Consider the following 55,309-nt stretch of genomic DNA (forward strand, 5'->3'; position numbering starts at 1 on the left):
CCAGCCTTGAGGCCGGCCGATCACCGGTCTACAAAAAAGACAGTTGCTCCCCGGGGACCGGCTTGTTTGCCCCCGTCGCCAGCCGGTCATCATCTCGGCCGGCTTGACCTCAGCATCGGGAGGCCAGGACCACACGATTTCGCCGGCGCATTCTGCCGTTCGTCCGCACGGAGAACCATGCTGCGGCAGCCTACGCCCGTCGCATCACCGCCTCCACGTTCGTGACGATCGCGAAGCGCCCCTCATGGCGAGGCGGGACAGGCGGAGTATTTCATAAAATTCGGAAAAACGAAAGCGAAATTTTCGTGGACGCGGCGTGCGAACCTCGATCGCATTGGAAGGGCTGGTGTTTGGCGCCGAAGATCGGCTTCGTCTGGGCGCAGACGATCTCGCCCGGGCGAAGCCGGATCGCTGTGGAAGTTGCCGGCTGGCCTGCACCCGGAACGGGGCCAGGCCAGCCGATGCGCATGCTCAGCGTCTTTGGCCTTTGCCTCGGCCGGGTCCCGTCGTGTCGAGAGCCTGGCGGCAATCCGCTGAGACTTTCTCGCGGTTGGTCTCGAGGCAGGCGCGAACCTGGCCTGCGCCGTGCTGCTTGCCGGAGCAGAAGCTCTGGATGTCAGCGGCGCATTGCGTTGCCACCGGCCCAGTTCCCTGAGCGAAAGCGGGCATGGCCGCGATGGCGGCGATGACGATGGCGAGTTGCAAGGACGTCCTCATTCAAGCCTCCTTGGGGAGTGGTGTAGGCACGGTAGCGAGGTAGCGTGTGTCCTGCGTCCGTTCGTTGCGCAGGATCAAGCCGAAGGGGATCGCGCCGGAGGAACGGCGTCGCGTTCCGGGAATCGTACCTGGACGAGACGGCGTGACTGCCAGGAAGCTGCTCCACGATGATGATATCGCCGACATCGAGAGGCAGTACCAATACCTGCTGCGTCAGCAGCATGACCGCGATGGCTTCGATCTCCTCGAAGGCAGCCGGCACATCGGTGACGATGTCAGCGGCCCTGCGGAAGCTCACCCCCGTCGACCTGAGGCCACCGTCCTACGCTCACCCCGCCGCTCGATCGGCTCGCTCGCACGCCCCTGCGGCTGCGCGCTGCGATGACGAGACGGGTCTCAGAAGCCGGTCCGCGCACTCAAGACAAGCTGATCTCGGTTTCGCCGTCCGGCCCGATGAGCGTCAGCACTCCGGGCGTGCCCTCGCCACCGGAGAGGTAGTGATAGCTATCAAGTGCATGTCCGCTGGGAATGCCGAGAAGCTCAGCGAGGCCCGTCAACCTGTCTTCGGCAAACATGAACGGCCTGGCTGGGGACGGCGTGGCGACGATTGCGGCAGGCCTTGTAGCCATGCGCTTTTCGATATCGGCGAGATATTGCTCGAGGCTCGGCGGATTCGGCATCTTGGCGGCAATCATCGGATAGGCCTCGATCGCTTTCTTACGGACCGCGTTGCGAGGTGCGGCGTCGCGAACGTGGAGGTTGGTGATGAACGATCCCATGGCTCCCTTCCGCAGTTCGGCTGCCCAAAGTCACGTTTGGCTCGAGAGCGCCCGTCACTGGGCGCCACAACTACGGAGCGTAGGCACCATGGGCGGCTGTGATACTCTCGCAGATGACGTCGACATATTCGTCATAGAACATGATGCGAAAATGTCGGCAGCGGGCAAGATGCCGCTGGGAGAAGCTCATCAGCCAGGCTGATCGTCCCAGGTCCACCACGGCGGCTTGATCGATCGCGGGCCCCCAACCGACGGTTTCACGGGAATAGTCATGGACTTCCTCTGGGGTGACTTGATGCACTTGAGTCTTGTGAAGGATCAAGTGTCGCATATCGTCCTCGGAAGCCCAGTCCGGGTTCAGATAGTCGAGGGCGATCAAGTTCAATCCGTGGCCGAAAAAGTGCGCTCGTCGCAGCTCTGGTCCGCGTCCGTCAGCCCAGATCCAATCGCGCAAGACCGGCTTGTACATCGCAGAAGATCGCCGTGGTTGGTTGTTGAGCGGCTCACAGCCGCGGATCGATCGGCTCGCTCTCCAGTGCCAGAACCGCGAACACGCATTCGTGCACGCGGCGCAGCGGCTCGCGGGAGACGAAGCGGGTCAGCGCCTCGTGGCCGAGCGCGAACTCGCGCAGGGCCAGGTTGCGCTTGCCCTCGAGCTTGCGCTGGCGCAGCCGGACGATGTGCTCCGGCGCATCATATTCCGGGCCGTAGATGATGCGCAGATATTCCGGCCCGCGCACCTTGAGCGCCGGCTGAATGAGGCCCTTCGGTCCGCGCGCGACGAAGTTTTTCGGCTTCACCACCATGCCTTCGCCGCCGCTTCCCGTGAGCTGCTCCCACCACGCGATGGCGTCGGCGACGGCCGTGTCGTCGGCCAGCACAACAGTGCGCCATTGCGTGCGGGTGACGACGGATGCTGATGCGGCGGCCAGCCGATCGGCGAGCGTCATGTGCCAGACGTGGTCCTGATCGAACCAGACCCGGCCCTCGCTGGCGAGCAGATGAAACGGCGCGACCTTGAGATCGTCGATGCCGCCGACCGGCCAGACATAGGGCGCCCAGGCAGCGCCATAGCGCTTGGCGCGCGCGACACGATCGCGGAAATGGTCGCCGAGCGCGGCGACATCGAGGCCACGCGCGGCGGCGCGCGCCACTGCGTCGGCTGCTGCTTCGAGGCCGGCGACCGATGACGCCGCGACCGGCGCGTACTGGCTCTCGATCAGGCTGCCGGCCTTGGCCGACCAGGGCATGATCTCGGCGTCGAGCAGCAGCCAGTCGGATTGCAGCTCCTGCCACAGGCCGGCGCTGTCGACAGCGTCACGCAGCCGTGCCAGCAGCGCCTCGGTCATCGCGGCATCGTTGAAGAAGGCGCGGCCGGTGCGGGTCCAGATCGCGCCGCTCTCGTCGCCTGCGATGCCGAAGCGGGCCCTGGCAACATCGGCGCTGTTGCATAGCGCAATGACGGCGCGCGAGCCCATGTGCTTCTCCTCGCACACGACCTCGGCAACGTTGCGGGCGCGGAAATGCGCGAACGCCTCCTCGGGCCGTTCCAGCCAACCCTCGCGCGCGCTCGTCTCCGATGGCGACATGGTCGGCGGCAGATAGACCAGCCATTGCGGCGGCAGCGCGAAGCGGCTCATCACCTCCAGCGCGGCGGCCGCGTTCTCCTCGGCCACGACCATGCGGACGCGCAGCGTGGTGTCGATCCAGCGGCGGCCGCTCACGTCATCGATATCGAGCAGCTGATCGGCCTCGGCCTGCGCGGAGGCGCTGCCGGCGCGAGGCGCGAGCGGACGGACCGGCTCGCACCAGACGCGCTCGGCCTCGACCTCGACGAGCTCACGCTCCGGCCAGCGCAGCGCTGTCAGCCGGCCGCCGAACACGCAGCCGGTGTCGATGCACATGGTGTTGTTGACCCATTCGGCTGATCGCACCGGCGTGTGACCGTAGACCACGGTGGTCGGTCCGCGGTAGTTCGCGGCCCAGTCGGCGCGCAAGGGCAGGCCGAATTCGTCGATCTCGCCGGTGGTTTCGCCATACAGCGCGAATTCGCGCACTGCGCCGGAGCCGCGGCCGATCATCTCCTCCTTCAGCCCGGCATGCGCCACCGCGAGCCGGCCGCCGTCGAGCCAGACATGGCTGCGCAGCCCGTCGAGAAAGCCCGGCAGAGTGTCGCGGAAGCTTCGCTCCTCGCTGGCGAGCTGATCGATCGTGGCCTGCAGGCCGTGCGCGATCGTGACCTTGCGGCCCGCCAGCCAGCGCTGGAATTTGCGGTCGTGATTGCCCTGCACGGCATAGGCGGTGCCGGCCGCCACCATGCTCATGACGATGCGCAGCACATCGGGTGATTGCGGGCCGCGGTCGACGAGGTCGCCGACGAAGACGAGCTTGCGGCCCGCGGGCGGCGTCACTGTGACGGCGCGTCGACCCTCTGTGTCGCTCCATGTGACCTGATAGCCGAGCTTCGCCAGCAGCGCCTGCAATTCGGCCGCGCAGCCGTGTACGTCACCGATGATGTCGAACGGTCCGGCGTCATGCCGCTTGTCGGTCCACAACGGCTGCCGCGCGATGGTCGCGGCCTCGATGCGCGCGACGCTGTCGAGCTTCCACACCTGGCGAAAGCCCTCGCGCTGCAGCCCACCGAGACCACGGCGGATCTCCGAGACCATGCGCTGCACGACGGGGCCGCCGAAGGCCCGCTCGGGACGCGTCCTGTTTCTGTCGATGCAGACGTCGATGCCGGGATCGAACACGATCGCGACCGGCAGCGCATGCCATTTGCGCGCGAGCTCGACCCAGCCCTTCCGGTCGGTAGGGCGCACATTTGTGGCGTCGATGACGGCGAGCCTGCGGTGCTTCAGCCGCTTGCCGGCAATTTCGCGGACGATGTCGAACGCGTCGGCGGAGACGCCCTGGTCGGTCTCGTCGTCGGCGACCAGCGCGCGGCAATGGTCCGAGGAGATCACCTCGGTCGGAAGGAAATGCCTGGCGGCGAAGGTCGACTTGCCGGAGCCGGTCGAGCCGATCAGCACGACCAGCGCGAAATCGGGGATTTCGATGTTCATGGAATTGCTCAGCGAGTGAAGACGGCCATCTGCGTCGGCGCGCCATGGCTCTCGTCGTGATGGCCGATGCCGGAGAAGGCGGCCTGATAGTTGAAGGTTGCGCAGATCCGCTGCGCCCAGTCGGCAAACTCGGCGCGCGACCATTCGAAGCGATGGTCGCGGTGGCGAAACTGTCCGGCGGGCAGGCTTGGAAACAGTGCGTTGTAGTCGGCGTTCGGTGTGGTCACGATCACCGCGCGCGGCCGCGCGGCGCCGAACACCACGCGCTCGAGCATCGGCAGCCGGTCGGGATCGAGGTGCTCGATCACCTCGACCAGAACAGCGGCGTCGGCCTCCGCCCAGCGCGCGTCGCGATAGGTCAGCGAGCCGTGCAGCAAGGTGACGCGGCCCTCGGGCGGGCCACCGGGGAAGCCCAGCTTGAGCCGCTTGGCCGCGCGCTCCAGCTCGCCGGCCGCGGGATCGAGCCCGATCAGTCGTTCGACCCAGCGTTCGCGTACCAGAAGCTGCAGCAGCCGGCCTTCGCCGCAGCCGAGATCGGCGATGGTCTTGGCACCGGTGGTCCGCAGCGCCTCGATGACCGCCGTCATGCGCAGGTCGTTGAGCCGGATCGGCGCCTCCAATTTGTCTTCTGTCAGGCTGCGCGCCTCGGGCTCGGCCGTCTCGTCCTGCGTCTCCGGCGCGAGCCGTGCCAGCGCCGCACGCGCGAGCACGCCGCGGTGGCGCAGATAGCGGCGCACGATCAGCTCCTTGGCAGGATGGGCGTCGAGCCAGCCTTCGCCGCGCTTGAGCAGCTTGTCGATCTCCTCGTCGCCGACCCAGTAATGCTTGGCATCGTCCATCACGGGGATCAGCACGTAGAGATGGTTGAGCAGTGCGCTGAGCCGCGCAATGCCGCGCAATGTCAGTCGCACGTAGCGGCTCATCGCATCGCCCTGTGGTCCCGCAATGGGTGCGAGTTCGACCTGCCAGCCCAACGGCTCGAACAATTGCCGCAGCACGGCTTCGCCGCCGCGCAGGGGCAGGGGTGTCACGACCGCCTCCAACGGAATGGCGCTCTCGGCGAGCGCCTGGCGCGCGCTGCTGACGCCGTTCATCGCGGTCCGGAACGCCTTGTTCAGCGCGACCGACAGGAACGACGACGCGGCATAGGGGCGGTCGTTGACATATTGATCGAGCAGCCCGTCGCCTTGGCCCTTGCCGCGGACGAGGCCGATCGGATCGACGTCGAGCACCAGCGCCGCCTCGCAGCGATCATTGCTGGCCTCGGGATAGAAGATCAGCGCCTTGCCATAGGTGAGCGCGAGCTCGTGCAGCCGCTCCGGATGCTTGTTGAGCAGGTAGCCGAGATCGGTGGCAGGCTGATGGGTGGTGGCGATGGACAGGTACATGGCGTCACTTAAACGGGGGCGCGTGGGGTGGTCCACTGTTTGTGGAAGAAGACCCGGGCGCGTCTGTGACGCGTCCGGGTCATTTGTCGTCAGTGCAGGGTCGCGCCGCGCAAGCTCTCCTCCTGCGCCGCGATCCAGGCGATCACGGCCTCGGAGAAGCCGTCGACCCGCGTCCAGGGCCCGTAGCCGACCCCGTGCTGGTACGACGCCACGTTGACCATGGTCCCGCGCGTCTTCGGCGCCGGCACTGGATCGTGGCTCTGCTCGTCGGTGAAGACGATCAGGTGGTCGCCCTTGCGGTCGACCTCGCTGACCGCGCGGCCGAGATAGGTCGAGACATGCGGCTGCGAGTCGAGGATCGCGTCGCGCAGCGCAAAGCCACGTCGCGGCGGCACCTTCACGACCTCATTGCTGAACGTGAAGATCTCCACCTCGTCGCAGACCTCGCGGGCGAGGATCGCCAGCCCGCACGCCGCGTCCGCGCGCGTCATCTCCGACCTCGCGGACAGCGCCGCGAACATCGAGCCGGAGACGTCGATCAGGAGCCGCGTGCGGCCCTTGAGCCGCGCGTAACCCTTGATCGACCTGAACATCGCGGCCTCGAGCTCGGGCTCGAAGGCCGGCGCATGCCGGGCCGCCGTGATGAACCGATACGGCAGCACCCGGTCCGTCCGCATCGTCGCGATCGCCTGTGCGATCGTTGCGCGCGGCACTCCGGCCTGCCGCATCAGGCGCAGGTTGCGCAACAGCGCCAGCGCTCCGAGCCTGTTCTCACCGAGCAGCCGCTCGAAGCTCGCACGCTTGTCCGCACCGGCCGACAGCGCGACCTCCCAGGTGTCGGGCGAGGGCAGCTCGCCATCGACGAGCTGCTTCCACACCGCCTCCTGGACGGCATCCCTGGGCCTGGCGTGAACCAGGAAGAGGACGTCGCGCAGCCGCACCGGCCCCTCGCGGTCATACTTCGCGAGCTGATAGGCGTCGAACTTCGAAAACGCCTTCGCCAGCCCCTTCTTGACCTGCGCCGAGACCGGCTGCCGCTTGCGCTGCTGCTGCGGACCGAGAGCGTCCGCCCAGTAGATCGCGAGCAGCTCGGCCATCTCGTCCGGCCGCTGGATGATGCGCGACAGCGTCTCGGCGACCAGCGCGCGGTGCGACGGCAACCGCGCCATCTCGCGGGCGACGAGCAGCGGCGCGTGCCGCAGCTTCATCTCCTCGCGCGCACGGACCGCGAGCTGAGCCACCTCGCGCGGCTCGACCTGCGGCACCAGCGCCTTGATGCGATCGGCGATCGCGATCCCGTCCTCGTAGAACTGGTCCTCCCAGAGCAGGCAGCTCATCAGCGTGCGCTGCAGCGCCTGTGCCGGCGCGAGCTGTCGGGACGGCGCACCCTCGTGGGTGAAGGCGCGCAGGAACGTGTTGAGCTTGACCATGCCAGGGCCTCCTCTTGGGTTAATGGTCGATGGATAAATGGCCGGGAGCATCGGCCGGCACGCGCGATCTCGTTCGAGATCAGGCGTGATGGGAACCACGCGCCGGGAACGGGCGAATGTTGATCGGTTAGTGCTCTACCGCTGAGCTACCGGCGCATGGAGCGCCGGGTGGGAGTCGAACCCACGACCTCTCGATTAGCAATCGAAGTATCAGCATTCTTCACCACGGCGCGTGGAAGAAGGAGCGCAGAGCGTATCTGCGCCGTCGCGGTGACCGCCTGTTCGAGACGATCACCGGTTGAGATGGAGCACGAGCCGGGAACAGGCGACGACTGAGACCCGGTCCCACTTTCGCGGACCGGACAGCGCTCTAACCTCTGAGCTACCGGCAAGCCGCCGGACGGGATTCGAACCCGTGACCTCTGGCGTGGCAAGCGAAGTAACAGTCGTCTTCACCACGGCTCGCGAATGAGTTCGGCGGGGAATGGGTGATGCTGTTGCTGCCCCAATGGGGCGCTCGGTTTCAACGAAGTAACAGGCATCTTCACCACCGCCTTGGCCGCACGGCTGCGGGATGCGGCCGGGCGGCATTGATGGCATGCTGGGGAACGGGCGATCACGGCGATACGACGATCGAAACGCAGGCTTGGCATCAGCCTCGCCGCAACCCGCGACTCACCCATCTCGCTTGACGGATTCCACGGTACGATCGATCGAAGGCGGCGCGCGGCCGCATTGGCGCGAAGGAGCCGCGATCTTCACCACCAGCAGCTCCCGGCTGCGAACGGCCGGGAATTCAATTGGCTTGTCTGCGGCGCTGCACGGCGCCGCGTGTTGCGAGCTCCAGGGAGCTCGCTCTGTCATCGGTGTCCGGCGTTGCCGCCTCGTTCCCTCCGACAGGCCCCGCGCGCGCAGGCCACGCGCATCACCTGCGCGAGCCCCGGGATCCGGGTCTCCCGTTCCGGCTCGAGGCCGGGACATCTGGTTGTTCGCCGTGCAGCCGGCTCACGTGAGGGCAACAAAAAACCCTCCGGAGCGGCGGGCTCGGGAGGGTCCGTGTGATGCGGACTGTTGATCTTGCCTCAAGCAAGATCGCTCCCCCGAGCATGGCGTGCGCCATCCACCGGCATGACGCCGTTGGACGTGCGGATGAAGTGTTCGTAGCCGAAGGACATCGTCTCGCTCATGTTTGTCGCGGGCGCAGTCGCTCGCGAGGCCGCGGGACATACGCCGCTTTGTTGGTGCTGTCAACAGCATGGCGTTGATGTTTTGCCGGCTGCTGCGGAGGCCTTGATCTGCAACAACGCGCCGATGCGGAGCATGCTTATCGTGAGCATATCGAGATGCGGCGAGAATTGCGGGCGCAGAGTCATGAACCGACGGCGGGTCCTGATAGGAGGCGGCAGCGCGCTTGCAGCGGCCGCGCTCGGCGCCGGCTCCTGGCGCGCCGCGACCGGCACGATGCGCGCATATGACGACTATAGTGCCCGGTTGCGCGCGCCGTTGTCGTCCGACATCACCGATGTCATCCGTTACGCGACGCTCGCGGCCAACAGCCACAACACGCAGCCGTGGCGCTTTCGCGTGACGCGGGATGCGATCGAGATCATGCCCGATCCGTCACGCCGCACGCCGGTGGTTGATCCGGACGACCATCATCTGTTCGTCAGCCTCGGCTGCGCGGCCGCCAATCTCGCGATCGCCGCCGATGCGAGCGGCCGTCCGGGCGAGATCAGCAGCGACGGCCGGATGGTGCGGTACAGCTTCACGAACGGCACGGCGCATGACGATGCGCGGCTTGCGGCCATCGTCCGCAGGCAGTCGACGCGCGCGGAGTATGACGGACGAGCGGTGCCGCCAGGCGATCTCGCCGCGCTGCAGGCGGCCTCGGCGATGCCAGGCGTCGATCTCGCGATCATCACGGCTCCCGCCGTGATCGCTGCCATCCGCGATCTCGTGGTCGCCGGCAACGATGCGCAGATGCACGATGCCGCGTTCTTGCGCGAGCTGAAGAGCTGGCTGCGGTTCAATCCGCGGAGCGCGATGGAGACGGGCGACGGCCTGTTCGCGGCGGCCAGCGGCAATCCGTCATTGCCGACCGCGCTCGGTGGCCTCGCCTTCGATCAGCTCTTCAATGCAGCATCGGAGAACGACAGATATGCGCGGCAGATCAGCTCATCGGCCGGTGTCGCCGTGTTCACCGCCGAGCAGGCCGACGCCTCGCATTGGATCAGGGCCGGGCAGGCGTGCCAGCGCTTCGCGCTCGAAGCGACGCGGCTGGGGCTGAAGCTCGCCTTCGTCAACCAGCCGGTCGAAGTCGCCGCGTTGCGGCCAGAGCTGGCGCGCGTGGTCGGAACGACGAGGCGGCCGGATCTCGTGCTGCGCTTCGGCTACGGGCCGGCGCTGCCGTTTGCGCCGCGGCGGCGCGTTGCCGACGTGCTGGGTTCATGAGTCGTTCCTGTCAATCTTGACGGATTTGCGACTCGGTGCATTGCTTCGCTGCATGTTCGAGAACACCCGATTGGCACGCATGAGCGACGGGCATTATTGCCTGGTGCGCGACCTTGGCCTGGTCAAGGGCGGCAAGGGCATGCGCCATCACGAGGTGGTGGTGGATTTCAGCTATCGCGGCATCAAGGTGTTTGCCAGGCAGGGCGCGTCGTCGCTGATGCGCCGCGTCGCGGCCAAGCTCGCGCAGCACGACGCCACCTCGAAGCTGCCGGCACTGCTGCGCGTGCGCCTGCGCGAGCCGCAGTAGCGTCAGCGCTTGCGCCGGAGCTTGCCGCGCTGCGCTGTCGCGATCGGTCGTTTCGGCTCGTAGGGGCTGTCCGGATTGACGTCGAGCTCGACCTCGGCGACGCAATATTGCGGCCGGCGGTGGCTGCGTCCGGAATGCCAGCGGCCCTGGTGCAGCTCGACGTCGCTCATGTCAGCGACATCGAAGCATTTCCATTGGCCGCCCGGCGGCAGGCCGCTGCTCGCGCCGCCCGCGAACTGGAACGCGAGCACGCGCTCGCGGCCGGCGGTGTGGCCGAGGATGATCGGGCAGATCGCGCGGGCGAAGCCGCCATAGATGCACAGAATCTGCTGGCGCGTGAGTATCGCCTGCATGATCAATCGGTAGGTCGGGCTCGGCATGCTGGCCTTCTGCACGATGCAGCAACATAAGATCGCCGGCCGCGGCCAGTTCCGCATCGAACCTTGCAGCGGCGGTTCACGGGCTTAGATTGAGCTCTCAACGAGACAGCGCGAGCAAAAAGCCATCATGTCCGATCTCTCCAGCTTCCCGATCACCGCGCGCTGGCCGGCGCGGCATCCCGACCGCATCCAGCTCTATTCACTGCCGACGCCGAACGGCGTGAAGGTCTCGATCATGCTGGAGGAGACCGGCCTGGCCTACGAGCCGCATGCGATCGATTTCGGCAAGGATGAGCAGAAGACGCCGGCATTCCTGTCGCTCAATCCGAACGGCAAGATTCCCGCGATCATCGATCCCGACGGTCCCGGCGGCAAGCCGCTCGGCCTGTTCGAATCCGGCGCGATCCTGCAGTACCTTGCCGAGAAGACCGGGAAATTTCTCCCCGACGATCCGGCGCGGCGCTGGCAGACGATCCAGTGGGTGCATTTCCAGATGGGCGGCATCGGCCCGATGTTCGGGCAGCTCGGCTTCTTCCACAAATTCGCCGGCCGTGAGTACGAGGACAAGCGGCCGTTGCAGCGCTACGTCGCGGAGAGCAGGCGGCTGCTCGGCGTACTCGACAACAGGCTCGACGGCCGGCAGTGGATTATGGACGCCGACTACACCATCGCCGACATCGCGACGCTCGGCTGGGTGCGCAACCTGATCGGGTTCTACGGCGCGCGCGACATCGTCGCCTTCGATGAGCTCAAGCACGTGCCGGCCTGGCTGGAGCGCGGCCTGGCGCGGCCGGCGGTGCAGCGCGGGCTGGAGATCCCGCAGCGGCCGTGATCGTCAGCGAGGCCGATTTCGAACGTTGCATCGCCGAACTGCTGGCCGCGCCGGCCACGCCGGGCGACGCCGTGCTGCCGTCCGACAGCGTGATGTGGCGCGTGCATCGCGAGGCCGCGCTGTTTCTCGGCGCCGGCCGCGCGCTGCTGTTGCAGCTCGCCCATCCCTGGGTGGCGGCGGGCATTGCCGAGCAGTCCAGAGTGTTCGCCGATCCGCTCGGCCGTTTCCACCGCACCTTCAGCATCGTCTACACCATGGTGTTCGGCACGCGCGCGCAGGCGGTCGCCGTGGCGCGGCGGCTGTATCGGCGGCACGCCGCGGTCGATGGCGTGATGCCGGAGACGGTTGGGCCGTTCGCCGCCGGCTCGCGCTATCGCGCCAACGACGTCGACGCGCTGCGCTGGGTCCATGCCACCCTGGTCGAGACAGCGATGATGTCCTACGGCCTGCTGTGTCCGCCGCTCGGCGATGCCGAGCGCGAGCAATATTGGCGCGAGGCCATGCGGTTCGCGGGCCTGTTCGGAATTCCACACGAGGCCATGCCGCCGGACTGGACGTCGTTCAAGGTCTTTGCGGCCGATATGATGGCGTCGGAGACGCTCACGGTTGGCACGGCCGCGCGCGACATCGCGCAACGCATCTTCTCGGGCGAGGCGACGTGGATCGCACCGCCGCGCTGGTTCACGGCGCTGACGGCCGAGATGCTGCCGGAGCGGCTGCGCCTTGCTTTCGCGCTGCCCTATGGCGAGCGCGAACGCCGCAGCGCGGCGCGGGCCAAGCGGTTTCTGCCACGCGCCTACGCGTTGCTGCCGGAGAGATTGCGTACCGTCGGCCCCTATCAGGAGGCGATGGCGCGCATCGAGGGGACGACGTGTCCGCCGTTCACACGGCTGCTCAACCGTGTCTGGATCGGACAGCCCAGCATGGCGAGCCCGTTCGAGCCGCGTGCAGACCGTGCGCGGAGCGGGACGCTCTGAGTCCGGCGCGCCTGCCGCCGCGACGGCGGATCACGGCCGCGGAGCGAGCTTGAGCGTGACGCCGCGAACCTCCTGCGGCGTCGGCGCGCGGCTGCCGCCGGGTTGGCTGATGCTGAGGCGGATCGACAGCCGTCCACCCTCGATGGCCTCCTTCGGTACCGGGAGCGCATAGGTCCCGGCCTCCGCACCAGTGCGAAGGCCGAATGGCGAGATGGTCCCGAGCGGCATCCCGGATGCGGTCGTCACCGTCACCTCCTGGCCTCGCCCCAGTGCGCCCAGGCTGATCTCGACGACCGCAGCGTCGCTCGCATCCAATGGCCGCGGCACGACCAGATCGACGGCCCTGAAGGGCTCCGCCGCCAAGGACGAGGCCGGTCGCAGCAAGGTATAGAGCAGCACGGTACAGAGCAGCACGGCGCAGGCCCGCAGCGCGGCGCGCCTGCCGTTCATCGGCGCAGCGGTCCGACCGAGAGCGCTTTCAGGGTCGGCGCGGTGCCGACGCCGCCCGAAGGCACGACGCGGATGCTCAGCGGCTGGTTGGGCGCGGCCCGCAGGGCGGAGAACGCCTCCTGCTTCGTCGGCAGCGGCACCGCGAAGGTCGCATCCATGGTCATGGCCATGCCTGGCATCATCGATCCGAAGAAGGCGATGGTGCCTGCATAATACGGGCTGTCAGCCGTGACCTTGGTGACGTTGGCGGGCGCGTTCACCAGGACGTCGAACTCGCGCACGGTCGAATAGCCGCTCGGGCGGGGCAGCGTGATCTGCGCCATCAGCGGCTGCGGCCGCGTTGCCGCCAGGTGCGCTTCGAGCGCGTCGCCAGGAATCTTCACCGTGCCCACATTGGCCTTGACCGAGCCCTGCTGCGGCTTGATCTGCGGCGCCGAGGCGACCGCGGGCGGACCCACGATGTCCTCGCCGAAACCCGGCGCATAATCGTAGTCGAAGCGGTCGGTCGAGATGTAGTCGCCGGCCTTGCTGGGGCCGACATAGCCGCCCTTGCCGTCGGCATAGAACAGGAACGGCTCGTCCGAGAATGTCTTCAGGTCGGCCCCCTGCGGCAGGTAGGGTAGCTTGAGCCGCTGCTGCTTGCGTGTCCAGACATCCCAGAGCCGGTCCATGTTCGAATGATGCAGGAAGAAGATCGGATCGACCGGCGACAGGAAATTGGTCATGTTGCCATAGGGGCCGGGATCGAGCGGGCCGACACCGCCGATGTAGTTGTGGACCTTGTTGTGCGGCAGACCTTCCAAGGTCGAGAACTTGGTCGCGCCATTCGGCTGGGTGTTGTGTGAAGCGGTTTTCGAGCTGGTGAAGCTCAGATAGTTGTCGGGGTTGTAGAAGTCGGTCGGCAGAAGGCCCGCCATGATCACGAACGGCGAGACGTCGTAGGTGGTCTTGGCATCGAGCTTCGGATTGTCGCGCGACAGATAGCGTGAGGCGCAGGTGGTCGCGAATGCCTCATTGCCGGAGATGCCGGCATTGGCGGACGGCGAGAAGCCGGTGACGTCGTTCCAGAGATCGTCGATCGACTTGTAGCCGCGGATCTCGAGCTGGCCGCGCTGGTCCTTCGACAGGCCGTTCCAGTAATCCGTCAGCGCCGGCTTGATGAACGAGGTGAAGGCCGCGAGATTCCCGGTGAACGGCTGATACGCCTTGTCGGTCGGCGTCAGCACGCCGTCGAACATGCCGGCAGGAATTTCCGGCAGCTCGGTCCAGTCCCAATAGGGCAGGGCGAAACTGTCGTCGCCGCTGAGCGCGCGGATCGATTGCTCGAAATAGCCAAGATAGCCGCGATGCCAGACGTAGAACCACCAATTGCCGTGCGGGCAGTCCATCAGATGAATGAACGCGTTGCGGAACCAGTTCTGCGGATGGTTTGCGGGAAGCTGCAGCATGGCGGCGACGCCCTTGGCGTAGCTCGCGAGCATCTTCTGGCCTTCCGCGCTGGTGACGTTGGCGCGGCGATATTTCGCGGCGGCGTGGCCTGGTCTCGGCGAGATGACGGTGCCGGCTGCCGCCATCGCGGCCGTCGCCAGGAACGTTCGGCGGGTCTGTCGCAATCCCATGCTCATCTGAAATGAATCCTGGTTGGAAAAACGCCATGTTGCGTTCTCACGATTGCAATCTCAAGTAGCAATTCCGTGTGATGGCCGTATGATGCCGCCCGAGAGGGTTGCCGATGAACGCGCTGACGCTGCTGATCATCCGTCATGCCGAGAAGCCTGACGGCGACACGACAGGCCCGGGCCTGACCCACACGGGCAAGCCGGATTCGAAGTCGCTGGTGATCTTCGGCTGGGAGCGGGCAGGGGCCTGGACCGCGCTGTTCGGCAGCGGGCTGGGCGGCACGGACTATCCGACACCGCAGGCGGTCTATGCCGCCGATCCCGACAGCACCAAGGACGGCTCCGACCCGAGCCGCCGGCCGTACGAGACGGTGCTCGAGCTCGCGGCGCGCATCGGGCTCGACAAGCCGAACACGTCCTTTGCGAAGGGGCAGGAGGCGGCGCTGGTCGAAGCCCTGCTACCGCTGTCCGGCACCGTGCTGGTGGCGTGGGAGCACAAGGCGATCATCTCCGACATCCTGCCGCGGCTGCCGGTGAGCAATGAAGGCCAGTTGCCGACCCACTGGTCCGGCAAACGCTTCGATGTCGTGCTGCGCTTCGACCGCGCCGCGGGCGGGGCCGATTTCAAGTTCACAGAGCTGTGTCCCTGCCTGATGCCGGGCGATTCCAACACGCCGTTCAAAAGCGATCCGAAAGACGATTGAGCACCCGATCGCGGTTCGCCTGCTCCAGGGAGATATCCCGCGGACGGGTGCAATGGAGCGACGTCCGCAGCAGTGGCGTGGGTAGGGTCGATCGCGCGGGCCGTTTCCTTTCGCGGGTCAGGTCAGGCCAGCGCAACCCGCTCGCGGTCGCTGATCTCCTCGACCCAGGCATGGGCGGCGAACCATTCATGGTAGATGCGGCAGTGCGGGCAGTAGGCGCGCGAGAAGAACACGGGCATGCGCTGAAAGCGCGCAGCGTCCATTTCCATCCCCGTCTCGATGCTGCGGCCGGTCTGCGGACAACGTACCATGATCTTGCCCATCGCGGTCTCCTGTTCGTGGGCCAGATACGCCGGGGATGCGAAGAAAATGTAATGCTCAGCCGACAGTTTCGTGGCAAAGGTCGGAGTGAATTCCGACCGCGGAACGCGTGGCCTCCGCCGCATCAAAAGCGGGTGAATCGCACTGCAAAATGCAGGGCCGATTGTCGCAACGTGGGACATCCATCACCGTCGGACACGATTGTTTGAGGACGCGTGGCATGAGCATCACGATCTACGGAATCAAGAACTGCGACACGATGAAGAAGGCGCGCGCCTGGCTCGACGATCACGGCGTCGCTTACGAATTCCACGACTACAAGACCGCCGGAATCGACAAGGCTAAACTCAAGGCGTGGAGCGACGAACTCGGCTGGGAGGTGCTGCTCAACCGCGCCGGCACGACGTTCAAGAAGTTGCCCGACGCGGACAAGGACGGACTCACCGAGAGCAAGGCGATCGCGCTGATGCTGGCGCAGCCGTCGATGATCAAGCGCCCGGTGCTCGATCTCGGCGGCCGGCGCGTGGTGGGCTTCAAGCCGGATCTCTACGCCAGGGACGTGAAGGCCGCGAAGTAGTTGGAGCCGGCGATCGCTGCGCGCGTGCGGGAAAATGCCGGTGGCATGATATTCTATGTCAACGGGAAATACCGGCAGATTTCAACGCAAGGTCCGCCGGCCGCCTTGCGACGTCGTTGCCCAGCTTTCCGCCTTGCCTAACTCACTCGATTGACGGCATATTCCGCCGCGAAGCGGTCGCGGGTGGCGGCGAGGAATCGTCCAGCCGTCCAGCAGAGCCGTCGTACAGGAAGAAGCGAGGGCCAGGCGCTGAAGGCGCCGGCTTGGGGGGAATCTTTGGCTGACGAGTTCATTCTCGAGACCCACGGATTGACGAAGGAATTCGCGGGATTTTTTGCCGTTCGCGATGTTTCGCTCAAGATCCGCCGGGGCACCATTCACGCGCTGATCGGCCCGAACGGGGCCGGCAAGACCACGTGCTTCAACCTGCTGACGAAGTTCCTGACGCCGTCTGCCGGCAAGATTCTCTATAAGGGTCAGGACATTACGGCGACGGCGCCGGCCGACGTGGCAAGGCTCGGCCTGGTCCGCTCGTTCCAGATTTCGGCCGTGTTTCCGCATCTGACCGCGTTGGAGAACGTCCGCGTCGCTCTGCAGCGGCAGCATGGCTCGTCGTTCGACTTCTGGCGCTCCAAGAGCGTTCTGAACCGCTTCAACGGCCGGGCGCTCGAGCTGCTCAACGACGTGGGCCTGAGCGAGTTCGCCAATATTCCGGCGGTCGAAATGCCCTACGGACGCAAGCGCGCGCTGGAGATCGCAACCACGCTGGCGCTCGATCCGGAGATGATGCTGCTGGACGAGCCGATGGCCGGCATGGGCCACGAGGACATCGACAAGATCGCCGCGCTGATCAAGCGCATCTCCGCCAAATACACGATCCTGATGGTCGAGCATAATCTCAGCGTCGTCGCCAACCTCTCCGACACCATCACCGTGCTGACGCGCGGGCAGGTGCTGACGGAAGGGCCGTATTCGGAGCTCTCCAAGGACGAGCGCGTCAAGGAAGCCTATCTGGGAGCCGGACATGCCTGAGGTGATGACGGCCACGAAGCCAGGCGCGGCGGCTGCGACCAGCACCATTCTCGACGTCAACAACCTCGAGAGCTGGTACGGCGAATCCCACATTCTCCATGGCATGAACTTCAACGTGAATGCTGGCGAGGTGGTCACCCTGCTCGGGCGCAACGGCGCCGGCAAGACCACGACGCTGAAGTCGATCATGGGGATCATCGGCAAGCGCACCGGCTCGGTTCAGTTCAACGGCCAGCAGCTGATCCGCATGACCTCGGACAGGATCGCGCGGCTCGGCATTGCGCTGTGCCCGGAGGAGCGCGGCATCTTCGCGAGTCTCGACGTGCGCGAGAACCTGCTGCTGCCGCCGGTGGTGCGGCCGGGCGGGCTGACGCTCGATCAGATCTTCGAGCTGTTCCCGAATTTGAAGGAGCGGCTGAAGAGCCAGGGCACCAAGCTGTCCGGCGGCGAGCAGCAGATGCTGGCGATCGCGCGCATCCTGCGCACCGGCGCCAGCTTCCTGATGCTGGACGAGCCGACCGAGGGTCTCGCGCCCGTGATCATCCAGCAGATCGGCCACACCATCGCGCGGCTGAAGAAGGAGGGCTTCACGATTCTCCTCGTCGAGCAGAACTTCCGTTTCGCCTCGACGGTCGCTGACCGCTACTACGTGGTCGAGCACGGCAAGGTCATCGACGGCTTCGCCAATGCCGATCTGTCGGCCAACATGGACAAGCTGCATACTTATCTCGGCGTCTGACCGGCGCCGGCGAAGCCGACCTGGGAGTTTCCTTCCGCGGTTTTCTTACGGTTTTCTTGGCAGTCTTCTCGGCAGTTTCTTGGAAAGTTCTGGAAGTTGGAAATGAAGAGCAAATTCATCGCGTCGCTGCTGCTGGGAACGGCACTCACGCTCGCCGCTGGCAGCGTCGCTTCGGCCGGCGACAAGACCGTCAAGATCGGCGCGCTGTCCGATCAGTCGGGTCTTTATGCCGATCTGGGCGGTCCCGGCTCGACGCTCGCGGCGCAGATGGCGATCGAGGATTCCGGTCTCACCGCGAAGGGCTGGAAGATCGACGTCATCTCCGGCGACCACCAGAACAAGCCGGACATCGGCACCTCGATCGCGCGGCAGTGGTTCGACGTCGACAAGGTCGACGTCATCGTCGACGTGCCGAACTCGGGCGTGGCGCTGGCGGTGAACAACGTCGTCAAGGAAAAGAACGGCGTCTACATCAATTCGGGCGCTGCGACCTCGGATCTCACCAACGCGCAGTGCTCGCCCAATACGGTGCACTGGACCTACGACACCTACATGCTCGCGCACACCACCGGCCAGGCGCTGGTCAAGGCGGGCGGCTCGACCTGGTATTTCCTGACCGCCGACTACGCCTTCGGCGCGGCGCTGGAGCGCGACACCACGGCGGTCGTGACCGCCAATGGCGGCAAGGTGATCGGCAGCGTCAAGCACCCGCTCAACACCTCCGACTTCTCTTCCTTCCTGCTGCAGGCGCAGTCGTCGAACGCCAAGGTCATCGGCCTCGCCAATGCCGGCGGCGATACCACCAATTCGATCAAGCAGGCGGCCGAGTTCGGCATCACGAAGGGCGGCCAGAAGCTCGCGGCGCTGCTGTTGTTCCTGACCGACGTCAAGTCGATCGGGCTCGACATCGCGCAGGGCCTCAACTTCACCGAGACCTTCTACTGGGACATGAACGACCAGACCCGCGCGTTCTCGGACCGCTTTGCCAAACGGATGAAGAACGGCGCGCCGCCGACCATGGTGCAGGCGGGCGTCTATGCCGGCTTGATGCATTACTTCAAGGCGTTGGAGGCGCTCGGCGAGAACCCGCATGACGGCGTCAAGATCGTCGACAAGATGAAATCGATCCCGACCGACGATGCGCTGTTCGGCAAGGGCGAGATCCAGCCGAACGGCCGCACCATCCACACTGCGTATCTGTTCGAGGTCAAGAAGCCCTCGGAGTCCAAGGGCCCGTGGGATCTCTACAAGCTGGTCGGCTCGGTACCGGGCGACCAGGCCTTCACACCGCTCGACAAGAGCGCGTGCGCCTTGTTGAAGAAGTGAACCGCTGCCGTCCCGGCGGCTGATCCCGCCGGAACCGCTGTCTTTAGGAAACGCCGAGAGAAAACAGAAACAAGACGATGCAGGCCCTCTACGCACAGCTCCTGGTCGGACTGATCAACGGCTCGTTCTACGCGCTGCTCAGTCTCGGGCTTGCCGTCATCTTCGGCATGCTCAACATCATCAACTTCGCCCATGGCGCGCTCTACATGATGGGCGCGTTCTGCGCCTATTTTCTGCTCAACCTCGGCGGCATCAATTATTGGTGGGCGCTGCTGCTGGCGCCGATCATCGTCGGCGCCTTCGGCATGATCCTCGAGCGCACCATGCTGCAATGGATTGCCGGGCTCGACCATCTCTACGGACTGCTGCTGACGTTCGGACTGGCGCTGATCATCCAGGGCGTGTTCCAGAACTTCTTCGGCTCGTCCGGCCTGCCTTACGCGATCCCGGATCAGCTCCGTGGCGGCATGAACCTCGGCTTCATGTATCTGCCGGTCTATCGCGGCTGGGTCGTCATCTTCTCCCTGGTCGTCTGCCTGGCGACCTGGTTCCTGATCGAGCGCACCCGGCTCGGCGCCTACCTGCGCGCAGCCACCGAGAACCCGACCTTGGTGCGGGCCTTCGGCATCAACGTCCCGCGCATGATCACGCTGACCTACGGCCTTGGCGTCGGGCTTGCGGCGCTGGCCGGCGTGCTGTCGGCGCCGATCAACCAGGTGCGGCCGCTGATGGGCGAGCACATCATCATCGTGGTGTTCGCGGTGGTTGTGATCGGCGGCATGGGTTCGATCATGGGCTCGATCATCACCGGCTTCCTGCTCGGCGTGATCGAGGGACTGACAAAGTATTTCTACCCCGAGGCTTCCAACACCGTGGTCTTCGTTCTGATGGTCCTGGTGCTGCTGGTGAAGCCGACGGGTCTGACCGGACGGGCGGCCTGACATGACATCCATCACCGACGCGACCCTGCCGATCACCCCGCGCGCGATGCGCGACGAGATGATCGTGTTCGTCATCATGGCAGCGCTGCTGGCGATCGTGCCGTGGACCGGGCTGTACCCGTTCTTCGTCATGCAGGCGCTGTGCTTCGCGCTGCTCGCCTGCGCCTTCAACCTCCTGATCGGCTATGGCGGCCTGTTGTCGTTCGGCCACGCGATGTTCCTGGGAACGGCCGGCTATTGCAGCGCCCACGCGTTGAAAGTGTGGGGGCTGCCGCCCGAGCTCGGCATCCTCACGGGCGTTGCCGGATCGTTCGTCCTGTCGGTGATCACCGGCTACATCTCGATCCGCCGGCAGGGCATCTATTTCGCGATGATCACCCTGGCGCTGTCGCAGCTCTTGTACTTCATCTATCTGCAGGCGCCGTTCACCCATGGCGAGGACGGTATCCAGGGCATTCCGCAGGGGCGGATGTTCGGCATCCTCGACCTGTCCAAGCCGACGGTGCTGTATTACGTCGTGCTGGCCGGTTTCCTCGCCGGCTTCCTGCTGATCTTCCGCACCATCAACTCGCCGTTCGGCGAGGTGCTGAAGTCGATCCGCGAGAACGAGCAGCGGGCGATCTCGCTGGGCTATAAGACCGACCAGTACAAGCTGCTCGCCTTCATCCTGTCGGGGACGCTGGCTGGCCTCGCCGGTGCGCTGAAGGTGTTCGTCGCCCAGAATGCCTCGCTGACCGACGTCGAGGTCGGGATGTCCGGCCAGATCGTGCTCATGACCCTGGTCGGCGGGCTCGGCACCGTGTTCGGCCCCGTCGTCGGCGCCTTCGTGATCGTCGGCATGCAGCAATATCTGTCCGGCTTCGGCCAGTGGGTGACGGTGATCCAGGGCGGCATCTTCGTCGCCTGCGTGCTCACCTTCCGCCGCGGCGTGGTCGGAGAAATCGCCCATCTGTTCAAGCGATCCCTCTAAGCTATTGATCTGTAAAGAGATTGTCGAAAGGGCAGAAAGCGGTGGATGAACCGGCCACCGCTTCTGCTGGTGCGCGATCCGGAGTATGACAGTTCTGTGACGGGCCGGCCCTGGCCCGTTTCGGAATGGATGGATCTCGTCCCATGCTGCACTGGTTTCGCGCCGTTCTCCCGCGGGAGGAGCGGTTTTTCGATTTGTTCGCCCGCCACAACAAGGTGGTGATCCAAGGCGCGCATGCGCTGCAGGACATGCTTAAGGGCGGCGACGACATCCTCAGGCACTGCCAGCGCGTCAGCCAGCTCGAGAACGAGGCCGACAACATCACGCGGGAGGTGCTGACCGCGGTCCGCCGCACCTTCATCACCCCGTTCGACCGCGGCGACATCAAGAACCTGATCACCTCGATGGACGACGCCATCGACCAGATGCAGCAGACCGCCAAGGCCGTGGTGCTGTTCGAGGTCAAGGAGTTCGAGCCGACCATGCGCGAGATGGGCACCTTGCTGGTCGATTGCGCCAATCTGATCGGGAAGGCGCTGCCGCTGCTGCAGGCGATCGGCCAGAACGTGCCGATGATCACCGCGATCACCGAGGAGATGACCAAGCTCGAGGGCCGGGTCGACGACCTCCACGACATCGGGCTGAAGGAGCTATTCCTCAAGCACCGCAACGCCAACACGATGGACTTCATCGTCGGCGCCGAGATCTACGACCATCTGGAGAAGGTCGCCGACCGCTTCGACGACGTCGCCAACGAGATCAATTCGATCATGATCGAACAGGTCTAGGGTAGGGCCGCGCCGTGGACGCTCAACTCGGCCTTCCGATCCTGGTTGGCCTCATCGCCGTCGCACTCGCCTTCGATTTCCTGAACGGCCTGCACGACGCCGCCAACTCGATCGCGACCATCGTCTCGACCCGCGTGCTCCGGCCGCAATATGCGGTGTTCTGGGCCGCGTTCTTCAATTTCGTGGCGTTCAGCGTGTTCGGACTGCATGTCGCGCAGACCATCGGCACCGGGATCATCGATCCCGCGATCGTCGACGCCCACGTGATCTTCGCGGCCCTGGTCGGCGCGATCGTCTGGAACCTGGTCACCTGGGCGGCCGGCATTCCGTCGTCGAGCTCGCACGCGCTGATCGGCGGCCTGGTCGGGGCAGGGGTCGCCAAGGCCGGCATCTCGGCCACCGTGTGGAGCGGCCTGTCCAAGACCGTGCTCGCGATCGTGCTGTCGCCGCTGGTCGGGCTGGTGCTGGCGATGATCCTGGTTGCGATCGTGTCCTGGGCCTCGGTGCGCTCGACGCCGTTTGCCGTCGACCGCGCCTTCCGCATCCTGCAATTCGCTTCGGCCTCGCTGTATTCGCTCGGCCACGGCGGCAACGACGCGCAGAAGACGATGGGCATCATCGCGGTGCTGTTGTACTCGCAGGGCCATCTCGGCGAGCAGTTCACGGTGCCGTTCTGGGTGGTGCTGTCGTGCCAGGCCGCGATGGCGCTGGGCACGCTGATGGGCGGCTGGCGCATCGTCCGGACCATGGGCCTGCGCATCACCAAGCTGAATCCGATGCAGGGCTTCTGCGCCGAGACCGGCGGCGCCATCACGCTGTTCCTGGCGACGTTCCTCGGCGTGCCCGTCTCGACCACCCACACCATCACCGGTGCCATCGTCGGCGTCGGCGCCGCCCGCCGCGCCTCGGCGGTGCGCTGGAACGTCGCCGGATCGATCGTCTATGCCTGGATCTTCACGATTCCGGCCTCGGCCATCGTAGCGGCACTGAGCTTCTGGCTGGTGTCGGTGCTCAGGCACTAAAGACGGCGGGACCGTCCTGAAACGTTGGCGCCTCATGGTTCGAGACGCGCCGCAAGGGCGGCGCTCCTCACCATGAGGGGCGGGATTCGACCGCGGCGGCAGATTTCGCTGCACAATCAGACCTCGTCCTGAGGAGCGCGCCGCCTGGCGCGCGTCTCGAAGGACGGCGGCGGGCCGGGGAGCCAGCCCCGGCGTGCCCATCAGCCGCCGGGTAACTCCCCGGTTGGAGTTGCGGTGCAAAACGCCTATATGGAGGGCGCGCGGCGGCCGTGAGCCCGCGCCTTTCCCGTACATCGCCGCTCTCCGGCCTCAAAACGACGTCCGCCGCCTCATGTCCGATACTGCCGTCACGACCGAACAGCCGTCCCGCTCGCCTCTGTCCGACGAGGTCGCGCGCCGGCGCACCTTCGCCATCATCTCGCATCCGGACGCCGGCAAGACCACGCTGACCGAGAAGCTCTTGCTGTTCGGCGGCGCCATCAACCTCGCCGGCCAGGTCAAGGCCAAGGGCGAGCGCCGCAACACCCGCTCGGACTGGATGAAGATCGAGCGCGAGCGTGGCATCTCGGTCGTCACGTCGGTGATGACCTTCGAGTTCGAGGGCCTCGTCTTCAACCTGCTGGACACGCCGGGCCATGAGGACTTCAGCGAGGACACGTATCGCACGCTGACCGCAGTCGACTCCGCCGTCATGGTGATCGACGCCGCCAAGGGCATCGAGGCGCGCACGCGCAAGCTGTTCGAGGTCTGCCGCCTGCGCGACATCCCGATCATCACCTTCATCAACAAGATGGACCGCGAGAGCCGCGACACCTTCGACCTGCTGGACGAGATCGAGAAGACGCTGGCGCTCGACACCACACCGATGACCTGGCCGGTCGGCCGCGGCCGCGACTTCATCGGCACCTATGACGTCAGAGACGGCGGCGTGCGCCTGCTCGAAGGCGGTGGCGCCAAGACCGGCGCGGCGCAGCAGATCGCGATCTCCGAGCTCGGCAAGCTCAACGCCAATCTCGACATGGGCCAGATCACCGACGAGCTTGAGCTGGTCAAGGAAGCCTGCAAGCCGTTCGACCTGGAGGCGTTCCGCGAGGGCCATCTGACGCCGGTCTATTTCGGCAGCGCGCTGCGCAATTTCGGCGTCGGCGATCTCCTGGAAGGTCTCGGCCGCTACGCGCCGTCGCCGCGCGCGCAGGAGTCCAACCTGCGCAAGGTCGACGCCGCCGAGCCGCGCATGAGCGCCTTCGTGTTCAAGATCCAGGCGAACATGGACCCGAACCATCGCGACCGCATCGCGTTCGCGCGGCTGTGCTCGGGCAAGCTCAACCGCGGCATGAAGGCCAAGCTGGTGCGCACCGGCAAGACCATGCCGCTGTCGAGCCCGCAATTCTTCTTCGCACAGGACCGCTCGGTCGCGGACGAGGCCTTCGCCGGCGACGTCGTCGGCATTCCCAACCACGGTAGCCTGCGCATCGGCGACACCCTGACCGAGGGCGAGGACCTGACCTTCGTCGGCGTGCCGAGCTTCGCCCCGGAAATCGTTCGCCGCGTCCGTCTCACCGATGCGATGAAAGCCAAGAAGCTGAAGGAAGCCTTGCAGCAGATGTCGGAGGAGGGCGTCGTGCAGGTGTTCCGTCCGCGCGATGGCGCGCCGGCGCTGGTCGGCGTGGTCGGACCGCTGCAGCTCGACGTGCTCAAGGCGCGGCTCGATGCGGAATATTCACTGCCGGTCGAGTTCGAGATCTCCGAGTTCTCGCTGGCGCGCTGGATCTCCTGCGACGACAAGAAGAAGCTCGAGGCGTTCATCGCCGCCAACAATTCCGGCGTCGCCGACGACGTCGATGGCGACCCCGTGTTCCTGGCCAAGAACGAGTTCTATCTCGGCTACACCAAGGAGCGCGCGGAGGGCATCGTGTTCTCCAACGTCAAGGACGTGAAGAAGAAGGCGTGAGGCTGGCTCCGTTGTCAGCCGTCATTCCGGGGCATCGCGCAGCGATGAGCCCGGAATCCATCTTGCCTCTGGTTCTGTCGCCCGATGGATTCCGGGCTCGCCCTGCGGGCGCCCCGGAATGACGTGGGGAGAGAGTTCCCTGCAAAACTCGGGGCTGCTCACAGCTCGATGATGCCGCGCCTTGCCGCGTGCGCCACCGCATCCGTTCGCCCGGTGGCGTCGAGCTTGTCGAGCAGCGAGCCGACGTGGAATTTCGCGGTATGCACGGAGATGCCGAGGCTGCGGGCGATCTCCTTGTTGGAGCGGCCCTCGGCCATCAGCGCCAGCACGTCGCGCTCGCGCGCGGTGAGCTGAAAATCATCGATCGCCTGGCCGTCGATCCTGTCGTCGCCGCTGTGCGTCTCATCACTGCCATGCAATGGCGCGATGGCGACGTCGGCGCTCTCGCCGGGGGCGACCAGCGTCAGGCCCGTGACATCGCCGAGCAGCGCCGCCAGCCGGTCGGCGAGCTCGGCATCGTCGACCGCGATTGCGATCCTGATCGGCCCGCGCGCCTCCTCGCTCACGCCGGCCTCTCGCCGATGGTCAGGGCGAACTGCACCGGCTCGCCGGCACGCAGCGCTGCGACCTCGACGACGGCGCCGACGCTGTCCGGACCGAGTTCGCGCATCATCGCGCGCATGCCCCTGAACGGCTCCTTGTTGAGAGCGGTGATGACGTCACCCTGGCGCAGGCCGGCGGCCGCGGCCGGGCCGCTCTTGTCGAGGCTCATGATCATCGCACCGAGCCCGTCATCGAGCCGGACCGGCTGCAGGCCGGCGCCGAGATAGCCGCGCGCGATGCGACCATGCGTCTCGAGCTTGCCCGCGACCCGTTCGATCGTGGTCGCGGGAATGACGAGCGTGCGGCGCGGGCCCCGCACGGCCATGCCGATCGCGTGGCCTGCAGCGTCGAGCACGAGGCCGCCTTCGGAGCTGTGGCGCAGCCGGGTGTCGAGCTCGATCCGCGCATCGATGTCGCCGCCGCGCAGGCTGCGCCAGGGACCTGTGGATTTCGAGACCATGGCGAGCGCTGCGACCGGCGTGCCCTGGTCGGCGGCGGCGATGACCGCGAGCGAGCCGAGCGCGGGCACCTCGCCGGAGAGTTTGACTGGCGCCGCCGCGCCGCCATCGAAGCGGAGCAGGGCGATGTCGGTGGTGTGATCGCGGCCTGCCATCCCGGCGGGACGTGTGGTGCCGTCGGCGAAGACGATAGTGACGTCGCCTTCATCTGCCAGCGCCTCATCGGCGGTGACGATAAGGCCTGATTTCCAGACGAAGCCGGAGGCGCGCAAGCGGTGCGAGTGGACCGAGACCAGAGACGGTGCGACCGCGGCGACGGTCGTCGAAAGCGCTGATGAGAGCGAGGAGAGGGTGGACAGATCGGACATCGCGGGCTCCATGGGTTGATCCCAATGTGGAGCGTCGGTCGGCGTTTCGGAACTCCCCGGATGGGCAGGCTATGAGTTGAACTCAGAGCGTCTTCCGCGACTTCGGCAGCGGAAACGCGAGATCGCCGTGTTTCGACGTCTTCAGCCCCAGCCCGACCAGCGCCTCGGCGAAGCGCACGGCGGCGGCGACGCCGTCGATCACGGGAATGCCGAGCTCGGTCGAGAGATCGCGCGCCAGATCGGCCATGCCGGCGCAGCCGAGCACGATGGCGCCGATCCCGTCCTCGCGCAGCGCCGCCCGGCATTCGCCGAGCAGCGTGCCGCGCACATTGGCCTCGGGCTTGTCGAGATCGAGCACGGCGACGTCGACCGCGCGCACCTTGCGGCAATGCTGCTCCATGCCGTAGTTGCGCACGAGGTGCTCCGCGATCACCTTGGTGCGCGACAGCGTGGTCACGATGCTGAAATGGGTGGCGACGAAGCTCGCCGCATGCATCGCGGCTTCCGCGATGCCGAGCACCGGCACGCCCGACAATTCGCGCGCGGCGAGCAGGCCGGGATCGCCGAAGCAGGCGATCACATGGGCGTGGCAGCCCTCGGCGTCGCCGGCTTCGATCTCCTTGAGCATGCCGACCGCGGCAATCGCCTCGTCGTAGTGCCCCTCGATCGAGGCGGCGCCGAACCGCGCAGTGCGGCCGACGATCCGCGTCGACGGGCTTGCGCTGGCCTGGGCCGCCTTGGCGATCAATTCGGTCATCGTCACCGTCATGTTCGGGTTGATGACGTTGATCACGGTCTCGCTGTGGCTCATCGTCGCGTCCGTCCGTTGTCGCATCCTGCCGTGTTCTAGCCGAGTTCCGCAGGCACGGTCGAGGGCCGTTCGCGACGCGGGAACGCGCAGACGTGAACGGGATTGAGCTTGCGAATTCTGCGATCGGATCCAGCTTGGAGTCCATTCCAGCCCGAGAGTCCCATGCTCCGTGTCGTCGTGCTCGTCCTGTTGATGGTGGCCGCTCCGGCCACCGCCGACGCGCGCCGCCAGCAGATCAATCCGGTGCCGTTCGCGCACACACCGTGCAGCGTGCTCGACGAGGGACCATGCACGCCGTCGTTCTGCAGCGTCTACGGGCCGTGGCCGTGCATTCCCGAGATGAACTATCCCTATGGCCAGAACCTGCAACTGACGATCGAGAGCCGGCCCGCCAAGGATCAGGAAGCCAAATATCAGAAGCCGGATCACGATCTCGACACGATCGGCGATCTGTTCGCAGCGCTGCGTGCATGCTGGACGCCGCCGCCGGAGGACAACGCCCGCGCCGGGATGCAGATGACGGTGCGCTTCAGCTTCAAGCGGACCGGCGAGATGATCGCGCCGCCGCGCGTGACCTTCGCAACATCAGGCGCCCCGGCCGACACGCGTGCGACCTATCTGAAGACGATCAATGCCTCGCTCGACGGCTGCCTGCCGCTGAAGTTCACAAAAGGGCTGGGCGGCGCGCTCGCCGGCCGGCCGATCGCGATCCGCTATGTCGAGAATCGTGATCTGAAGAACACGTCGGAGCGGTGATGGCTTCGCCCGCTGGGCACGACCTCTCGACCGCCCCGTGTCTCGCGCCCATCGTCATTCCGGGGCGACGCGTTCGCGTCGAACCCGGAATTTCGCGATTGCCTGCAAGAACGCAAGCCAATCTCGAGATTCCGGGTTCGGCTCTGCGAGCCGCCCCGGAATGACGGCTGAGGCGCTTGGCGCCTCACCTCGAAAATGCAGGCCACGTTGCGAGGCCGCCCCCGGAAATGATACCGGTGCCCACGCACAGGTCGCGTGCAAGCGAAGGGGGATGCCGTGGGACTTCTGGTGATGGTGGTGGGGCTGGTGCTGTTTCTCGGCGCCCATGTGTTCACGACCCGGCGCGAGGCGCGCGCGCAGGTCATCGCGCGGCTGGGCGAGGGCACGTACAAGCTGGTCTACACGGTCGTGGCCCTTGCCGGCCTCGTCCTGATCGTGTGGGGCTTTGCCGATTACCGCAGCGGCGGCTGGATCCAGGTCTGGACGCCGCCGAAGGCGCTCAAGCACATCAATCTCGCGCTGATGCTGCCGGCCGTCATCATGGTGGTCGCCGCCTACATCCGCGGCCGCATCTACACCGTGCTGAAGCACCCCATGCTGGCGGGCGTGAAGCTGTGGGCGTTCGGGCATCTGCTCGCCAATGGCGACCTCGGCGGCATCATCCTGTTCGGCTCGATCCTGGCCTGGGCGGTGTTCGACCGCATTTCGCTGAAGCGGCGCGCTGACGCCGGCGGCCCACCGATCCCGGTCGGCGGCGTCGGCAACGACGTGATCGCGGTGGTGGTCGGCATCGTCGTCTATCTGGCGCTGGCCTTCGCGTTCCATCCCGTCGTGCTCGGCATTCCGGTCATTGGGGGGTAGCGATGTCGGTGCAGTCGACGGTCCGCCGAAAGACGGCTCCCGAGATCCGCGCCCGCAAGGGCGGCGAGCCGATCGTGATGCTGACGTCCTACCACGCCCATACCGCGGCGCTGGTCGATCGCCATTGCGATGTGATCCTGGTCGGCGATTCCCTTGGGAACGTGATGCACGGTTTCGAGACCACCGTGCCGGTGACCCTGGAGATGATGATCCTGCAGGGCCGCGCCGTGATGCGTGGTTCGCGCCAGGCGCTGGTGGTGGTCGACATGCCGTTCGGCTGCTACGAGGCGTCGAAGGAGCAGGCGTTTCATGCGGCGGTGCGGATCCTGAAGGAGACGCAATGCGGCGCGGTCAAGCTCGAGGGCGGGGTGCGGATGGCCGAGACGGTGGCCTTCCTCAGCGAGCGCGGCATTCCGGTGATGGGCCATGTCGGCCTGACGCCGCAATCGATCAACACGCTCGGCTCGTTCCGCGCGCAGGGCCGCGACGAGGCGGATTGGGCCGCGATCGAGAGCGACGCTGCGGCGATCGCGCAGGCTGGCGCGTTCTCGGTTGTGATCGAGGCCGTGGCCGAGCCGCTGGCGCGCAAGATCAACCAGCAGATCGCGATCCCCACCATCGGCATCGGCGCCAGCGCCGCCTGCGACGGCCAGGTGCTGGTGCTGGAGGACATGCTCGGCCTGTCGCCACGCGCGCCGAAATTCGTCCGCCGCTACGGCAATCTCGGTCCGGCGATCGACGAGGCGGTCGAGCGCTACGCGGCCGACGTGCGTAGCCGTGTGTTTCCGGCGGCGGAACATGTCTACGGCATGAAGTCCAAGACCTGACGGGCGCCTCTCGCTTGGTCGTCGCGTTGCAGCCGTGATGAGCGCGGCGGCACTGCGCTATCTCCGGCGCTGCCGGAGATAGCCAAGCGCATCGCCCGATGGTTATGCTTGGCTGGTCCGCATCGCGGCAAACAACGACAAAAAAGCCAAGCTCGGGGAAATGCCATGGACTGGTCGACCTATGTGACGCCGCCGATGCGGCGCGAAGCCCGTTTTGGCGATCGCGTGGTGCCGCTGTTCACGGAGCGGCCGGCGAACATCTGGGCCATGGTCGAGGAGGCCGCGGCGCGCAACGGCGACGGCGAAGCGCTGGTCTGCGGGGCCGTGCGGCTGTCATGGCGCGAGGTCGCCGAGGCCGCCGCGCGGATCGCCGGCGGGCTGCAGGCGAGGGGCCTGCGCCAGGGCGATCGGCTGGCGCTGCTGCTCGGCAACCGCATCGAATTCGTGCTCACGCTGTTCGCTGCCGCCAAGCTCGGGCTGATCACGGTGCTGCTGTCGACGCGGCAGCAGACCCCGGAAATCGCCTATGTGCTGAAGGATTGCGGCGCCAAGCTGCTGCTGCACGAGGCGGCACTGGCGGACCGGTTGCCGGCTGCTGCAGAGACGCCGGAGCTGGCGGGGCGCATTGCCGTCGATGATCGTCCAGCGCGATCGGATTTTGCAGCGCTGGCCGATCATGCCGCGCACGAGGCTCGGGTCGAGGTGGCGGAAGAGGACACCGCGATGATCCTCTACACCTCCGGCACCACCGGTCGGCCGAAAGGCGCGATGCTCGCCCATTGCAACATCATCCACTCCTCGATGGTCTACGAGGCCTGCCTGGGGCTGACGCCAGCCGACCGCTCGATCGCCGCGGTGCCGCTCGGCCACGTCACCGGCGTCGTCGCCAACATCACCAGCATGGCGCGCTGCGCCGGCACCTTGATCATCATGCCGGAGTTCAAGGCCGGCGAGTATCTGAAGCTCGCCGCGCGCGAGCGCGTGACCTACACGGTCATGGTCCCGGCGATGTACAATCTCTGCCTGCTGCAGCGCGACTTCGACAGCCACGATCTCTCGTCGTGGCGGATCGGCGGCTTCGGCGGCGCGCCGATGCCGGTCGCGACCATCGAGCGGCTGGCCGCCAAGATCCCGGGTCTGCGGCTGGTCAATGCCTATGGCTCGACCGAGACCACCTCGCCGGCAACGTTGATGCCCTCGGATCTGACCGCGCGCCATATCGACAGCGTCGGGCTGCCGTGTCCAGGGGCCAGCATCCTGGTCATGGACGGGGAGGGGCGGGAGCTGCCGCGCGGCGAGATCGGGGAGATCTGGATCGGCGGCGGCCAGGTTATCAGGGGCTACTGGAACAATCCCAAGGCCACGGCCGAGAGCTTCACCGCCGGCTATTGGCATTCCGGCGATCTCGGCTCCGTCGACGCCGACAATTTCGTCCGGGTGTTCGACCGGCAGAAGGACATGATCAACCGTGGCGGGCTGAAGATCTACTCGGCCGAGGTCGAATCGGTGCTGGCGAGCCATCCGGCGGTGGTCGAGAGCGCGATCGTCGCCCGGCCATGTCCCGTGCTCGGCGAGCGCGTGCACGCGGTGGTCGTGACCCGCGAGCCGATCAGCGCCGAGGCGCTGCGCAGCTGGTGTGCCGAGCGGGTCTCGGATTACAAGGTTCCGGAAACCCTGACCGTGACCGCGGACCCCTTGCCGCGCAACGCCAACGGCAAGGTGATGAAACGGCAGTTGCGCGAAGCCTTGACGGCGTGATAGCCGCGTTCGGACCCTGTGGCAGAACCGGGGAGTAACGCCTTGATTCGGCTGGACTCGCCTTGCCACCGCCATGCCGATGCGGTATCGGCGCCGGCGCGTGGGCAACGGGCCGCTCGCGCGGCCCTTCGAAGCCATGCGCGCGCGTTCGCAGCGAACCTGACTGGATGTCCTTAGGTGTCTGATTTTATTGATGAAGTAGACGAGGAGGTCCGCCGGGAACAGCTCAAGAAGCTGTGGGACCGCTACTCGATCTTGATCATCGCCCTGGCCGTGCTGATCATCGCCGGCGTTGGCGGCTGGCGCGGCTACCAATACCTGGAAGGCCAGAAGGCGGCCGAGGCGGGCTCGGCCTTCAACAAGGCCCTCGAGCTCTCCGAGCAGAACAAGCATGCCGAGGCGGAAAAGGCCTTTGCGGATGTCGCGGCTACAGCCCCATCGGGATACCGCACGCTGGCCCGCTTCCATCAGGCCGCAGAGGCCGCCATGCGCGACAAGGCGGCGGCCGTGAAGCTCTATGACGAGCTTGCTGCCGACCGCAGCATCGGGGCCGAGCAGCAGTCGATGGCGCGGCTGCGCGCGGCAGGCCTGCTGGCCGATACGGCACCTTACGCGGACCTCAAGCAGCGCCTCGAAGGCGAAACGGCGCCTGGTGCGCCGTTCCGCCACGCGGCCCGCGAATTGCTGGCGCTGTCGGCGTGGAAGGCCAACGATGCCGCCGCGACCCGTCAATGGCTCGACATGATTGCGCTGGATGGTGAGACCCCGCCGGGCCTGCGCTCGCGCGCCGAAGCGCTGCAGGCGCTGTTGCCTGCAGTCGCCAAGAGCTGATCGCGGATCGCGCGACGGCGAAACCGAGTTGATTGGAACGACGATCATGCGCCGCGCCCAACGTGCCATTGCCCTCACGGTCCTCATTGCGCTTTCCGGCGTGCTGGGCGGCTGCGCGAGCGGGGGAAGCTTCGACCCCTCGGACATGCTCGACTTCCTCGACACCAAGAAGAAGCTGCCGGGCGACCGCAAGCCGGTGTTCCCGGAGGGCGTGCCGGGTCTCGAGCAGGGCGTGCCGAAGGAGCTCTACAAGGGCGCGCAGCAGCAGCCGATGACCGATCCAGGCGCCCAGGAGGCGATGCCGGCGCCCCCGGCCGAGGAGCCCAAGGGCAAGAAGGGCGCCAAGGGCCGGCAGCAGGCCGCCGTGAGCAACCCGACCACGGCCGATCCGCAGGACGGCGAGGCCGCTGCGGTCGAGCAGGGCGCCGCCGGCGTTCCGCCGGCGCCGAAGCCGAAGAAGATCGTGCGCCGCCGCACCACCGCACCGCCGGCGGATGACACGGCCCCGGCGCAGCCGCCGGCCGCCCAGAGCTCGGGCGGCGGCTTCCCGGCGCCGATGCCGAGCGGCTCCTTCAGCCGTTAATCTCAGTCGCGAATCGACTGATCGCCCGTTCGGTTTTGCGGCCGAATGCGCTAAAGCTGCGCGCTCACGCGCACGGATCATCATGCCTTTCACCATCGCCATCATCGGCCGGCCCAATGTCGGCAAGTCGACCCTGTTCAACCGTCTGGTCGGGCAGAAGCTGGCGCTCGTCGACGACATGCCGGGGGTCACGCGCGACCGCCGCGAGGGCGAAGCGAAGCTCGGCGATCTCCATTTCACGATCATCGACACGGCCGGCCTCGACGAGGGCCCGAAGGGCTCGCTGACCGCGCGCATGCAGGAGCAGACCGAGACCGCGATCGCGCTCGCCGATGCGCTGTTCTTCGTCATCGATGCCCGCATCGGCCTGACGCCCGCCGACCGCGCCTTCGCCGATTTCGCCCGCCGCGCCGACAAGCCGGTGCTGCTGCTCGCCAACAAGAGCGAGGGCAAGCATGGCGAGCTCGGCGCCATGGAGTCGTATGCGCTCGGCCTCGGCGATCCCATCCAGATCTCGGCCGAGCACGGCGAGGGCATGGGCGAGCTCTACGACGCCGTCAGCAAGCTCGTGCCGCCCACGGACGACGAGGACGACGAGCGCGAGGAGACCGACGAGGAGCGCGCCGCACGTCCGATCCGCGTCGCCATCGTCGGCCGTCCCAATGCCGGCAAGTCGACGCTGATCAATCATCTGCTCGGCGAGGAGCGGCTGCTGACCAGCCCCGAGGCCGGCACGACGCGCGATTCGATCGCGGTCGAGATCGAATGGAAGGGCCGCGGCTTCCGCATCTACGACACCGCAGGCCTGCGCCGGCGCTCGCGCATCGAGGAGAAGCTCGAGAAGCTATCGGTGGCGGATGCGCTGCGGGCGGTGCGCTTCGCCGAGGTGGTCGTGCTGATGATGGATGCGCAGAACCGCTTCGAGGAGCAGGATCTGCGCATCGCCGACCTGATCGAGCGCGAGGGTCGCGCGCTCGTCATCGCGGTCAACAAATGGGACCTGATGGAGGCCAAGTCCGGCCAGATCTCGATGCTGCGCCGCGACGCCGACCATTGGCTGCCGCAGGTCGCGGGCGCACCGATCGTGGCGGTGTCGGGCCTGATGGGCGAGGGCATCGACCGGCTGATGCAGGCGATCGTCGAGGCCTACGCGGTCTGGAACCGGCGCGTGCCGACCGCGGCGCTGAACCGCTGGTTCGAGGGGGCGATCGCCGACAATCCGCCGCCGGCGGTGTCGGGCCGCCGGCTCAAGCTGAACTACATCACCCAGACCAAGGCGCGGCCGCCGAGCTTCGTGCTGTTCTGCTCGCGCGCCGACGCGATCCCGCAATCCTACTTGCGCTATCTCACCAACTCGATGCGCGAGACCTTCGAGCTGCCGGGCACGCCGGTGCGCATCACCCTGCGCGAGAAGGCCAACCCGTTCGCGCACAAGCGCAAGCGGCCGAACTGATCAGTCGCGGGAGCGGAAGCGGTCCGGCCATGGAAGCAAGCCCGCCGAGCGTCGCGACCGAAAATGCGCCGGCCCCGCGCCGCGGCGCAGTCGCCTTCATCTTCGTCACCATCCTGCTCGACATGCTCGCGCTCGGGCTGATCATGCCGATCCTGCCGAAGCTGATCGGGAGCTTCGTCGGCAACGACACCGCTCAGGCGGCACGCATCTTCGGGCTGTTCGGCACCGCGTGGGCGCTGATGCAGTTCGTGTTTTCGCCGGTGCTCGGCAGCCTGTCCGACCGCTTCGGCCGGCGGCCGGTGATCCTGCTGTCGAACTTTGGCCTCGCCGCCGACTATGTGCTGATGGCGCTGGCGCCGTCGCTCGCCTGGCTGTTCGTCGGGCGGCTGATCTCCGGCGTCACCTCGGCCAGCATCTCCACTGCCTTCGCCTATATCGCCGACCTGACGCCGCCGGACCGCCGCGCCGCGATCTTCGGCCGCATCGGCGCGGCGTTCGGCGCGGGCTTCGTGCTCGGGCCTGCCACCGGCGGGCTGTTGGGCGACATCGATCCGCGGCTGCCGTTCTGGGCGGCCGCGGGGCTCAGCTTCGCCAACGCGCTCTACGGCTTCCTGGTGCTGCCGGAGTCGCTGAAGCCGGAGCGGCGCAGTCCATTCCGGTGGCGAACGGCGAACCCGCTCGGGGCGCTGCGGCTGCTGGCATCGGACCGCATTCTCGCCGGACTGTCGACCGTGAACTTCATCACCCAGCTCGCCCATGTCGTGCTGCCGTCGACCTTCGTGCTGTACGCGACCTATCGCTACGGCTGGGACACGCGCACCGTCGGCCTCACTCTGGCGATGGTCGGCGTCTGCGCGATGATCGTGCAGGGCGGCGCGGTCGGGCTGATCGTGCGTGTGTTCGGCGAGCGCGGCGCGCTGATGCTGGGGCTATCCGCGGGGCTGGTCGGCTTCTTCATTTTCGGCGTGGCGCCGACCGGACCGCTGAGCTGGCTGGGCATTCCCGTGATGGCGCTGTGGGGCGTCTCGGGCGCGGCGTTGCAGGCGCTGATGACCCGGCTGGTGGCGCCGGACAAGCAGGGCCAGCTCCAGGGCGCGACATCGAGCGTGCAGAGCGTGGCCCAGCTCACGGGGCCGTTCCTGTTCACGCTGAGCTTCGCCTATTTCATCGGGGCCACTGCGCTCGTGCATCTGCCCGGCGCGCCGTTCCTGCTGGCGTCGGGGCTGATGATCGTCGCGATCGTGATCGCGCTGCGGACGCTCGCGAAAGCGAAGGCCGCCTCCTGACATCATCCCGATGCGCGCGACGGCGCATCGGCAATGTGCGTGGGTCCGGACTGATGCTGGCGCGCCAGCCCGGACCGATGCGGGACGATTACTTCTTCACCAGCGGGCACTCGCTGGCCTCGAGCGGCTTGGCGGCGTCCTCGGCCGGGATCGTCGCGATCAGCTTGTAGTAGTCCCACGGATATTTGGACTCTTCCGGCTTCTTGACCTCGAACAGATAGGCCGGGATCAGGCGGCGTCCGTCGGCGCGCAGCGGGCCCTTGCCGAACAGCGGATCGTCGGTCGGGATCTCCTTCATCTTGGCCACGACCTTGGCGCCGTCATGCGGATTGCCGCCCATCGCGTCCAGCGCCTTGAGGTAATGCAGCGTGCCGGCATAGACGCCGGCGACCGTCATCGACGGCATCGTGCCCTTTGGCGACACCTTCTGGAAACGCTTGGACCATTCGCGGGTCTTGTCGTTGAGATCCCAGTAGAACGACTCGGTGAAGGTCAGGCCCTGCGCCACCTTCAGGCCCAGCGCATGCACGTCGTTGACGAACAGCAGCAGCGCGGCGAGCTTCTGGCCACCCTGGACGATGCCGAATTCGGCGGCCTGCTTGATCGCGTTGGTGGTGTCGCCGCCGGCATTGGCAAGGCCGATGACCTTGGCCTTGGACGACTGTGCCTGCAGCAGGAAGGAGGAGAAGTCGGCGGTGTTGAGCGGGTGCTTGACGGAGCCGAGCACCTTGCCGCCATTGGCGGTGACGACCGCCGAGGTGTCGCGCTCCAGCGCATGGCCGAACGCGTAGTCGGCGGTGAGGAAGAACCAGCTGTCGCCGCCGGCCTTGGTCAGCGCCTTGCCGGTGCCGTTCGCCAGCATGTAGGTGTCGTAGGTGTAGGAGATGGTGTTGGCGTTGCAGGCCTTGCCGGTGAGGTCGGCGCTCGCGCCGCCGGAATTGATCAGGACCGAGTTCTTCTCCTTGACCAGATTGGAGATGGCCAGAGCAACGCCGGAATTCGGCGTGTCCATGATCACGTCGACCTTCTGGGTGTCGATCCACTGCCGGCCGATATTGACGCCGATGTCGGGCTTGTTCTGGTGGTCGCCGCTGATGACCTCGATGGTCCAGCCCTTGGCCTTCATGCCGGAATCTTCGACCGCCATGTTGACGGCTGCGACCGAGTTCGGTCCGCCGATGTCGGCATAGAGGCTGGACATGTCGTTGAGCACGCCGATCTTGACGACCTTGTCGTCGGCGAAGGCGGAGCCGGCAAAGCTGAGCGTGGTGGCGGCAAGCAGCGCGGCCATCCGCCGCGCCTGAGACGTCGTCATCAAAGTCCTCCCTGGTGTCGTGTCACGGCGGGGCTTCTTGGGCGCCCCTTGCCGTCTGTCTCCCTGGATAGCCGGTCTTGTGAGTTGCGGCAATGTGCCAAAAGGCGCGAGGCGCGCCCAAGGTTTGTGCGTTTCGCTTGAGCGTTAACGCTGGGCGTACAGGCCCTGCAAGAATACCGTTGCTCATCATGAGGCCCGTGACCGACGCCTTCCACGATCAGGTCATGCTCGGCTGAGCACGGCGCGGTAGCTCATGAGGGCTCGACGATGGGCGTCGAGCCGCGGGCCTTTCTGGTCTTGTCGCCGACCGGCGAGGGGGCTGCGGGCGGCCGCAGGAAGCGCGTCAGCATGATGCGCAGATGTGCGGTGCTCTTCTTGATGTCGACGTTCGGATTCCGGATCGGCAGCGCGCGTGCGCCGTCGACGATCGCGAACAGAATATTGGCAGTCGATTCGGGATCAAGGCGGGGATCGACGTCGCTGCGCCGCTGCGCCTTGATGAGAAAATCGACCAGCAGCGCCCGCATCGCGCGCGCATGGGCGTGGACGATGGCGGCAAAATCGGCATTGCGGCAGGCCTCGGCCAACGCCTCGGCGCTGAGGACCTGGGCCTGCGGCTGATGAATGCTGGTGCTCTCGAGCTCCTGCACCAGGGCGTCGATCACGTCGGGTGAGGCCAGGATCGCCTGGAGGCGCGCTGCGGCGTGGCTCAGGTTCTGGTCGACCAGCGCCTGGATCATCGCCTCCTTGCTGGGGAAGTAGTGGTAGAGGTGGCCTGGGCTGATCTTGGCGGCGGCGCAGATATCGGTGGTGCTGGCGCCGTGAAAACCGTTCCGGACGAAGCACGACAACGCCGCCTGGAGAATCTCCCGGCGCTTCTGCTCGTGCTTGACCGGATCGACCTTTCTCATCACGCGTCTCTCATCACACGTCCTGTCGGGCCAACTCTCGCCACATTCGCCGTTTCCGCCAACTGCTTGTAATATAAAATAATATTTCGCGCCGCTCTAATCTAGAGAATTTGATCTAGTTTAGTTGGACAAGCGTTTCGGCTTGTGAGACTTAATTAGAGTGAGCTATCTATCAATGGGTCTCGCCGGTAAGATGCGCCTCGCCCCGCTGAAGTCGACGGCCCTGATTTCCCTGGCGCTGGCAACGGCCGGCTGCGCCACCGCTCCGCTGGAGCGGGCCGGCTCGCTCAAGAATTACGATCGTCTCGCCGACGCCAATGGCTTGGTGACGCGCGCGCAGATCAAGGCGAACAAGAAGGAGCTGCTCGAGGCCAGGACGATCCGGATCGAGCCGACCGCGTTTCCGCCGCGTCCCGACATCGCCTTCGACGAGAACGAGCGCAAGCTGGTCGCCAACGCCATCAGCCGGGAAATGTGCCTGCGGCTCAGCGAGCGCTTCCGCATCGTTGCGCTCGGCGAGGAGGCGGATCTGACGATCAAGGCGACCGTCACTCACGCCACGGCGACCAACGCGACCGCCTCGGCCGCCTCGCAGGCGGCGTCGATCGCCAAGAGCGTCGCGCTGCCGGGCGTCCCGGTGCCGGTGCCACGGTTGCCGGTCGGGCTCGGCACGCTGTCCGTCGAGGCCGAGGCGCGCGATTTCGCCGGCTTCCAGAAGGCCGCGATGGTGTGGGCGCGCGGCGCCTCCTCGGTGTCGACCGCCCGCATGGCCAATGACGGCGACGCCTACGACCTCGCTTCGGAGTTCGGCGCCGATTTCGCCAGGCTGGTATCGACCGGCGAGTCGCCGTTCTCCGGCGTCCCGTCGCTGGCCTCGCTGCCTTCGGTGTCGAGCGTGCCCGCCAAGCTCGGCGGCGCTCCCAAATATGCCGCATGTGAGCAGTACGGACGCTTCCCCGGCCTGAAGGGCTTCGTCGGTGCCGGTCTGGGCCTGCCGCCGGGCTGGACCGACAAGGGGGCCGACGAGGTCAAGCCCGGCGTGCCGCCGCCGGCGCCGGAGATCGCAAGCGTGGAGCAGCAAGCGTCGCGATGAAGTCTGCCGCCTCCTTCCGCGCGATGGTTCCGCGTATCCTGCTCGCATGCGCCGCGTCGCTGCTGCTGGCGGCGTGCGCAGCCGTCATGCCGCGCAACGCGCTGCCGGAAGCGGCTGCCGTCAGCGCCGACCCGGTCGGCTTCCGCAACGTGCGCTACTGGGGTGACGAGCCGGCGCCGCGCTTTGCCGAGGCCGCGATGTCGCGCGCCTCGGCCGAAATCCCGATCTCGCGTCCGCTGAATTTCCTCGCGATCTCCGGTGGCGCCGAGAACGGCGCATTCGGCGCCGGGCTGCTGGCCGGCTGGGGCGAGTCCGGCAACCGGCCGTCGTTCGACATGGTGACGGGCGTCAGCTCCGGCGCGCTGATCGCGCCGTTCGTCTTCCTGGGGCGCGAGCACGATGACAAGCTGCGCGAGATCTTCACCGCCTATGAGCGCAAGGACATCTTCACGGTCAACATTCCCGGCCTGCTGCAGGGCTCGGCGCTGGCCGACAACACGCCGCTGTCGCGGCTGATCGAGAAATATGTCGATCGCGAGTTCCTGCGCGATGTCGCGCGCGAGAGCAGCAAGGGCAGGGTGCTGCTGGTCGGCACCACCAATCTCGACGCGCAGCGGCCGGTGCTGTGGGACATGGGCCGCATCGCTGCCGCCGACACGCCCGAGGCGATCGCGCTGTTCCGCCAGGTGCTGCTGGCGTCCGCGACCGTGCCGGGCGCTTTCGCCCCGGTTCGCATCAAGGTGCGGATCGGCGACAAGGATTACGACGAGCTGCATGTCGATGGCGGCGTCACCCGGCAGGTCTTCATCGGCCCGTCGGTGCTGCGTCTCGTCTCCGGCCGCGGCCCGCGCCGGAGCGTGAGCGGCGCGCATCTCTACGTCATCCGCAACGCCCGCATCGATCCGCAATGGGACAGCGTCGGCGCCGACGTGCTCTCGGTGACGCAGCGCTCGCTGTCGACCCTGATCAAGAACCAGGGCATCGGCGACATCTACCGCATCTACTCGGTGGCGAAATTCAACGGCATCGACTTCAACTTGGCCAGCGTGCCGGCCGATTTCCAGGCCAAGGCCGACGGCCCGTTCGATCGCACCTACATGACCGCGCTGTTCGATCGCGGCTTCGACATGGGCCGTCGGGGCTATCCCTGGGTGAAGAGCCTGCCCGGGCTGCAATCCAACGAGCATGGCATCACGGCGCAGGGGACCACGCGCACCATGGCAGCGGCCGCGCGATGAGCTTCCGCCGGACCTGCTCGCGATTGACGCGGCCCATGCCCTGGCGTTCAGCGCTGCGGAGCGCGGCGCTGTTGACATCCGTGCTGCTCGGCGGCTGCGCGACCTCGGGCACGACGCCATCATCCGACACGGCGCAGTACGGCAACACGTACAACTATCTCCCGGTGAACGACGTGCCGCATGACGAGCAGCGCCCGGTGCTGTCGGTGGAGCAGCAGGAAAAGCTGCGCAAGGAGCTGACGGCGGTGCGCGATCGTCAGGTGCCGGCCACGGCGAAGCCCGTCCCCGCGAAGTCCGCTGCCGCAAAGCCTGCGGCGGCGAGTCCTGCTCCGAAATAGCTGCCGACGCAGATCGGCTCACAAGTGGTCGGGGCACGAACGGGTTGACGCGTCGTGCGTGAGAGGCGTGGTGCCGACCACGTCCGCCGCTGTCGTCCCGGCGAACGCCGGGACGGATACCGCGTGATGCGTGTTGGGAAAGACGGTCTGCGTCGTCATCGTCGCCCACCACGACCGCCGGTGGCTATCGGTCCGGCGTTCGCCGTACGGTGAGGGGAGCAACGATCTCACGCCGGCGGCTGAAAGCTCTTCAGCGTGCGGGTCTTGTACTCGTACAGTTTGCCGGTCTCGGTCCAGGACGGCAGGCACATCGGCACGATGAAGTCGGCGACCTGCTCGGGCGTCTCGAGCGTCATCGGGTCTTCACCGGGGAAGACCGTGGCGCGCATGCGGGTGCGGATCGGGCCCGGGCTGAACAGGTTGACGCGCAGCGGCGTGCGCTCGGTCTCGTGCGCCCACACCCGCGCCAGCGTCTCCAGCGCGGCCTTGGTGACGGCGTAGGGGCCGAGATAGGCCTGGGCCTTGTGGGCGGCGCCTGAGGTGAGGAACACGGCGCGGCCTGCGTCGGAGGCCTTCAGCAGCGGCTCCATGCAGCGGATCAGCTGGAAGTTGGCTGAGAGGTTGACGGCGACGACGTCGTTCCACGGCTTCAGGTCGATATGGCCGAGCGGCGAGGACGGGCCGGGCACGGCGGCATTGCCGACGAGGATGTCGAGCTTGCCATGGCGCTCATGCAGCGCGGCGCCAAGACGGGCGATGCCGTCGCTGTCGGTCATGCTGAGCGGCACCAGGGTGGCGCCGTTGCCGGTCTCTTTCCGGATCTCGTCGTCGAGCTCCTCCAGCCCGCCCTGGGTGCGGGCGACGGCGACAACATGCGCGCCGGCGCGCGCCAGCGCGCGGGCGGTCGCATGGCCGATGCCGCGCGAGGCGCCGGTGACGAGGGCAATCCGGTTGGCGAGGGGAAGGGTGGTCATGGCCGCTATTCTCTCAGACGTCGTCCGGGCCAGGCGCACGATTGCGCGCCCGGAGCCGGGACCCGTACTCCTCGGCGGTTATGAGGGAGTTGGACCGTCGTGGCTAGTCCTAGCCGCCCAACGATCGCTGGTGGCTATGGTCCTGGCATTCGCAGAGACGACGGGCAACCGCGCATCGCCCCGGAACGACGGCGTGTGGAAAGAGCCTCAGCTCGCTTCCGCCAGCAGCGAGAGCTGCTGCTGGGGCGGCTCGACGAGTGACTGGTCGGTGAGATGGGTCGGATAGCTGCCGGTGAAGCAGTGGTCGGCATATTTCGGCGCTGCCGGGTCGCGGGCGGGCTCACCCATCGCGCGATACATGCCGTCGATCGACAGGAAGGCGAGCGAGTCCGCGCCGATCAGCTGGCGCATCTCCTCGAGCGAATGCGTCGCCGCGAGCAGGCCGCCGCGATCCGGCAGGTCGATGCCGTAATAGTCGGGGTAGAGGATCGGCGGCGAGGCCAGGCGGAAATGCACCTCGGTGGCGCCGGCGTCGCGCATCATGCGCACGATCTTGCGCGAGGTGGTGCCGCGCACGAGCGAGTCGTCGATCAGGATGATGCGTTTGCCTTCGATCGCGGCGCGGTTGGCCGAGTGCTTCATGCGCACGCCGGATTCGCGGATCGCCTGGGTCGGCTGGATGAAGGTGCGGCCGACATAGTGATTGCGGATGATGCCGAGCTCGAACGGCACGCCGGAATGCTGGCTGTAGCCGATCGCCGCCGGCACGCCGGAATCCGGCACCGGCACGACGACGTCGACCTCGGGGTGGCTTTCGCGCGCGAGCTGCGCGCCGAACGCCTTGCGCACCTCGTAGACCGAGCGGCCGCCGACGACGGAATCGGGACGGGCGAAGTAGATGTATTCGAACACGCAGGGACGTGCCGGCTTCGGCGGGAACGGCTTGTGGCTGTGTGCGCCGGTCTCGTCGAAGATCACGACCTCGCCGGGCTCGATGTCGCGGATGTAGCGCGCGCCGATCATGTCGAGCGCGCAGGTCTCCGACGCCAGGATCGGGCAGCCTTCGAGCTCGCCATAGACCAGCGGACGGATGCCCAGGGGATCGCGGGCGCCGATCAGCTTCTTGTTGGTCATGCAGACCAGCGAGTAGGCGCCTTCGAGCGCGCGCAGCGCCTCGATGAAGCGGTCGATGAAATTGGTGCGGCGGGAATGCGCCACCAGATGCAGGATCACCTCGGTGTCGCTGGTCGACTGCATGATGGCGCCGGCGCGCACCAGCTCGCGGCGGAGCGTGAGCCCGTTGGTGAGGTTGCCGTTGTGGCCGACCGCGAAGCCGCCGGCATTGAGCTCGGCGAACAGCGGCTGCACGTTGCGCAGGATCGTGGCGCCGGTGGTGGCATAGCGGACATGGCCGACCGCGGCGTTGCCGGGCAGGCGCTCGATCACCTCGCGGCGGGAGAAGGTGTCGCCGACCAGGCCCAGGCGGCGCTCGCTGTGGAAGCGCGCGCCGTCATAGGAGACGATGCCGGCGGCTTCCTGGCCGCGATGCTGGAGCGCATGCAGGCCCAGCGCAGTGATCGCGGCGGCATCGCTATGCCCATAAATGCCGAACACGCCGCACTCCTCGCGCAGCGTGTCTCCGTCCAGGTCTGGGTCTCTGAGGTAGGCTTGAGGTCCGAAGTCCAGATCCGCGTGAGTATCCGCTTGGGCTTCGCCGGAAGAATCGTGGTGCAGGTCCATCGCGCCTCTCTTCTGGGCTGAGCTCACTTGGCCGCGGGTTTCTCGATCAGCTTCTTCAAGCTGTCGCGGGCAGGCTTGCTGTACCCATCGCCGCCCGCTCCGGGCGACTCGGTGTCAGTCTGGTCGTCGTCCGGCTTGTTCTTCTTGAATTTCTTTAAAATGGTGTTCTCGGGATCATCAGGCAAGAGCGACATCAGCCAATCCCCGGTTCCCTGCAGGACGACGCGGGATTTGGCGCCGGTGACCCAGTCCGGGCGCTGCTTGTCCGGCACCAGCCAGCTGAAGAACAGGAAGGCGACCACGACGATCAGCAGGCCACGGCCCAGTCCGAACAGGAATCCGAGGGTGCGATCCAGCGCGCCGATGCGCGAATCGAGAATCATGTCGGAGATCTTGACCGTGATCACCGAGACGATGAGCAGGGTGCCCACGAAAGTACCGGCGACGACGACGACGCTGGCGACGGTATCATTGTTGAAATAGGTCTTCGCGGTCGGCAGCAGCTTGGAGAATGAATAAAGCGTGACCAGGGCGGCCGCGCCCCAGGCCGCGATCGACAGCACCTCGCGCATGAAGCCGCGGACCATCGCGAGCAGCCCCGACACCAGCATCACGCCGAGCAGGATGAGATCGAGGATCGTTATCGGCATCGGCTGCTCAGGTCCGCTTCACAGGTCCAAGGTTCGCTTCGAATCGACGGAGGACCGCCCCTCCAGGTGGAGGACAGCGAGGTTCCCCGGCAAGTCCGGACGCTGCACGATCCCGTGTGGGCGACCGGTTGCGGCGTTGTATAGCGGCGAGTCACGCGAACGTCACGGTCCGGCTAGCCGTCCTGGCGGCGGAATCTCGCTGGTGTGGCATTTTTTTCGGCAGGGCGCGGTCCGCGGCGGCCGTGGTCGCCGTCATCGTCGTCCTGCCGGGTCGTCTCATGGCGGGCACGAGGCGTGCCGCGCGCGGCGATGTCGGCCACCAGGCTGGTCAACCCGCCGACGGTATTGAGGCTGAGCCCGGCGTCGCCGCCGGCCTCGCCGCGGGCGCGCTCCGGCAGCACCACGCGCAGAAAGCCGAGCTTGGCGGCCTCCTTCAGCCGTGCCGAGGTCTGCGCCACCGGTCGGACCGCGCCCGACAGCGAGATCTCGCCGAAATAGACCGCATCGGACGGCAGCGGCGCGTTGACCAGTGACGAGACCAGAGCTGCGGCCGCGGCGAGATCCGCCGCCGGCTCGTTGATGCGCAGGCCGCCGGCGACGTTGAGATAGACGTCGTGGCCCGACAGCTTGACGCCGCAATGCGCCTCCAGCACGGCCAGCACCATCGACAGCCGGCTCGGATCCCAGCCGACCACGGCGCGGCGCGGCGTGCCGAGCGAGGTCGGCGCCACCAGGGCCTGGATTTCGACCAGCACGGGGCGGGTGCCCTCGATGCCGGCAAAGACCGCCGTGCCGGGGCTGCCGAGATCGCGCTCCGACAGGAACAGCTCGGACGGGTTGGTCACCTCGCGCAGGCCCAATCCGGTCATTTCGAACACGCCGATCTCGTCCGTCGGGCCGAAGCGATTCTTGACCGAACGCAGGATGCGGAACTGCTGCGAGCCCTCGCCCTCGAACGACAGGACCGCATCCACCATGTGCTCGACGACCCGGGGGCCGGCGATCTGGCCGTCCTTGGTGACGTGGCCGACCAGGATGATGGCCGCGCCGGATTTCTTGGCGAACCTGATCAGCTTCTGCGCCGAGGCGCGCACCTGGGTCACCGTGCCCGGGGCCGATTCCACGGTGTCGGTCCACATGGTCTGGATCGAATCGATCACGATCAGCCGCGGCACGCCGCCCTCGGACAGGGTCGCGATGATGTCCTCGACCGAGGTCTCAGCCGCCAGTTGTACCGGCGCATCCGCAAGCCCGAGGCGCTCGGCGCGCAGCCGCACCTGGGCGACAGCTTCCTCGCCGGAAATGTAGACCGCGCGATGGCCCGCGCGCGCCAGCATCGAGGTCGCCTGGGTCAGAAGCGTCGATTTGCCGATGCCGGGATCGCCGCCGACCAGCAGCACCGAGCCGCGCACGAAGCCGCCGCCGGTGACGCGGTCGAGCTCGGTCATGCCCGACGACAGCCGCGGCGCGTCGATGGTCTTGCCGGTCAGCGATTCCAGCTGGAAGGTGCGGCCCTTGCGCTTGGAGCGCAGCGACACCGGCGCCGAGGTTGCCCCCGTCGTGTCTTCCTCCGCCAGCGTGTTCCACTCGCCGCAGGCCTCGCATTTGCCCTGCCAGCGCGAATAGGCCGCGCCGCAGTTCTGGCAGACGAAGGAGAGCGTGGTCTTGGCCATGAGGTGAGAATCGGTGCGGTCAGGAGTGGTTGGCGTTCCATAACATACTTAGGCCTGCGGCCAGCATGATGCCATCCATCACCACGCGGAACACATCCGGCTTCATGTGCAGCACGAAACGCTTGGCGACGAAGGCGCCGGCCATCAGCGAGCCGCCGGCGATCAGACCTTTCAGCAGGATGTCCGGCGTGAGCGCGCCGAAGCGCTGGAAGGTGATGGATTTGGACACGTAGAGCCCAAGCGAACTCGCGGCCTCCGTGGCGAGGAAGGCGCCTTTCGACAGCCCGTAGAACAGGAACAGCGGCACGCTCAGCGGCCCGGTCGAGACCACGATGCCGGTCAGATATCCGATCACGGCACCGCCGGTCGCGAGATGCCAGAGGTTGGCCTTGAGATCGTGCCGCGCCAGCCAGTGCCGCACCGGCACCATCGCCATCAGGAACAGCCCGATGGTGATGTCGACGGCGTGCGACGGCAGGATCAGCAAGGTGCGCGCGCCGAGTGCGGCGGCCGGAATCCCGGTGACCGAATAGGCCGCGCAGGCGCGCCAGTCGACCTCGCGCCACCACGCCAGGATGCGCGACAGGTTCGCCATCACGGCGGCGACCGCCATGATCGGCACGGCCTCCTTCGGCCCGTATTCATAGGTCAGCACCGGCATCAGCATGATCGACGAGCCGGTGCCGACGATACCGGACAAGGTGCCGGCCACGAGGCCAACCGCGAGCACGAAGAGGAAGCCCAAGAAGATCGTCTCCGCGCTCGGACGAGATCTCTCTCCGCGTCGTTGCGAGCGAAGCGAAGCAATCCAGGCTGTGCGTGCCCCTGGATTGCGTCGTCGCGGAGCCTGCCCTCGGGCTCGCCGCAGGCGAGACTCGAGGGGCTCCTCGCAATGACGGAGTCGGAGAGATGCGTCCCGTGGTTAACGGCTCGTTCGAGCCGACTCGAAATCGGCGATGATTGTGCGTCCGCATCATTAAAAGTTGAAGCGTATTCCTCGCAGGTCCGCTGATGTTCTCGGACGATGACGATGAGCAAAACGCCAATGTCCTTGCAGATGCGGCCGTCCATGACGGCAACCGCCGATGCGGAGTTCCCCTGGTTCACGGCTGCGATGCTGGCCATGGAAGCCGGCGAGGTCATCCGGCTCCGGCTGGAGAAGTTCGCGCGCGGCGAAGCCGATGCGGGCGAGGAGGCTGAGCTGATGGTCAGCGAAAAGATCGCCGCAGCCCTGGAGGCGACGGCGAAGCTGATGGCCGGCGCGAGCCCGGCGGCAGTCGTCGATCTCTATCGGGACTATGTCGCGGCCAACGCCGAGCGGCTGTCGGCCTAAGCCCTGCGCAGTCCGATTGCGTTGGACTGCGGATGTCGAGCCACCGAGCGTGGACGAGCTGGTCGAAACGCCGCCGGCTGGGCCGTTTCATGCGTTCAGGTGCGGTGTGTTGCCATTGTGATGAAGATCGGACACCTTCCCGAAACCACCGACTGCCGCTCACTTCCTTTCGCCGGACCGATCGAGTGCGACTGCTCATACGCCTCATGCAACGCGTGCTGGTCGCCGGGCTGGGGATCTTCACGGTCTGGCTGATCGTCTTCGTGGTGTTCGAGACCGCGAACCGCAGGCTGCCCTGGATTGCCGCAGTCGGCGTCAGCTACGCGTTCGCGGCCTATGTCGTTCTGCCACGCGTGATCCGGTTGAGCCTCAGGATTCTTCAGAAGCGGCGAGTGCCCAGCTACACGATCACGGGGGATGGATTGCCCGGCGACCCCGTCAATCTCGCCCTGGTCGGGACGCTCCAACAGCTTCGCGCAAGCTTTGCTGCGGTCGGTTGGTCTGAAGCGGACCGATTGGGCCTGACGAGCTCCTGGGCCATGATCCGCGCCTTTGTCCTCGATGCGCCTTACCCCGCCGCTCCGTTCAGCACGCTCTATCTGTTCGGGCGCGGCCAGGATATCGGCTTTCAGAAAGCCATCGGCAACAGCCCGCGAAAGCGCCATCACGTCAGGTTCTGGGCTGTTGGCCTGGCACACGCAGAGCAAACCTGGAATGCAGGCGATTTCTGGTCCAACGCCGATCAGCCGGCGGTCGATGAATCCGCTCTGTGGGTCGGCGCCGGCACGAAGGACACCGGCCTGTCGTTCACCCGATTGACGTTTCAGGTCACGCACGCCACCGATCCGGATGTCAACGCCGAGCGGGACTACATCATGGCCGAACTGATCAGGACACGATCGATCGAGACCGTGGAGCTGTACAAAGCTGGTCAGAGCCTCCCCGAGCGGGTCAATCACTACGTGACGGACGGAGACATTGCGTTGGCGAGCCTGTTGGTCTCCACCGCAGACGACGACACATGATTTGCCGTCGTCTGTCTAATGGACATGCTGACGAGCCTCTGTCGATGTCGTCCGTTCTGCCCGGGGCCGGACCAGGAAGGCGGTGCCGAGCAGGACGAGCATCGCCACGCAGACGACCGTCAGGAACGCCTGATCGAAGGCATGGTGAGCGTGCGAGGTGACGATGGCAGCGAGCTCGGTCGGCAGCCGCTCGGCAGCGATCAGCGCCTCGTCGATGCTGTCGCGCGCAGCGGAGGGAATGCCGAGGCCGCCGGGCAGAACCATGAAGGCCGTATAGACCCCGGACAGGATGCTTCCGAAAATGCTGATGCCGATGGTGCCGCCGAGCTCGAACGACACTTCCTCGATCGAGGCGGCCATGCCTTCGCGGCCTTCGGGCGCGTGATTCATCACGGCGTTGGAGGCAGCCGCGATGGATGCGCCGAGCCCGAGCCCGTTGATCGCGATGCAGATCAATTGCAGCACGAGGCTGGCGTTGTAGCAGAGCAGGTAGCCGGCCGCGCCGATGCCTGCGATCAACAGCGCGCCGGACATCGTGGTGGCGGCTCCCACGCGACGCAGCATGAGGCTTGCGAGCGGCCCGCCGATGAATGCGCCGAGCGGAGCCGGCAGGATGTACAATGCCGCCTGCAGCGGCGAGTAGCCGAGGACGAGTTGCAGGCGCTGGCTGATCGCGAGCTCGGTGCCAGCAATGGCAAGTGAAGCCACGATCGCGGTGATCACGCTGAGCGTGAACTCGACGTTTCGGAACAGGGTGAAGTCGAGCAAGGGATCTTCGAGACGCAATTGACGGCGCACGAACACCGTCAACATGATGGCCGTCGCAACAGCCGTGCCGGCAAGGACGACATAGGACGACTGGCGACTGCCGAGCTCCTCGACGACGTAGGCGAAGCCGATCAGTCCGGCCATCACCTGCGCTGAACCGAGGAGGTCCCAATCGCGCTCAGCACGATCTCGCGGCGCAGGAATCAGCAGCAGGCCGGCGGCCAGCGCCAGGACGACGAGCGGCACGTTGATCAGAAAGACCGAGCCCCACCAGAAATATTCCAGCAGGACGCCGCCGACCAAGGGGCCGACCGCCGCCCCGCTGGACGCAACGGCTCCCCAGATCGCGATGGCGAGCGCCCGTTCGTGGTCATCGGAGAAGGTGATGCGAATGATCGACAGCGTCGCCGGCATCATCAGCGCGGCGCCGATCGCGAGCAGGACGCGTCCGCCAACCAGGATCGTGGCGGTCGGCGAATAGGCGGCGACGACCGAGGCCAGTCCGAAGACGATGAGGCCGGCGACGAATGTCCTCTTGTGCCCGACGCGGTCGCCGAGCGAGCCGAAGCCGGGAAGCAGGCCGGCGACGACGAGCCCGTAGGCCATGACGATCCACAATTTCTCCGAGGCGGTTGCTCCGAGCTCATGGGTCAGGCTGGGCAGCGCCGTATAGAGCACAGTCATGTCGATGACGACGAGCGCCAGCGCGCCGGAGACGGTCAGGAGGATCAGCCAGCAAATGCGCTTCGACGTCGGCGAATCCGCCGGCGGAAGACTTTGTTCAGTCCGCGCATTCGCCATCTCGCGCACCGTCATCATTCCCGTTCAGAGTCCGTCGCGATGTGTGATCCGGCCGTTCATCATCGTCAGCTGAACGTTCACCTTGCCGATCTCGTGTGGCCCGACATCGAACAGGTTCTTCTCGAGCACGATCAGATCGGCCAGCTTCCCGACCTTGATGGAGCCGATCTTATCCTCCATGCGCATCTGATAGGCTCCGTTGATCGTGTAGCCTCGAATGAGCTCCGGCAGGCTCAGGCGTTCGGTCGCGGGCGGATGGACCAGGCCGTCGGGCTTGCCGGGCTCCTGACGCGTATGGCCGGCCTGCACCGCCTCGAGCGGCTTGACGACGACCTTGGAGCCGGTCGCCAGGGCATCCATTCCGAACGACACCGTGACGCCTTGGTCGATGAACGTCTTGAAGGTGTACATGCGGCTCCAGCGTTCCTCGCCGTAGAGCTCGCGGATGCGACGCTGGCTCGTGTCCGGCACGCCCCACTGGATCTGGGTGTTCGCGATCACGCCGAGCTTTCTGAAGCGCGCAATGTCCGAGGGCGCAGTGAGGAACGCGTGGCAGATGGTATGGCGGCGGTTGCCCGGGCCATGCTTGCCGAACGCGGCTTCGTATCCATCCAGGCTCATGCGTACTGCGGCGTCGCCGACGGTGTGAAGATGCGTGTCGATTCCCTCTGCATGTGCCTGGCGCAGGATTCGGTTCAACACGGGCGCTGGCAGCAACGGTTCGCCGCGCCAATCCGGACTTCCGGCATAGGGATCGAGCAGATAGGCGGTGCGAGTCAGCTCGGTGCCGTCGACGAGCAGCTTGAGCACCTCGGCCTTGACCAGCGGAGTGCGATAGCGCTTCCGGTACGCCCGAATGATCGGCAGCGGATCGACGTTGGGATCATTGTGATAGAGGCAGCCGATCACGCGTTGCAGCAGCTTGCCGCGCCTCTCGAGGTCGACCAGCATGTCGAAACCGTGATGCTGCTCGGTCGGCCAGGCGCTGAAGCCGGCATCGAAGAAGGTAGTGATGCCGGCGGCCGCCAGCTTGGGCTGCCATTCCTCGATGGCGGCGGCGGTCGACTTGAGGCCGAACGGTTCGATGCCGTGCTTTTCGAGCGTCTTCAGCACCGCGAACAGCGCGGGCACTTCCAAAATGAAGCCGGTCGGCGCGCCATTGGGATCCTTTTCGTACCAGGAGGAGCCGGGTACGACGTCGCGTGGGGTGGCCTTCGTGATGCCGGCCATCTCCAGCAGCTTGGAATTGACCCAGTAGCTGTGCAGATCGCAACTGACGAGCAGGACCGGCCGGTCAGGGAAGATCGCGTCCAGCGGTTCCTTGCGCGGACCCGAGGCCGGAAACGCGCCCGCGATCCATCCGAAGCCGAGAATGAACTTCTCGTCGGAACGCGTCTTGGCGTAATCGCGCAGGATCTCGTAGATGCGCTCGGGATCTTCCTCGTTGACCCAGGCGCCGCGAGCAAATGCGAGCGTGCAAAGATGCCAATGCGCTTCGACGAAGCCCGGCATCAGCATACGGCCATCGAGGTCGATGACCTCAGCCTCGCGTCTGGCAAACTTCATCGCTCCGGCGTCGTCGCCGACATAGACGATTTTGTTTCCCTTGACGACGACCGCCGTCGCCCAGGGCTGCGAGTCTTCCACAGTATAGACGCGCCCGCCGCGAAACACGGTCGTGCGGCTGGAGGCGGCAAAAGCCTGAGCCGGCCCGGCGGCCGCGAATGCTGCGGCGGCAGCCGTGGTTGCAACCATCCGGCGACGGGTCAGTCCGCCGCCCTCCTTGTTCGACGCCGCAAACAGCGAACCGAGGGCTGAGCCGCATGCGATGCACATTGTCCTGCTCCGAACGCCCGCGCTCCGCATGAGCTGCGTCGTCTACCAATCGAACGCGAAACTACGTCTCTCCGCGCATTCCAGGATTGACCGCGATCAAGTCGGCCTCAAACTAGGCGAACGTGCGTACGCACACCGAAGTTCTGTTTGCTGATGGCGAAAATTCAAATCGAATGCCTTCAGACCGGATCGCAGACCGGATCACTACTCACGGCCACAGCGGCCGTTCGATCCGAGCAGAATCATTTTGGAAACAGGAAAGCCAGACTCGCCCGAAACTGCCAATGCGATGCCTGGTCCGGCTTCAGCAGGTTGTAGTAGACGCCCACCTCGGCATTGATCGGCTGCTTGTCGACCATGAAGAGCTTGCCCACGCCGACGCCGATCGGGACGACCCAGCGATCATTGCCCTTCGCGAGCCAGTTCGCCGTGATGATGGGACTCGAGCTGATGTAGGACCCGTCGGAGAAGTTGTAGGTCACGAAGTACTGCAGCATCATCTGGTTCACCGGCGCGCGGTCGCTCGGACCGGCAAACGACCAGATGTTGTTGGCGAGTACCCCGAGCACCCACGGACCCGGCATGGTCAGCGCGACGAGGGTCGGACCTGCGCTCCATTTTCCCGAACCGAGGGCGGGATCGGTCGCCGACGGATAGGAAAAGGTCGGGCCGACACCCCAGATGAGGGCGCCCGAATGCGACGGGGTGAGCGCGAAGATCTGGTTGATGTCGCCGACCCCGCCGATCCGGCCCTGCTCAGGGGAGAAGCGCACCTGGGCGATGCCGGGAATGGTCGTGCGCGTCACCAGATTCCAGTCGGCATTGAGCTCGAACGGGATGACCGGCTCGATCTTGAAGACGTCGGCCGTCTGCCGGTACGGGCCCGTATTCGGCATCGCGATGTTCTCGAGGCCGACGCTGATCGTGTCCGCGATCGGGTTCTGCGCCGCCTTGGCCAGATCTTCGAGCGACGGCGCCCTGGCCTGCTGTGCCAGGGCGCCGGAGTCATGGCAGAGCGCCGCGATCAGGAGCGACAGAACCACACGTCGAAAAGCTCTCGGAATCCTTGTCGACCTCGCTGTCGAAGCGCTGCTCTGGCAGCCATTGTCTCGCGTCCGCACCGTATGGCCCCGCTTGCATCAGGTGAAGGTCGGGAAACGCTCGCCCGCGAACAGGGAGCGCCGGAGACGGGACCAGTTGGACGCGAACTGGAACGTGTCGAGATCGGTGTAGGTCTGGCCGATCACCTGCATGCCCGCGGGCATGCGGTCCTCGACCAAGCCGAGCGGGACCTCGACGACGGGATAGCGGTTGAGCAGGTTCCAGTGCCACGTCAGCGCCAAGTTCAGGCCGGTGCCCACCCACGGGTCCACCTTGTTGTCCTTGCTCTTGAACATGTCGGCCCCGACAAGAGGGGTTGCCATGGTCGGCATGAGCAGGATGCGGTAGCCCTTGCCGAACACGCGCTGCTGGACCTGGCGGTGCAGCCGCTGCAGCAGCTCTTCGGCTTCTTCGGCCTGGCGCGGTCCGACCGGGCCGACCTGGTCGAGCATTTCGGTCATGTAGGGCGAGAGCTGATCGCGATGCGCATTCGAGATCTCGATCGCGGTGCCGATGGACGTCGACATCAGCCCACGGATGAACACCATCTTGTGGGCCTTCGTGAAGCCGCAATCGACCTCGTCCACCGTGCAACCCGCGGCGCGCAGCGCCGCGATGCCTCCCAGCATCGCCGCCTTCACGGACGGGATGGCCTCCGCAATGCCGGCGCCCCAATCGACGGCGATGCGCCACCCGGAAAGGCGCGGATAACGGGTGGGATAGTCGAGGCGAGGGCGCATCGCGGCCATCACCCGCTCGGACGGACCGACGATCGCGTTCTGGAGGCGGACGAGGTCGTCGAAGCGCCGCGCCATCGGGCCCGAGGTCGAGAACGGGATTTCCCCGCCGGCCACGCGTCCGAACGGCGGCCTGAAGCCATAGAGGCCACATTGTGAGGCGGGAATTCGGATCGAGCCGCCCATGTCGGAGCCGAGGGCGAGCGTCGTGAAGCCCGCGGCCAACGCCGCGCCGGACCCCGCCGACGACCCGCCCGGAGAATATTCGAGATTCCATGGATTGCGCGTCGTGCCCCAGGCGCGGGTGGATGCGCCGAGGAAAAGATAGAATTCCGGCACGGTCGTCTGGAACGGCATCACGGCGCCGGCCGCCTCGAGCGAGTCGATGATGGCCGCGTTCTCCGTTGCCGGCGGCGAGTCCTTGTAGATGAGCGAGCCCTGCGTCGTCCGCCAGCCCGGCCTGGAGAACTCGTCCTTGATGGCCACCGTGATCCCTTCGAGCGGCCTCGGATTGCCGCGCCGATAACGGTCTTCGGACTGCTTGGCCTCCTTCATCGCCTGGTCGAAGTGCTCGTAGGTGATGCAATTGACCTTCGTGTTGTAGGCTTCGATCCGCTTGATCTGCGCCTTCAGGAGATCGACCGGCGACGCCTTGCGGGCCCGGAACATGGCGGTGAGATCGGCGACCGATGCGTAGCAGAGCGGATCGGCGGACTCGGCCCGCGCGGCCGGCAAACCGAGTTCGGACGCGACCAACGCCGCTCCCGCGCCTTTGATGAGCATTCGTCTGTCGATCATATACGCCTCCGTATTTCCGGGAATCGGTCCGAGTATTTCGATCTGATCGTGAGGTGACGATCCGAGAAAGACGTGCCCGCTCTGCGGGAAAGACACTATTCCCGATTCCGCGGATCGTATGAACTCGGGGGAACTACGTAGTCCATTGCGTGCGAAGCGTTCGCATGAGCTGCGCGTGTTCGAGACGAATAGGTTAGAATGATTGTCAATTCGGAATAACTCCGCGACTTCGAAGCGGAATCGCCATTCGAAGCAAGCAGGGCCGCATCACGTTGTGAGGGACGCCGGCCTGCGCATCGTGCAGTTCGCGATCAGGTCGCGAACTCATCCGATCTGCTCAGCTCATGGCAACGAAATCGATGTAACCTGCAAGTGCGCGATTCGCGCGGCTCTGCGAGCGCGACCCCTGATCTGGCTGCATCCGTGGAGCAACCGGCGGTCCCGCTTCGCTCGGCAACGTGCTCTCATGATCTTGCTGCTGGCCGTGATGCTCCTACCGAAGTGCGACGGCAAACCGACGGAGTGAAGAATGTTCACACTGGTACATGCAGGGACTTGGCTCGTCGTCGGCTTGATTGGTGGCGGCCTTGCCGGAATCCTGGTGAAGCGCCGCCGGGCAGGTTTCGGGCTCCTCACCAACATCGGATTGGGGTGCGTCGGCGCCCTCATCGGCGGTGTCCTGTTCAACATGTTCGGGTTGTTTCCAGGCATGGGCAGCATCGTCATTTCGCTGCGCGATGTCGTCGCGGCGTTCGTCGGCTCGCTCGTCCTGCTGGCGGCAATCTGGCTGTGGGGCGTAGCACGCGAACCGAGTCCGCGCTGAGCCGGCGGGGCTCTCAGCCCGAGTAACGCGCGGTCTCCGCGCGCCAGTCGCGCGGACGCATGCCGAAGCGCTGCTTGAAGCGGCGCGTGAAGTGCGACAGATCCGAAAAGCCCCAGTCGAAGGCGATACGGCCGATGTCGCGGCCGCCACGGGCGGGATCGCGCAGATCGCGCGCTGCGCCATCGAGCCGGCGCTCCATCACCAACTCGGAAAAGCTGGTGCCGGCGCGGGCCAGCAGCTTGTGCACATAGCGCTCGCTGATCCCGACGACAGATGCGATGGTCGCCACCGTCAGGCCGGGCTCGCGCACCCGCTCGTGAATGGCGCGGCGCAGCGCCAAGGTCGTCGCATCGGCAAACGAGGTGGTCGCATGCGTCTCGCGGCGGCCGCGACGCGCCAGGCTCAGCGCCACCAGATCGAGCAGCACGCCGAACAGCGCCGACGCATCGTCCGGCGCGAGCCGCAGCGCGTTGGCGTTGAGGGAGCGCGCCGTCTCCACGATCAGTGCGCCGACGCACGGGTCGTCGGACAGCCGCGTCGGCGCGATGTCCGGCACCGCCGGCAGGCGGCCGAACAGCGCATCGGCTGGGACGCGGAACGAGATCACGCCGAGCGACGGCCCGCGATCGTGCTGAAGCACGAAGGTGCGGTCGCTGTCGAAGATGCCGACCTGGCCGGTGGACAGGCTGACATCGCATTCGTCCTGCAGGATGGTGCAGCGGCCGGCGAGCTTGAGGTTGAGATAGAAGCAGCGCTGGGTGGAAGCGGCGATGTCCGCGCGCGAGCGGCGGACG

Annotated in this window: 54 protein-coding genes and 1 tRNA gene (1 of these 55 cut by a window edge); 28 read left to right on the forward strand and 27 right to left on the reverse strand. The window is 66.4% G+C overall.

What is annotated here, in order from left to right:
* Positions 1-471: 471 nt before the first annotated feature.
* From ACQR1X_RS07625 to ACQR1X_RS07660, 8 genes are all read right to left on the reverse strand, one after another.
* Entirely contained in the window at positions 472-717 is a 246-nt protein-coding gene (locus ACQR1X_RS07625) for a cysteine rich repeat-containing protein (RefSeq protein ID WP_434898609.1), read from the reverse strand.
* Positions 617-1,015: a hypothetical protein gene (locus ACQR1X_RS07630; protein ID WP_434898818.1), complete on the reverse strand. Its 399-nt coding sequence runs from the start codon at positions 1,013-1,015 to the stop codon at positions 617-619. Before ACQR1X_RS07630 ends, ACQR1X_RS07625 begins: the two co-directional genes overlap by 101 nt.
* Before the next feature lie 118 nt (positions 1,016-1,133).
* Complete coding sequence (locus ACQR1X_RS07635) at positions 1,134-1,496, reverse strand: hypothetical protein (protein WP_315800366.1); 363 nt, start codon at positions 1,494-1,496, stop codon at positions 1,134-1,136.
* Positions 1,497-1,566: 70 nt separating this feature from the next.
* Positions 1,567-1,965, reverse strand: coding sequence for a hypothetical protein (locus ACQR1X_RS07640; RefSeq protein WP_316215602.1), 399 nt, complete (start codon positions 1,963-1,965; stop codon positions 1,567-1,569).
* A 34-nt stretch (positions 1,966-1,999) separates the two neighbouring features.
* Positions 2,000-4,561 (reverse strand): polynucleotide kinase-phosphatase, encoded by a 2,562-nt coding sequence (locus tag ACQR1X_RS07645; RefSeq protein WP_434898610.1) that lies wholly within the window; start codon positions 4,559-4,561, stop codon positions 2,000-2,002.
* 8 nt (positions 4,562-4,569) lie between these two features.
* Positions 4,570-5,949, reverse strand: coding sequence for a 3' terminal RNA ribose 2'-O-methyltransferase Hen1 (locus tag ACQR1X_RS07650; RefSeq protein ID WP_315800363.1), 1,380 nt, complete (start codon positions 5,947-5,949; stop codon positions 4,570-4,572).
* Positions 5,950-6,038: 89 nt separating this feature from the next.
* On the reverse strand, positions 6,039-7,379 hold the full coding sequence (locus ACQR1X_RS07655; protein WP_434891171.1) for a TROVE domain-containing protein: 1,341 nt from the start codon (positions 7,377-7,379) through the stop codon (positions 6,039-6,041).
* A gap of 157 nt (positions 7,380-7,536) precedes the next feature.
* Positions 7,537-7,611 (reverse strand) — tRNA-OTHER (locus ACQR1X_RS07660).
* Positions 7,612-8,750: 1,139 nt separating this feature from the next.
* Here ACQR1X_RS07660 and ACQR1X_RS07665 point away from each other — a divergent pair.
* Entirely contained in the window at positions 8,751-9,830 is a 1,080-nt protein-coding gene (locus tag ACQR1X_RS07665) for an Acg family FMN-binding oxidoreductase (RefSeq protein WP_434898611.1), read from the forward strand.
* A gap of 79 nt (positions 9,831-9,909) precedes the next feature.
* Positions 9,910-10,137, forward strand: a complete 228-nt coding sequence (locus ACQR1X_RS07670) for a hypothetical protein (protein ID WP_316180996.1) — start codon at positions 9,910-9,912, stop codon at positions 10,135-10,137.
* Positions 10,138-10,139: 2 nt separating this feature from the next.
* On the opposite strand, the gene ACQR1X_RS07675 is transcribed toward ACQR1X_RS07670, so the two are convergent.
* Entirely contained in the window at positions 10,140-10,517 is a 378-nt protein-coding gene (locus tag ACQR1X_RS07675; RefSeq protein ID WP_434898612.1) for a hypothetical protein, read from the reverse strand.
* 127 nt (positions 10,518-10,644) lie between these two features.
* Here ACQR1X_RS07675 and ACQR1X_RS07680 point away from each other — a divergent pair, with 127 nt between their 5' ends.
* Both ACQR1X_RS07680 and ACQR1X_RS07685 read left to right on the forward strand, forming a co-directional pair.
* Positions 10,645-11,349, forward strand: a complete 705-nt coding sequence (locus ACQR1X_RS07680) for a glutathione S-transferase N-terminal domain-containing protein (protein WP_434880842.1) — start codon at positions 10,645-10,647, stop codon at positions 11,347-11,349.
* Positions 11,346-12,326: an oxygenase MpaB family protein gene (locus ACQR1X_RS07685; protein ID WP_434898613.1), complete on the forward strand. Its 981-nt coding sequence runs from the start codon at positions 11,346-11,348 to the stop codon at positions 12,324-12,326. The genes ACQR1X_RS07680 and ACQR1X_RS07685 overlap by 4 nt, the downstream gene beginning before the upstream one ends.
* Positions 12,327-12,356: 30 nt before the next feature.
* Here ACQR1X_RS07685 and ACQR1X_RS07690 read toward each other — a convergent pair whose 3' ends face one another.
* Together ACQR1X_RS07690 and ACQR1X_RS07695 are read right to left on the reverse strand one after the other, a co-directional pair.
* Positions 12,357-12,776: a hypothetical protein gene (locus ACQR1X_RS07690; RefSeq protein ID WP_315800356.1), complete on the reverse strand. Its 420-nt coding sequence runs from the start codon at positions 12,774-12,776 to the stop codon at positions 12,357-12,359.
* Complete coding sequence (locus tag ACQR1X_RS07695) at positions 12,773-14,401, reverse strand: tyrosinase family protein (protein ID WP_434896112.1); 1,629 nt, start codon at positions 14,399-14,401, stop codon at positions 12,773-12,775. The genes ACQR1X_RS07690 and ACQR1X_RS07695 overlap by 4 nt, the downstream gene beginning before the upstream one ends.
* 107 nt (positions 14,402-14,508) lie before the next feature.
* Here ACQR1X_RS07695 and ACQR1X_RS07700 point away from each other — a divergent pair, with 107 nt between their 5' ends.
* Positions 14,509-15,099: a histidine phosphatase family protein gene (locus ACQR1X_RS07700; RefSeq protein WP_434898614.1), complete on the forward strand. Its 591-nt coding sequence runs from the start codon at positions 14,509-14,511 to the stop codon at positions 15,097-15,099.
* A gap of 122 nt (positions 15,100-15,221) precedes the next feature.
* Here the strand turns inward: ACQR1X_RS07700 and ACQR1X_RS07705 are convergent, their stop codons facing one another.
* On the reverse strand, positions 15,222-15,422 hold the full coding sequence (locus ACQR1X_RS07705; protein WP_315800353.1) for a hypothetical protein: 201 nt from the start codon (positions 15,420-15,422) through the stop codon (positions 15,222-15,224).
* Positions 15,423-15,640: 218 nt separating this feature from the next.
* Between ACQR1X_RS07705 and ACQR1X_RS07710 the strand changes: the two genes are divergently transcribed.
* The 9 genes from ACQR1X_RS07710 (at position 15,641) to ACQR1X_RS07750 (ending at position 24,766) form a co-directional block, all read left to right on the forward strand.
* The gene (locus tag ACQR1X_RS07710) at positions 15,641-15,997 is read left to right on the forward strand and encodes an ArsC family reductase (protein WP_315800352.1); all 357 of its coding nucleotides are present in this window, start codon (positions 15,641-15,643) and stop codon (positions 15,995-15,997) included.
* 276 nt (positions 15,998-16,273) lie between these two features.
* The gene (locus ACQR1X_RS07715) at positions 16,274-17,029 is read left to right on the forward strand and encodes an ABC transporter ATP-binding protein (RefSeq protein WP_315800351.1); all 756 of its coding nucleotides are present in this window, start codon (positions 16,274-16,276) and stop codon (positions 17,027-17,029) included.
* Positions 17,022-17,768: an ABC transporter ATP-binding protein gene (locus ACQR1X_RS07720; protein ID WP_315800350.1), complete on the forward strand. Its 747-nt coding sequence runs from the start codon at positions 17,022-17,024 to the stop codon at positions 17,766-17,768. Before ACQR1X_RS07715 ends, ACQR1X_RS07720 begins: the two co-directional genes overlap by 8 nt.
* Before the next feature lie 102 nt (positions 17,769-17,870).
* Positions 17,871-19,094: an ABC transporter substrate-binding protein gene (locus ACQR1X_RS07725; RefSeq protein WP_316236660.1), complete on the forward strand. Its 1,224-nt coding sequence runs from the start codon at positions 17,871-17,873 to the stop codon at positions 19,092-19,094.
* A gap of 77 nt (positions 19,095-19,171) precedes the next feature.
* Entirely contained in the window at positions 19,172-20,035 is an 864-nt protein-coding gene (locus tag ACQR1X_RS07730) for a branched-chain amino acid ABC transporter permease (protein WP_315800348.1), read from the forward strand.
* 1 nt (position 20,036) lies between these two features.
* The gene (locus ACQR1X_RS07735; protein WP_315800347.1) at positions 20,037-21,005 is read left to right on the forward strand and encodes a branched-chain amino acid ABC transporter permease; all 969 of its coding nucleotides are present in this window, start codon (positions 20,037-20,039) and stop codon (positions 21,003-21,005) included.
* A 143-nt stretch (positions 21,006-21,148) separates the two neighbouring features.
* Complete coding sequence (locus ACQR1X_RS07740; RefSeq protein ID WP_315800346.1) at positions 21,149-21,793, forward strand: DUF47 domain-containing protein; 645 nt, start codon at positions 21,149-21,151, stop codon at positions 21,791-21,793.
* 14 nt (positions 21,794-21,807) lie between these two features.
* A complete protein-coding gene (locus tag ACQR1X_RS07745; RefSeq protein ID WP_315800345.1) occupies positions 21,808-22,815 on the forward strand; it encodes an inorganic phosphate transporter in 1,008 nt (335 codons plus the stop codon).
* A gap of 331 nt (positions 22,816-23,146) precedes the next feature.
* A complete protein-coding gene (locus ACQR1X_RS07750; RefSeq protein WP_316236658.1) occupies positions 23,147-24,766 on the forward strand; it encodes a peptide chain release factor 3 in 1,620 nt (539 codons plus the stop codon).
* Between the two features lie 158 nt (positions 24,767-24,924).
* Here ACQR1X_RS07750 and ACQR1X_RS07755 read toward each other — a convergent pair whose 3' ends face one another.
* The 3 genes from ACQR1X_RS07755 to ACQR1X_RS07765 all read right to left on the reverse strand — a co-directional run bounded on the left by ACQR1X_RS07755 (position 24,925) and on the right by ACQR1X_RS07765 (position 27,006).
* Positions 24,925-25,332: a response regulator transcription factor gene (locus ACQR1X_RS07755; protein ID WP_316215614.1), complete on the reverse strand. Its 408-nt coding sequence runs from the start codon at positions 25,330-25,332 to the stop codon at positions 24,925-24,927.
* Positions 25,329-26,195, reverse strand: coding sequence for a S1C family serine protease (locus ACQR1X_RS07760; protein ID WP_434898615.1), 867 nt, complete (start codon positions 26,193-26,195; stop codon positions 25,329-25,331). Before ACQR1X_RS07760 ends, ACQR1X_RS07755 begins: the two co-directional genes overlap by 4 nt.
* Positions 26,196-26,277: 82 nt before the next feature.
* Positions 26,278-27,006, reverse strand: a complete 729-nt coding sequence (locus ACQR1X_RS07765) for an aspartate/glutamate racemase family protein (RefSeq protein ID WP_315800341.1) — start codon at positions 27,004-27,006, stop codon at positions 26,278-26,280.
* A gap of 162 nt (positions 27,007-27,168) precedes the next feature.
* On the opposite strand from ACQR1X_RS07765, the gene ACQR1X_RS07770 reads away from it, so the two are divergent.
* From ACQR1X_RS07770 to ACQR1X_RS07805, 8 genes are all read left to right on the forward strand, one after another.
* Complete coding sequence (locus tag ACQR1X_RS07770) at positions 27,169-27,762, forward strand: hypothetical protein (RefSeq protein ID WP_315800340.1); 594 nt, start codon at positions 27,169-27,171, stop codon at positions 27,760-27,762.
* A 276-nt stretch (positions 27,763-28,038) separates the two neighbouring features.
* Positions 28,039-28,623 carry an NnrU family protein gene (locus ACQR1X_RS07775; protein ID WP_315800339.1) on the forward strand — a complete coding sequence of 195 codons (585 nt, stop codon included), beginning with the start codon at positions 28,039-28,041 and terminating at the stop codon, positions 28,621-28,623.
* A 2-nt stretch (positions 28,624-28,625) separates the two neighbouring features.
* On the forward strand, positions 28,626-29,450 hold the full coding sequence (panB, locus tag ACQR1X_RS07780; RefSeq protein ID WP_316180976.1) for a 3-methyl-2-oxobutanoate hydroxymethyltransferase: 825 nt from the start codon (positions 28,626-28,628) through the stop codon (positions 29,448-29,450).
* Between the two features lie 165 nt (positions 29,451-29,615).
* Positions 29,616-31,208: a class I adenylate-forming enzyme family protein gene (locus tag ACQR1X_RS07785; RefSeq protein WP_434898616.1), complete on the forward strand. Its 1,593-nt coding sequence runs from the start codon at positions 29,616-29,618 to the stop codon at positions 31,206-31,208.
* A gap of 177 nt (positions 31,209-31,385) precedes the next feature.
* On the forward strand, positions 31,386-32,039 hold the full coding sequence (locus tag ACQR1X_RS07790) for a tetratricopeptide repeat protein (protein ID WP_316180972.1): 654 nt from the start codon (positions 31,386-31,388) through the stop codon (positions 32,037-32,039).
* Between the two features lie 46 nt (positions 32,040-32,085).
* Positions 32,086-32,622, forward strand: coding sequence for a hypothetical protein (locus ACQR1X_RS07795; RefSeq protein WP_315800335.1), 537 nt, complete (start codon positions 32,086-32,088; stop codon positions 32,620-32,622).
* Positions 32,623-32,704: 82 nt separating this feature from the next.
* Positions 32,705-34,075 (forward strand): ribosome biogenesis GTPase Der, encoded by a 1,371-nt coding sequence (gene der / locus ACQR1X_RS07800; RefSeq protein WP_315800334.1) that lies wholly within the window; start codon positions 32,705-32,707, stop codon positions 34,073-34,075.
* Positions 34,076-34,104: 29 nt separating this feature from the next.
* The gene (locus ACQR1X_RS07805) at positions 34,105-35,361 is read left to right on the forward strand and encodes a TCR/Tet family MFS transporter (RefSeq protein WP_434898617.1); all 1,257 of its coding nucleotides are present in this window, start codon (positions 34,105-34,107) and stop codon (positions 35,359-35,361) included.
* 88 nt (positions 35,362-35,449) lie between these two features.
* Here the strand turns inward: ACQR1X_RS07805 and ACQR1X_RS07810 are convergent, their stop codons facing one another.
* On the reverse strand, positions 35,450-36,676 hold the full coding sequence (locus tag ACQR1X_RS07810; protein ID WP_315800332.1) for an ABC transporter substrate-binding protein: 1,227 nt from the start codon (positions 36,674-36,676) through the stop codon (positions 35,450-35,452).
* Between the two features lie 251 nt (positions 36,677-36,927).
* Positions 36,928-37,587: a TetR/AcrR family transcriptional regulator gene (locus ACQR1X_RS07815; RefSeq protein WP_315800331.1), complete on the reverse strand. Its 660-nt coding sequence runs from the start codon at positions 37,585-37,587 to the stop codon at positions 36,928-36,930.
* Between the two features lie 160 nt (positions 37,588-37,747).
* On the opposite strand from ACQR1X_RS07815, the gene ACQR1X_RS07820 reads away from it, so the two are divergent.
* The 3 genes from ACQR1X_RS07820 to ACQR1X_RS07830 are packed head-to-tail and all read left to right on the forward strand — an operon-like array spanning position 37,748 to position 40,256.
* Positions 37,748-38,680, forward strand: coding sequence for a DUF3313 family protein (locus ACQR1X_RS07820; RefSeq protein ID WP_315800330.1), 933 nt, complete (start codon positions 37,748-37,750; stop codon positions 38,678-38,680).
* Positions 38,677-39,918 (forward strand): patatin-like phospholipase family protein, encoded by a 1,242-nt coding sequence (locus tag ACQR1X_RS07825; RefSeq protein WP_434898618.1) that lies wholly within the window; start codon positions 38,677-38,679, stop codon positions 39,916-39,918. The genes ACQR1X_RS07820 and ACQR1X_RS07825 overlap by 4 nt, the downstream gene beginning before the upstream one ends.
* Positions 39,919-39,953: 35 nt before the next feature.
* On the forward strand, positions 39,954-40,256 hold the full coding sequence (locus tag ACQR1X_RS07830; protein WP_434898619.1) for a hypothetical protein: 303 nt from the start codon (positions 39,954-39,956) through the stop codon (positions 40,254-40,256).
* Positions 40,257-40,483: 227 nt separating this feature from the next.
* Here the strand turns inward: ACQR1X_RS07830 and ACQR1X_RS07835 are convergent, their stop codons facing one another.
* The 5 genes from ACQR1X_RS07835 to ACQR1X_RS07855 all read right to left on the reverse strand — a co-directional run bounded on the left by ACQR1X_RS07835 (position 40,484) and on the right by ACQR1X_RS07855 (position 46,038).
* Positions 40,484-41,230 (reverse strand): SDR family NAD(P)-dependent oxidoreductase, encoded by a 747-nt coding sequence (locus ACQR1X_RS07835; protein WP_316180961.1) that lies wholly within the window; start codon positions 41,228-41,230, stop codon positions 40,484-40,486.
* Positions 41,231-41,437: 207 nt separating this feature from the next.
* Positions 41,438-42,970, reverse strand: coding sequence for an amidophosphoribosyltransferase (gene purF / locus ACQR1X_RS07840; RefSeq protein ID WP_316180960.1), 1,533 nt, complete (start codon positions 42,968-42,970; stop codon positions 41,438-41,440).
* Positions 42,971-42,993: 23 nt separating this feature from the next.
* Positions 42,994-43,620 (reverse strand): CvpA family protein, encoded by a 627-nt coding sequence (locus ACQR1X_RS07845; RefSeq protein ID WP_315712460.1) that lies wholly within the window; start codon positions 43,618-43,620, stop codon positions 42,994-42,996.
* A gap of 173 nt (positions 43,621-43,793) precedes the next feature.
* On the reverse strand, positions 43,794-45,293 hold the full coding sequence (radA, locus tag ACQR1X_RS07850) for a DNA repair protein RadA (protein WP_316215622.1): 1,500 nt from the start codon (positions 45,291-45,293) through the stop codon (positions 43,794-43,796).
* A gap of 19 nt (positions 45,294-45,312) precedes the next feature.
* On the reverse strand, positions 45,313-46,038 hold the full coding sequence (locus ACQR1X_RS07855) for a sulfite exporter TauE/SafE family protein (protein WP_316215623.1): 726 nt from the start codon (positions 46,036-46,038) through the stop codon (positions 45,313-45,315).
* 285 nt (positions 46,039-46,323) lie between these two features.
* Between ACQR1X_RS07855 and ACQR1X_RS07860 the strand changes: the two genes are divergently transcribed.
* Together ACQR1X_RS07860 and ACQR1X_RS07865 are read left to right on the forward strand one after the other, a co-directional pair.
* On the forward strand, positions 46,324-46,626 hold the full coding sequence (locus tag ACQR1X_RS07860; protein WP_315800323.1) for a hypothetical protein: 303 nt from the start codon (positions 46,324-46,326) through the stop codon (positions 46,624-46,626).
* A gap of 206 nt (positions 46,627-46,832) precedes the next feature.
* Positions 46,833-47,651 carry an LssY C-terminal domain-containing protein gene (locus ACQR1X_RS07865; RefSeq protein ID WP_316180955.1) on the forward strand — a complete coding sequence of 273 codons (819 nt, stop codon included), beginning with the start codon at positions 46,833-46,835 and terminating at the stop codon, positions 47,649-47,651.
* 15 nt (positions 47,652-47,666) lie between these two features.
* On the opposite strand, the gene ACQR1X_RS07870 is transcribed toward ACQR1X_RS07865, so the two are convergent.
* The 4 genes from ACQR1X_RS07870 to ACQR1X_RS07885 all read right to left on the reverse strand — a co-directional run bounded on the left by ACQR1X_RS07870 (position 47,667) and on the right by ACQR1X_RS07885 (position 53,692).
* Positions 47,667-49,238 (reverse strand): MFS transporter, encoded by a 1,572-nt coding sequence (locus tag ACQR1X_RS07870; RefSeq protein WP_434898620.1) that lies wholly within the window; start codon positions 49,236-49,238, stop codon positions 47,667-47,669.
* A 6-nt stretch (positions 49,239-49,244) separates the two neighbouring features.
* Positions 49,245-51,056 carry an amidohydrolase gene (locus ACQR1X_RS07875; protein ID WP_434898621.1) on the reverse strand — a complete coding sequence of 604 codons (1,812 nt, stop codon included), beginning with the start codon at positions 51,054-51,056 and terminating at the stop codon, positions 49,245-49,247.
* A 242-nt stretch (positions 51,057-51,298) separates the two neighbouring features.
* Positions 51,299-52,099, reverse strand: a complete 801-nt coding sequence (locus ACQR1X_RS07880; protein WP_434886003.1) for a hypothetical protein — start codon at positions 52,097-52,099, stop codon at positions 51,299-51,301.
* Between the two features lie 96 nt (positions 52,100-52,195).
* Positions 52,196-53,692 (reverse strand): amidase, encoded by a 1,497-nt coding sequence (locus tag ACQR1X_RS07885; RefSeq protein ID WP_434898622.1) that lies wholly within the window; start codon positions 53,690-53,692, stop codon positions 52,196-52,198.
* Between the two features lie 529 nt (positions 53,693-54,221).
* Here ACQR1X_RS07885 and ACQR1X_RS07890 point away from each other — a divergent pair.
* Complete coding sequence (locus ACQR1X_RS07890) at positions 54,222-54,515, forward strand: GlsB/YeaQ/YmgE family stress response membrane protein (protein ID WP_315800317.1); 294 nt, start codon at positions 54,222-54,224, stop codon at positions 54,513-54,515.
* A gap of 13 nt (positions 54,516-54,528) precedes the next feature.
* On the opposite strand, the gene ACQR1X_RS07895 is transcribed toward ACQR1X_RS07890, so the two are convergent.
* Positions 54,529-55,309, reverse strand: the 3' portion of a protein-coding gene (locus ACQR1X_RS07895) for a helix-turn-helix domain-containing protein (protein WP_434898623.1). It continues 206 nt past the right edge of the window; the window shows 781 of its 987 coding nt (coding positions 207-987); its start codon lies off the right edge, out of view — the gene reads right to left on this strand; it ends in the stop codon at positions 54,529-54,531.

Origin of the sequence: Bradyrhizobium sp. HKCCYLRH3073 (genome assembly GCF_051167995.1) — a bacterium.
In the GTDB taxonomy this organism is placed as follows: Bacteria; Pseudomonadota; Alphaproteobacteria; order Rhizobiales; family Xanthobacteraceae; genus Bradyrhizobium.

What these genes read in the sequence shown, in the direction of transcription:
- ACQR1X_RS07695 (WP_434896112.1), bottom strand. Translation starts at nt 14,401, where the DNA reads ATGAGCATGGGATTGCGACAGACCCGCCGAACGTTCCTGGCGACGGCC.
- ACQR1X_RS07665 (WP_434898611.1), top strand. Translation starts at nt 8,751, where the DNA reads ATGAACCGACGGCGGGTCCTGATAGGAGGCGGCAGCGCGCTTGCAGCG.
- ACQR1X_RS07740 (WP_315800346.1), top strand. Translation starts at nt 21,149, where the DNA reads ATGCTGCACTGGTTTCGCGCCGTTCTCCCGCGGGAGGAGCGGTTTTTC.
- ACQR1X_RS07720 (WP_315800350.1), top strand. Translation starts at nt 17,022, where the DNA reads ATGCCTGAGGTGATGACGGCCACGAAGCCAGGCGCGGCGGCTGCGACC.
- ACQR1X_RS07805 (WP_434898617.1), top strand. Translation starts at nt 34,105, where the DNA reads ATGGAAGCAAGCCCGCCGAGCGTCGCGACCGAAAATGCGCCGGCCCCG.
- purF (WP_316180960.1), bottom strand. Translation starts at nt 42,970, where the DNA reads ATGGACCTGCACCACGATTCTTCCGGCGAAGCCCAAGCGGATACTCAC.
- ACQR1X_RS07870 (WP_434898620.1), bottom strand. Translation starts at nt 49,238, where the DNA reads ATGATGACGGTGCGCGAGATGGCGAATGCGCGGACTGAACAAAGTCTT.
- ACQR1X_RS07645 (WP_434898610.1), bottom strand. Translation starts at nt 4,561, where the DNA reads ATGAACATCGAAATCCCCGATTTCGCGCTGGTCGTGCTGATCGGCTCG.
- ACQR1X_RS07760 (WP_434898615.1), bottom strand. Translation starts at nt 26,195, where the DNA reads ATGTCCGATCTGTCCACCCTCTCCTCGCTCTCATCAGCGCTTTCGACG.
- ACQR1X_RS07885 (WP_434898622.1), bottom strand. Translation starts at nt 53,692, where the DNA reads ATGATCGACAGACGAATGCTCATCAAAGGCGCGGGAGCGGCGTTGGTC.
- ACQR1X_RS07795 (WP_315800335.1), top strand. Translation starts at nt 32,086, where the DNA reads ATGCGCCGCGCCCAACGTGCCATTGCCCTCACGGTCCTCATTGCGCTT.
- radA (WP_316215622.1), bottom strand. Translation starts at nt 45,293, where the DNA reads ATGGCCAAGACCACGCTCTCCTTCGTCTGCCAGAACTGCGGCGCGGCC.
- ACQR1X_RS07655 (WP_434891171.1), bottom strand. Translation starts at nt 7,379, where the DNA reads ATGGTCAAGCTCAACACGTTCCTGCGCGCCTTCACCCACGAGGGTGCG.
- ACQR1X_RS07650 (WP_315800363.1), bottom strand. Translation starts at nt 5,949, where the DNA reads ATGTACCTGTCCATCGCCACCACCCATCAGCCTGCCACCGATCTCGGC.
- ACQR1X_RS07710 (WP_315800352.1), top strand. Translation starts at nt 15,641, where the DNA reads ATGAGCATCACGATCTACGGAATCAAGAACTGCGACACGATGAAGAAG.
- ACQR1X_RS07690 (WP_315800356.1), bottom strand. Translation starts at nt 12,776, where the DNA reads ATGAACGGCAGGCGCGCCGCGCTGCGGGCCTGCGCCGTGCTGCTCTGT.
- ACQR1X_RS07810 (WP_315800332.1), bottom strand. Translation starts at nt 36,676, where the DNA reads ATGACGACGTCTCAGGCGCGGCGGATGGCCGCGCTGCTTGCCGCCACC.
- ACQR1X_RS07845 (WP_315712460.1), bottom strand. Translation starts at nt 43,620, where the DNA reads ATGCCGATAACGATCCTCGATCTCATCCTGCTCGGCGTGATGCTGGTG.
- ACQR1X_RS07705 (WP_315800353.1), bottom strand. Translation starts at nt 15,422, where the DNA reads ATGGGCAAGATCATGGTACGTTGTCCGCAGACCGGCCGCAGCATCGAG.
- ACQR1X_RS07785 (WP_434898616.1), top strand. Translation starts at nt 29,616, where the DNA reads ATGGACTGGTCGACCTATGTGACGCCGCCGATGCGGCGCGAAGCCCGT.
- ACQR1X_RS07890 (WP_315800317.1), top strand. Translation starts at nt 54,222, where the DNA reads ATGTTCACACTGGTACATGCAGGGACTTGGCTCGTCGTCGGCTTGATT.
- ACQR1X_RS07765 (WP_315800341.1), bottom strand. Translation starts at nt 27,006, where the DNA reads ATGAGCCACAGCGAGACCGTGATCAACGTCATCAACCCGAACATGACG.
- ACQR1X_RS07670 (WP_316180996.1), top strand. Translation starts at nt 9,910, where the DNA reads ATGAGCGACGGGCATTATTGCCTGGTGCGCGACCTTGGCCTGGTCAAG.
- ACQR1X_RS07700 (WP_434898614.1), top strand. Translation starts at nt 14,509, where the DNA reads ATGAACGCGCTGACGCTGCTGATCATCCGTCATGCCGAGAAGCCTGAC.
- ACQR1X_RS07730 (WP_315800348.1), top strand. Translation starts at nt 19,172, where the DNA reads ATGCAGGCCCTCTACGCACAGCTCCTGGTCGGACTGATCAACGGCTCG.
- ACQR1X_RS07635 (WP_315800366.1), bottom strand. Translation starts at nt 1,496, where the DNA reads ATGGGATCGTTCATCACCAACCTCCACGTTCGCGACGCCGCACCTCGC.
- ACQR1X_RS07625 (WP_434898609.1), bottom strand. Translation starts at nt 717, where the DNA reads ATGAGGACGTCCTTGCAACTCGCCATCGTCATCGCCGCCATCGCGGCC.
- ACQR1X_RS07835 (WP_316180961.1), bottom strand. Translation starts at nt 41,230, where the DNA reads ATGACCACCCTTCCCCTCGCCAACCGGATTGCCCTCGTCACCGGCGCC.
- ACQR1X_RS07750 (WP_316236658.1), top strand. Translation starts at nt 23,147, where the DNA reads ATGTCCGATACTGCCGTCACGACCGAACAGCCGTCCCGCTCGCCTCTG.
- ACQR1X_RS07825 (WP_434898618.1), top strand. Translation starts at nt 38,677, where the DNA reads ATGAAGTCTGCCGCCTCCTTCCGCGCGATGGTTCCGCGTATCCTGCTC.
- ACQR1X_RS07860 (WP_315800323.1), top strand. Translation starts at nt 46,324, where the DNA reads ATGAGCAAAACGCCAATGTCCTTGCAGATGCGGCCGTCCATGACGGCA.
- ACQR1X_RS07875 (WP_434898621.1), bottom strand. Translation starts at nt 51,056, where the DNA reads ATGTGCATCGCATGCGGCTCAGCCCTCGGTTCGCTGTTTGCGGCGTCG.
- ACQR1X_RS07735 (WP_315800347.1), top strand. Translation starts at nt 20,037, where the DNA reads ATGACATCCATCACCGACGCGACCCTGCCGATCACCCCGCGCGCGATG.
- ACQR1X_RS07830 (WP_434898619.1), top strand. Translation starts at nt 39,954, where the DNA reads ATGCCCTGGCGTTCAGCGCTGCGGAGCGCGGCGCTGTTGACATCCGTG.
- ACQR1X_RS07725 (WP_316236660.1), top strand. Translation starts at nt 17,871, where the DNA reads ATGAAGAGCAAATTCATCGCGTCGCTGCTGCTGGGAACGGCACTCACG.
- der (WP_315800334.1), top strand. Translation starts at nt 32,705, where the DNA reads ATGCCTTTCACCATCGCCATCATCGGCCGGCCCAATGTCGGCAAGTCG.
- panB (WP_316180976.1), top strand. Translation starts at nt 28,626, where the DNA reads ATGTCGGTGCAGTCGACGGTCCGCCGAAAGACGGCTCCCGAGATCCGC.
- ACQR1X_RS07815 (WP_315800331.1), bottom strand. Translation starts at nt 37,587, where the DNA reads ATGAGAAAGGTCGATCCGGTCAAGCACGAGCAGAAGCGCCGGGAGATT.
- ACQR1X_RS07640 (WP_316215602.1), bottom strand. Translation starts at nt 1,965, where the DNA reads ATGTACAAGCCGGTCTTGCGCGATTGGATCTGGGCTGACGGACGCGGA.
- ACQR1X_RS07680 (WP_434880842.1), top strand. Translation starts at nt 10,645, where the DNA reads ATGTCCGATCTCTCCAGCTTCCCGATCACCGCGCGCTGGCCGGCGCGG.
- ACQR1X_RS07675 (WP_434898612.1), bottom strand. Translation starts at nt 10,517, where the DNA reads ATGCCGAGCCCGACCTACCGATTGATCATGCAGGCGATACTCACGCGC.
- ACQR1X_RS07865 (WP_316180955.1), top strand. Translation starts at nt 46,833, where the DNA reads ATGCAACGCGTGCTGGTCGCCGGGCTGGGGATCTTCACGGTCTGGCTG.
- ACQR1X_RS07770 (WP_315800340.1), top strand. Translation starts at nt 27,169, where the DNA reads ATGCTCCGTGTCGTCGTGCTCGTCCTGTTGATGGTGGCCGCTCCGGCC.